Raw genomic sequence first — 57671 nt, 5'->3', positions numbered from 1 at the left:
CTCGGCAAGAATTGAAGCAGCTTTCTGCGCGGATGGAAGGCCAAGTGCCACAAGATACTTTGGCCATTTTTGATGTTTACCAAGGCATGCTTGATGCCGCGAGCTTGGGGGATGCGGTAGAACAAACCATCCAACAAGGTTGGCGCGCGCAAACCGCCCTGCGCAAAGTTGTAGAAGAGTTTGTCGCGCAGTTCGAAAGCTTGGATGATGATTACATTCGCGAACGCGCCGCTGATGTTCGCGATTTAGGCCAGCGAGTGCTGTTCCATTTGCAACAGCGGCAGCGCAAACGCCAGCCATTCCCCGAGCGCGGCATATTGGTCGCGAAGGAAGTGACGGCTTCAATGTTGGCGGAGCTGCCGCAAACCCGTATTGATGGGATAATCTCTTTAACCGGTTCGAGTAACTCGCACGCTGCGATCATGGCGCGTAGCATGGGAATACCCGCAGTACTCGGCGTTGACGACATTCAGTTGCACTACTTTGAAGAGCAGCAATTGGTGGTCGATGGTTACACTGGAGAAATCTACCTTAATCCGCCGCAACAAGTGCTCGAGCAATATCGGCAATTGGCGCAAGAAGAAGACGAATTGCGTGAAATCGTCAGTGAGCACAGCGATTTACCGGCAGAAACGCAAGACGGCGAGCGGGTGAGCCTGCAACTCAATTTGGGGGTAAGCACCGAAAACCAATACCTACAGCAGTTGAATGTTGACGGTGTTGGGTTATACCGCTCCGAAATTCCCTTTATGATGCGCGAACGCTTGCCTACCGAGGATGAGCAAGTAGAAATGTATCGCCAAGTGTTAGACCAGTTTCCTGACCAACCAGTGGTGATGCGCACCTTGGATGTGGGCGGTGATAAGCCATTACCCTATCTGCCGCTACAAGAAGATAACCCGTTTCTTGGCTGGCGCGGTATTCGGCTTACTTTGGACCACCCAGAAATTTTTCTAATGCAGATACGGGCGATGTTGCGAGCCAGTATTGGCCGCAATAATTTGCGTATTTTGTTGCCCATGGTGACCAGTACCAGTGAGGTCGATGAAGCCTCGCGGATGATTCATCAAGCGTACTTTGAGGTTGCTGAAGAACAAGGCTGCGAAGTGGGAGAAAACTTGTTCCAGCCGCAACTGGGGGTCATGATTGAAGTGCCGGCAGCGATTTACCAGTTGGAAGCGATTGCCGCAAAAGTGGATTTCTTCTCAGTGGGAAGCAATGACCTCACCCAGTATCTACTGGCGGTCGACCGCAATAACCGCCGTGTTGCGAGCCTATACGATGCTTACCACCCTGCGGTACTGGCGAGCTTAGATGAAATTGCTAAGCGCTGCCGTGATCTGAATAAACCAGTCAGTGTTTGTGGTGAATTAGCCGGTGATCCCGGGGGCGCGTTATTACTGGTTGCCATGGGCTATCGTACCTTGAGTATGAACTCTTTTAATATCGATAGAGTGCGCTGGATACTGCGCAATGTGCGTTCCAGTACGTTGCAGGTGATGTTAGCGAAAGCGCTGCAAGCACGTTATCCAGAGCAAATCCGCAAAATGATCACCGCCAAGATGGAAAGTCTTGGCTTGGGTGGCTTTGTTCGAGCAGGGAAGTAGTAACAATGGATATGTTGTCGATTATCGAATGTCTCATTGCCGGCAGTTTTGCTGGATTGTTAGCGGGATTGCTGGGCATCGGCGGCGGTCTTATTGTTGTACCGTTGCTCATGTATTTATTGCCTAATGCTGGGGTGGCGCCGGAATTGGTGATGCCAAGTGCCATTGCAACCAGTTTGGCGACCGTGTGTATGACCACGTTAAGTTCCTCCAGAACCCATGCCAAGCAAGGCCTCGTGACGCCGCAGCTCGCCTTATCGGTGTTGCCAGGACTATCGCTGGGGGCGCTGTTAGGCGCGCTACTGGTTACCGTTGTTGACCCATTTTGGCTGCAACGCATTTTCGCCACCATGTTGGTGTTGCTGGCGTTGCGTATGCTGCTACGTAAGGCAAAGCCGCTAGAACCTGCGGAGCATGCTGGCGGCTGGATCATTCGTTTGGGAACCTTCGTTATCGGCACAATGTCTGCTTTGGTAGGTATTGGCGGTGGTGCGCTGACGGTGCCTTTTTTACAACGTCAGAAGATTCCCGTTCGCACAGCCATTGCCGTATCATCTATGGGCAGTTTTACCATTGGCGTGAGTTCGGTCGCCATGTTCATCATCTTAGGCTGGGTGCATGAGGATAAATCCACCAGCGAGTTAGGATTGATTTTTTGGCCTGCATGGTTAGCGATTTCTTGTGCCTCGGTGATTGCCGCACAACAAGGCGCCAAATTGGTTCAGCGGTTGCCAGTGAAACGTTTGCAACAAGTTTTCGCACTGTTTTTGTTAGTCGTTGGTGGCAAATTACTGCTGTTATAACGACCTATCGATGTTTAACAAGGAGTAGACATGCCCCAAGGTTATTGGGTTTTCCCACATATTGACCCGGTCATTTTTAGCATTGGTATCTTCGATGTCCGTTGGTACGGGTTAATGTATTTACTGGGCTTGGCCTTTGCCTACTGGTGGGGAGGAAAGCAGGCTGAGCGTTTGCCAAATTGGAACAAGGACCAATTCGGTGACCTGCTGTTCTGGTGCTTCGTTGGCGTTATTTTGGGTGGTCGAATCGGTTATGTGCTGTTCTACCACTTGGACTATTTCCTCGCCGACCCACTGTACATTTTTGATATTCAACACGGTGGTATGTCTTTCCACGGAGGCTTATTGGGTGTCATCACGGCAATGTTTTTGTATGCCTGGCGCCACAACCGGAAGTTTTTGGCGGTCGGTGACTTTATCGCACCACTGGTTCCGGTTGGCTTAATGTTTGGTCGTTTTGGTAACTTTATTAACGGTGAGTTGTGGGGGCGTCCTACCGACGTACCTTGGGCTGTCATCTTTCCTTCAGGCGGTCCTATTCCGCGCCACCCATCACAATTATACGAGGCAGGTTTAGAAGGAATCGCACTGTTCTTCCTACTCTATTGGTTTACGCGCAAGCCGCGTCCAACTGGGGCCGTAGGGGGACTATTTCTGATCGGTTATGGTGTCGCGCGCTTTACCGTGGAGTTTTTCCGCGAGCCTGATGCGCACTTGGGACTGCTGTCGTTGGGGATGTCGATGGGGCAATGGTTAACGCTGCCTATGATCATCCTCGGGGTCGCATTAATTGGCTGGGCGTATTATCGTCAGCCTAACCAGCAAAGCAAAGAGATGTCATGAAAGAATATTTGCAACTGATGCGCCACGTGCTTGAGAACGGCGTAGAAAAAACCGACCGCACCGGGACGGGGACAAAAAGTGTGTTTGGCTACCAGATGCGCTTTGATTTGCAACAAGGCTTTCCGTTGGTCACCACTAAAAAATGCCATCTGCGTTCGATTATCCATGAATTATTGTGGTTCTTAAAAGGCGACACCAATATTGCCTATTTGAATGAAAATGGCGTAAGCATTTGGGATGAGTGGGCGACCGCTGAAGGCGATCTGGGTCCCGTTTATGGTGCACAATGGCGCAGTTGGGCAGCGCCTAACGGTGAAACCATCGACCAAATCGCGGATGTGATCGAAGCCATTAAAACCCAACCTGACTCCAGACGATTGATTGTCAGCGGCTGGAACCCAGCGGTGTTGCCTGAAGCGGGGAAAAGCCCTAAAGAAAATGCGGCGGCGGGTCGTCAGGCATTGCCTCCGTGCCACACATTATTCCAGTTTAACGTTGCTAACGGTAAGCTCTCGTGCCAATTGTACCAGCGTAGCGCTGACGTATTCTTAGGTGTACCTTTTAACATTGCCAGCTATGCATTACTTACCATGATGGTGGCGCAAGTGTGTGACTTAGCCGTGGGTGAATTCATTCATACCTTTGGCGACGCGCACCTTTATTTGAACCACTTAGAACAAGCGCAAACGCAACTGCAGCGTGAACCGTATCCGCGGCCGACAATGAAAATAAATCCGCAGGTGAAAGACATTTTTGCGTTCAGCTTTGATGACTTTAGCCTCGAGAATTATCAATCGCACCCGCATATTAAAGCGCCTATCGCGATTTAAGCTGAGTAAACCATGACTTTACGCGTAACCCTTTGTGATGATTCCGGTATGGCTCGTAAGCAACTGCTACGAGCCTTGCCGCAAGATTGGGATGCGCAGATGCATATGGCCGAGCACGGTGAGCAAGCATTAGAACGTGTGCGCGCTGGCCAGGCAGAAGTGCTCTTTCTTGACCTCAACATGCCGGTAAAAGATGGCTACCAAACCCTAGAAGCGATTCAGGCGGAGCAGTTGGAGTGTCTGGTCATTGTGGTTTCCGGAGATATTCAACCGCAAGCACGCCAGCGCGTGCTGGCGCTAGGCGCTATGGCGTTTGTGAAAAAGCCTATGGCCGCGGGCGAAGTGCGAGAGTTATTGCAGGCATTTGGCTTGTACCAAGTTGCCAGTGGCAAACTGCAACTGGTTGAGCAAAACAAGCCTGCACTATCGGCAGCAGATAAACGGTTAGATGTTTACCGCGAAGTGGCCAACGTCGCAATGGGTCAAGCGGGTGAAAAGCTGGCGCGGATGCTCGATACCTTTATCGATTTACCCGTACCCAATGTGAACTTCATTGCGCCTAGTGAATTGCACATGGCCATTCAGGCAATCGATACCGAGCAAGCTATTTCGGCTGTAAGCCAGGGGTTTTACGGTGCGGGTATTACCGGCGAAGCGATGGTGTTTTTCACCGACACCTCGGTTGCTGGGCTCTGTGATTTGCTGGGCCAGGAGCTGAGTGGTTCGCCGCGGCAGCAAGAAATAGAGGCACTGATGGATGTCGCCAGTTTGCTAACCTCTAGCTGTATGCAGGGTTTAGCTCAACAAGTGCACATTGATTTTGCCCAAGTGCAACCAATCTTGGTGGGGCAAGATCAGTCAATCAATGACATTGTCCAAGCCAACCAGCAGCGTTGGCAGAATGTATTAGCCATTGAAATTGGTTACCGCTTGCAGCAGCCGGCCATCACTTTTGAGTTGCTGATTTTGTTCCCTGAACATGCGCTACCCATTCTTGATCGCCATCTGGCGCATTGGCTAGAAGAACGGGCGGAGGACTCGCATGATTGACCATGAATTAGAAGAAATGCATTGGCGCATGAGTATCCTCGGCGCCATTGACGTTGGGATTGTGGTGCTCGATAACGCTGACCGGATCGTGATTTGGAATGAGTTTATGGAGAATCACAGCGGTATTCGCCCTAGCCAAGTGCGCGATAGAAACCTGTTCCAATGCTTCCAAGAAATCGATAGTGACTGGCTAAGCCGCAAATTACAGCGCGTAAGAGAGCTAGGAAGTCGGGTATTTATTACCTGGGAGCAACGAGCCTATGTGTTTCGCTTTCATCATCATCGGCCCGTCACAGGGCGTTCTGAATGGATGTATCAGAACCTGACCTTATTGCCTCTGAAGAATCCGCGCGGAGAAATTTCTCACGTTTGTTTAATTGTGTATGACGTAAGTGAGCAAGCCACGTTACAATTAGCACTGGAGCAAATTGAGGATTAGTAGTTGTGACCAGTGTTGATCCCCGTTTTGGGGGCATTGCCCGAGTATACGGTGAAGCCGTCTTATCCACCTTTAACAATGCCCATGTAGCCGTTGCTGGCCTTGGTGGGGTGGGTTCTTGGGCGGTTGAAGCGCTCGCCCGATCGGGCGTGGGCAGCTTAACCTTGATCGATCTCGACGATATCTGTACGACCAATATTAACCGCCAATTGCCGGCACTTGATAGCACTATAGGTCAGTTGAAAACCGAGGTGCTTGCAGCGCGGGTGCAAGACATCAATCCTCACTGTCAGGTGCATGTGGTTGATGATTTTCTGTTGCCAGAAAATTTTACTGAATATCTCACTGGCGTTGATATTGTGCTCGACGCCATCGACAGCGTGAAAACCAAAGCGGCGTTGGTGGCGTGGTGTAAACGGCAAAAACTTTCCCTTGTGACCTGCGGTGGAGCCGGCGGACAAATTGATCCGCAAGCCATTCGCTGTGCCGATTTAGCCAAGGCCAAACAGGACCCACTATTGGCCAAAGTGCGCTCAATGTTACGTCGCGATTATGGCTTCTCCCGCAATCCGAAGCGCAAATGGGGAGTAGACGCCGTCTATTCTGAGGAGCAACTGCGCTATCCCTTGGCCAGTGGCGAGCAGCAAGGCAAGGTGACTTATGCCAAGCCAGGCTCTGGATCTATGCGCATGGACTGTAGTAGCGGTTTTGGTGCGTCGATGGTGGTAACGTGCAGCTTTGCCATGATGGCAACTAGCCTTGTGCTCAAGCGTCTGCAAGCAACTGGGCCTGACGCGTTAATTCCTTAGCAACTGCGCTAAAGCCTTGAATTCTTGCCGGGCTGAGTTGTTTATCCAACTGTTGTTGTGCCAATAGGTCGTCCACTGCTAAAGCGGCAACATCGTGGACGGGCTGTTGATCGCAGGCTTGCCATAATTGATAGAGTAAGCCTTTAACGACCCGTGAGTCACTGTCTAGAAATACCCGTAGCTGACGCTCTGGAGTGGTCTCTAGAGCCAACCAAACCTTCGCTTCGCAGCCACTCACTTGGTGTGCTTGGTCTCGATATTGAGGCGGATATTCGGGAAGCATTCGGGCGTGTTTTACCAACTCACGAAATAAATATTCCCAACCTGTCATCGAAAAACTCCAATCATCAGTAATGAAATAATTCTCCCATAACTTGTGACTTGGACGCCAGTTTTGGATAATAGGGGGCTAAATACAGTAAAAGTCTCGGAACATTCCAGAAGAGGAAGGACGCATGAAAGTATTAGTCGCGGTCAAACGCGTGATTGACTACAACGTCAAAGTTCGCGTGAAGCCAGATCAGTCCGATGTCGACCTTGCCAATGTAAAAATGGCATTGAACCCATTCTGCGAAATTGCAGTGGAAGAAGCGGTTCGTTTAAAAGAGTCAGGCGTTGCTGACGAAGTCGTAGTGGTATCCATTGGCCCTAAAGCGGTACAAGAGCAGTTGCGTACAGCCTTGGCGCTGGGTGGTGACCGCGCAATCCACGTAGAGACTGAGAGCATGCCAGACTCATTGGTTGCGGCGAAAATTCTTAAGGGTGTGGTAGAAAAAGAGCAGCCTGACCTCGTCATTTTAGGTAAACAGTCGATCGACTCAGATAATAACCAAACGGGGCAAATGCTCGGAGCGCTAACCGATATGCCGCAAGGCACATTCGCTTCTAAAGTATCTGTGGAGGATGGCAGCGTAGAAGTGACCCGTGAAATTGATGGCGGTCTACAAACGGTTAAGTTGCAATTGCCAGCCATCGTTACCACCGATTTGCGCTTGAATGAGCCACGCTATGCATCGTTGCCGAACATCATGAAAGCGAAGCGTAAGCCGTTAGACACCTTGAGTACGGACGAACTGGGTGTAGAAGTGAAAAGCACGGTGAAATTGCTAAAAGTCGAGCCCCCTGCGGAACGCTCTGCGGGCGTAAAAGTGGCAGATGTAGATGAGTTGGTAGACAAATTGAAGAACGAGGCCAAAGTACTATGAGCATTTTATTAATCGCCGAACACGATCATCAAGCGCTCAACCCGGCCACGGCTAAAACCCTAACAGCTGCCGCTAAAATGGGTGACAATATTGATGTGCTGGTGGCTGGTGAAAATTGCCAGGCAGTAGCAGACGAAGCCGCTAAGCTAAGCGGTGTGAGCAAAGTTTTGGTCGCCGATAACGCGGCTTACGGCCATCAGTTAGCAGAAAACGTGGCAGCGTTAGTGGCTGAACTGGGCAAAGATTATGGCCACATTGTTGCGCCTGCAACGACAACCGGTAAAAACTTTATGCCGCGTGTTGCTGCCTTATTAGACGTTGCGCAAATCTCTGACATTATTGCGGTGGAGAGCGCGGACACCTTTAAACGTCCGATCTACGCCGGTAACGCTATCGCAACCGTACAATCGGAAGACGCCATTAAGGTTGTTACCGTACGTGCTACGGCGTTTGATGCCGCAGAACAAGGTGGTAACGCTGAAATCAGCGCGGTTGATACGGTGATCGAAAACACCAAATCACGTTTCGTGGGTGAACAGCTTGCGGAATCTGAGCGTCCCGAATTGACCAGTGCAGAAATTGTGATTTCTGGCGGTCGCGGTATGCAAAACGGTGAAAACTTCAAATTACTCGAAGACGTCGCTGATAAACTCGGCGCTGCGGTCGGTGCCTCGCGCGCCGCTGTCGACGCAGGTTTTGTTCCGAACGATATGCAAGTTGGGCAAACCGGTAAAATTGTCGCGCCGCAATTATATATTGCCGTGGGGATTAGCGGTGCCATACAACACTTGGCGGGTATGAAAGATTCGAAAGTGATTGTCGCCATTAACAAAGACGAAGAAGCGCCTATTTTCCAAGTCGCAGATTATGGCTTAGTCGCTGATTTGTTTGATGTATTGCCGAAACTTAACGAAAAACTGTAAACCGCAGTAGTGACGTTAGGTGTATCAACGGGGAGCCATTTGGTCTCCCCGTTTTTTCTTTGATTCTCCCGCCAAAATGGCTATCTTTTCTCCATCAAGCACTTGCATAATTGCAACTCATCGGACATGATTCAGGAATTACCGCCGAAAAAAGCTTGAAGGGATCAGGTGGCTCACAATGAAAAGAAGAACAACTATGCTAAAAAAACTACCATTGGCTGCAGCAATCGGACTGACATTGGCTGCATCGTCTCAAGCTGCAGAGTTTGAGGCTGGCGACTTTATGATTAAATTCGACTCTATTTTATCGTATGGTGCTGCTTGGCGCATGGAAGATCCGAATGCGCGGCTCTACGCACCTGGAAACCGTGCGGGTGGTCTTGCCCAGTCGAGCGTGGGAGATGACGGTAACTTAAACTTCGACAAGGGCGACTTGGTTGCGTCCGTGTTCAAAGGTGTACACGACTTAAGCATCGATGGTGACGATTTCGGCGCGTTCCTACGCTTCAAATATTGGTACGACTATGTGATCTCTGAACAAGAGATGGCTCATGGCCACCCTGCCAACAATTATTACCCAGACGTGACGCTAAACGACGATGGTTTTGATGATTATTCGGCGGGCTCAGGCTTTGAATTATTAGATGCATTTGTTTATGCCAACTTCGAAGCAGGTGACACACCGGTAAGCTTACGCGTGGGTCGTCAAGTATTGAGTTGGGGCGAAAGTACGTTCATTTTTAACGGCATTAATGATGTCAACCCCATCGACGTCAACGCTGTGCGCCGTCCGGGCGCAGAAATCAAAGAAGCATTACTGCCCGTAGGTATGGTCACTGCTAACATCGGTTTAACCGCTAATCTCAGTATGGAAGCCTTCTACCAGTACGAGTGGGATAACACTAAGCTTGATGGCTGCGGTACCTTCTTCTCAACTGTCGATATCGTCGGCGGTCCTGGCTGCAACAAAGTCACCCTGAACCCAACTCTTATTCCTGGTGATAGTAGCAGTCAATTGAGCGACCGCGAGTCGGTACTCGCTGGTGCTTATATTGGCAGTAGCCCTGCGATTGAAGCGGACGATAATGGCCAGTACGGTGTGAGTTTCCGCTATTATTCATTGGATTTAGATGCAGAGTTCGGCGCTTACTACATGAACTTGCACAACAATACTCCAGTGATTTCTGCCTATAACTGGAAGTATGATTGGCAGAACGATCCACAAGGGTATTTGCCGGAAGGTTATGAGACCAATCCAAATTATACCTACTCGACTCCAGCGGGTTACCCAGTGGACGGTCCGCGTTTGGTTATCGAATATCCAGAAGACACAGAAGTTTTTGGTTTGAGCTTCAGTACTAACTTAGGTTTGTGGTCTGTTGCTGGTGAATACAGCTACCGTAATGATATGCCGGTGCAGATTAATACCACGGAAATCTTGACTGCTGGCTTGCGACCGAATGTTCCAAGTACCTTCTCTGATCGCGTGACGGCAACAGAGCCAGGTGGCTTAGCCCACGGTTATGACCGGTTGGACGTTAGCCAAGCGCAAATGAGCTTTATCCGCTTTGTTGACCGTCTTTGGGGTTCCGACCGGATGACCTTTATCGGTGAAATTGGTACCAACCAAGTGCACGACCTGCCGTCGTTGCAAGAGCAACGTTATGGCCGCTTACCACTTTATGGTAAATGTTTAACCGCAGGCGATACCGGCGCATCGGCCGATGTAAACTGCGACGGTTTCGTTACCGAGAACTCTTGGGGCTATCGGACACGGTTTGTGTTTGAATACTCAAACGTATGGGGCGGCTGGGGCTTGAACCCAACTATTGCCTTCGGACATGACGTTAGCGGTTATTCTCCAAACAGCAACTTTATTGAAGGGCGCAAGAGCCTTGGCATCAACTTGGTTGCTGATTACTTAGCCAAGTATCGTGTGAGTGTGGGTTATACACAATATTCCGGTGGCGACTATGATGCCAGCACCGACCGTGACTTTGCATCTGTGAGTTTCTCTTACGCGTTCTAAGTCGTGTGTGTGAGACGTACAAGCAAAAGCCGCCCTCTGAGGCGGCTTTTTTCGCCTTAGTGGTGGGGTAAACCAGTGTAGAGGGGTAAACCAGTTTTTTATGACAGCTAGCATTCGCAATATCAGTAAACCCGGCACGTTAATGGCGTTCGTAGACGCTGCGATTAATTCGCAACAGGCCAATGGCGCACTCTGTTTGCCTGCGGCTTGGTCGGCGGCAACCGATTTAGAACCGTTACAACCCGCGGTGTGGTTAGGGCTTGAACAAACGGAACGCCACTACGCGGTGCTTGCGCAACTGTTAGGTGATGAATTAGCAGAGCTGCCGCTAGGGCAGTTGCTGGCGGCGTTGGAATTACCCAACGAAACTGTGACGTTGAGCCATGACCGCTTTGTCGCTGAGCTATTCCATGGGCCAAGTTTCGCTTGGGCAGATTATGGTGCACGTTTGCTTTCAGCATTACTGTTCGTGGCGAAACAAAAAGGTACCCTGGTGGTTGCGGGTGATAACGATTTAGCCGCTGCCACTGCAGCGGCTTGCTATCAACAGCCTGAGATTGGAGCGCTATTGTTATACGCCAAGCAGTCGGTCACACCGATGCAAGAGCGGCAACTGCAGTGTTTAGGCGAAAACATTCTGGCGTTAGCGGTTGCTGCGTCAACGCAACAAGTCAGCGGGCTCGGTGCCGCGTTAGCCACCAATGCCGATAGATTAAACCTGACCAGTAATAATATTGCCCATATTTATGCGCAAGTATTGAGCTATTTTGATGCCTTTGCGCAGTTACCCGAGCATGCGCTGAATGAGGTGACGCTGGCGCTACCAGAGGGTGAACCAGGAACGCTAGTAGCGGGCTTGATAGCACAAGCATTAGGCCTACCGATAAAGCGTTTGCTCTATCCCGAGAGCATGCAACAGTGTGCCGCTTGGCGGCTGCTAGAGGAACTGTTAGCAAATGGCTTAGTTAGCGCTGAAACGATCCAAGCTTACCAGACAGACGACGAGGAACGCCTGTTAGGTATTACCCGCTGTTACCAAAAGTACGGCTATTTGGCAGCGCCCAATACTGCGGCAGCGTACCAAGCCATCAGCCATTGGTGTGAGGAGGGTGACATAGGTCTGATTATCGCTGCCACTCACCCGGGCAAATACCGAGCGGCGATTGAGAATAGCTTAGGCACGCCGATTAAATTGCCCCCAGAGTTGCAACAAATCAGCGATTTACCGATGCAGGTAAAACACGTTTCGGCCAGCCAAGAAGCACTGGAACAACAACTTAGCGAGTGGCAAAAAGAGGCATAACATGGACTGGCGGCAACTCATTGGTGCGGAGAAGCAACAGCCTTACTTCATTGAACTTTTACAAAAAGTACAACAGCAAAGAGATAATGGCGTTGCCATCTATCCGCCCAAAGAACAAGTGTTTAACGCGTTCAGGCTGACTCCCGCGGAGCAGGTGAAAGTAGTGATCTTGGGTCAAGACCCTTATCACGGGCCGGGGCAGGCACATGGCTTAAGCTTTTCCGTTCCTGAAGGGGTGAAATTCCCGCCAAGCTTGCGCAACATCTATAAGGCTATTGCGCAAGACTACCCCCAGGCACAGTTACCACGCCACGGCGACTTGAGCCATTGGGCAGAGCAGGGAGTGTTACTATTAAACACGGTGTTAACCGTTGAACAGGGTAAAGCCCACTCACATGCCAGTTGGGGCTGGGAAAGATTTACCGATAAGGTGGTAGAAGCCATTAATGAACATTTGAGCGGTGTTGTGTTTCTGCTGTGGGGAAGTCATGCACAGCGTAAGGCTGCGATGGTGGACTCAACCAAGCATTGTGTTTTGCATGCACCGCATCCTTCACCGTTATCAGCACACCGCGGATTTTTTGAAGCACAGCATTTTATCAAGGCTAACGAATACTTAACATCACAGGGTAAAGCGGCGATAGTTTGGGCAGAAAACGCGCCTTAGTTGATGCTTTCATGGGTAGTTAGTCAATTGATAACAAAAACGTAACAAAAACCTTTTATTCTCCTTAGCGCTATGGTATTTAATAGTGGTGCTGGAAATTTCAGCATGTGCGCTAATAAAAGACATAATAACGTCGTAAAGGGGAATACCCATGGATCATTCAGAAGAACTGAAATCAGTGAACGAGAAATCCACTAAAGGGCGCGCCAGTAAGCGAAAGTGGCGTGAAATTGAAACCATCAAAGAAAAGTATCGCCTTCGGCAGGAACTCGCCGAAATGGATATGGCCTTCGAAGATGACCTAGACGACTTCGACTTCTAAATAAAAAAGCCCGCAGCAGCGGGCTTTTTTGTATCCGTCGTTTTATAAGCGCAGGCTTTAGCTCATATTCTTCGGTAAGTGAGGACGGATAGTGCTGAGCATTTGCTTCATCACTTTCGGTGCGCCAGCGACGATGTGACCGCTGTCCATATAGCCGTGGCCGCCGCTGAAATCGGTAACAATGCCGCCGGCTTCACGGACAATCAGTTCGCCTGCCGCTAAATCCCATGGCTTTAAGCCCATTTCCCAGTAACCGTCGTAACGGCCCGCAGCCACGTAGGCGAGATCCAAAGCTGCCGCTCCGGCACGGCGCATATCGGCGCAGTGCTCAAACAGGCCATTGAACATGGCTTGGTATTCTTCTAAGCGATGTTTCATTCGGAATGGGAAGCCCGTTGCTAGAATGCTACCTTTCAATTCTGTTTTAGCAGAAAGGCGTAAACGACGGCCATTGAGTTGAGCGCCAGCACCACGGCTAGCGGTGAATAGCTCTTCGCGAATGGGATCGTAAACCACGGCTTGTTGCACCGAACCTTTGTGCAGAAGCGCAATGGAAATACAGAAGTGGGGAATACCGCGCAGGAAATTGGTGGTGCCGTCTAATGGATCAATAACCCACTGATACTCTTTTTCAGAGCCTTCTTGAACACCGCTTTCTTCCGCCACGATGCTGTGGTTCGGAAAAGATTTTTTGATGGTGTCGACAATCGCCTTTTCTGCTGCGCGATCGGCTTCTGAGACCCAGTCGTTAGGTCCTTTTGCTTGTATTTCAAGCGGTTGTGCTTGATCGAACTGCTTCATCAAAATTTTACCGGCCGCACGCGAAGCGCGCACCGCGATGTTTAACATGGGATGCATACCAATTACCTGTGCTGTGAAAGAACAATTTCAGGTCGCGGATAATAGCAGTATTGCGGTATCATGCCAATCGTTTTGCCAAAGTCGTTGATGATTTTTTACACAAGGTGCCGCATGCTAGAAAACATACGTATCGTCTTAGTGAACACTTCCCACACCGGGAATATTGGTTCCGTAGCCAGAGCGATGAAGACCATGGGCTTGTCACAGCTCACCTTGGTCGACCCGGTACAACAACCTGACTCTCATGCGTCTGCGCTGGCGGCCGGTGCGACCGACGTACTGCATCACGCAAAAATTGTCCCGACCTTAGCGGAGGCCGTCGCCGATTGTGGTTTAGTGGTCGGCACCAGCGCACGCAACCGGACGTTAGACTGGCCGTTACTGAACCCCCGTGAGTGTGGCGCTAAGGTCTTGGACGAATCACCAAAGTATCCTGTGGCGATGGTATTCGGTCGTGAGGCGAGCGGCTTAACCAATGAAGAACTGCAGCAGTGTCACTTTCATGTACACATTCCCGCCAACCCCGATTACAGTTCATTGAACTTGGCGATGGCGGTGCAGACCTTGTGCTATGAAGTCAGAATGCAGTTTCTTGAACAGAATCAACACTCCGATGATGTTCCTGAGTACCCACGCTCCGAGGATCTTGAGCGTTTTTACCAGCATTTAGAGCAAACCTTAAAAGACACTGGCTTTATTATTCGCCAGCATCCTGGACAGGTGATGAACAAGCTACGACGGCTATTTACACGGGCTCGCCCAGAGGAAAATGAGCTCAATATTTTGCGCGGCATTCTGGCCTCCGTCGACAAGTCTATCGAGCGCTCATAATACTTGACTAAAACAGTCAAGAATGCGATCATTTCTCTCAGTAACGAGAGGAATATGCTATGCGCCTAACATCAAAAGGCCGCTATGCGGTGACAGCAATGCTCGACGTAGCTTTGAATACAGCCAAAGGCCCCGTGCCGCTGGCAGACATTTCCGAGCGTCAGGGCATTTCCTTGTCATATCTTGAACAATTATTTGCGCGCTTGCGTAAAAAAGGTCTGGTGCTCAGCGTTCGCGGCCCAGGCGGTGGTTATCGATTAGGCTCTGAAGCCAGCACAATTTCGGTAGGCGCAGTTATTAGCGCTGTCGATGAATCCATTGATGCCACCAAATGCCAAGGTAAAGCAGATTGCCAAGGCGGTAGCCGTTGCTTAACCCACTCTTTATGGGAAGGCTTAAGCGACAGAATTGCCGACTTTCTGGCCAATATCACCTTGGGTGAATTGATGCAGAATCACGAAGTTCATGCGATTGCAGAACGCCAACAGCAGGCGAAGCAGCAGCGTGACCAACAAATCGCGTTAAATTGCCAGTTATAGTGCTGGTGAGGAGTGGAGTAGAATGAAGTTACCCATTTATCTTGACTATGCAGCCACAACACCAGTAGACCCTCGTGTTGCGGAAAAAATGATGCAGTTTTTGACCCCAGATGGTGTGTTTGGGAACCCTGCGTCGCGTTCGCACCGCTTTGGCTGGCAAGCCGAAGAAGCGGTTGATGTTGCGCGCAACCAAATTGCTGAGCTATTGAACGCCGACCCACGTGAAATTGTTTTCACCTCGGGTGCGACAGAGTCAGATAACCTTGCCATTAAAGGCGCGGCACAGTTTTATCAGAAAAAAGGTAAGCACGTTATCACGGTCAAAACCGAGCACAAAGCGGTGCTCGATACCTGCCGCCAGCTAGAGCGTGAAGGCTTCGAGGTGACCTACCTAGACGTGCAAGAAGACGGTCTTATCGATTTAGACGCATTTAAAGCGGCATTGCGCGATGACACAGTGTTGGTGAGCGTAATGCACGTGAATAACGAAATCGGTGTGATTCAAGATATCGAAGCAATCGGTAATATCTGCCGCGAAAATAAAGTGGTGTTTCATGTTGATGCAGCGCAAAGCGCGGGTAAATTGCCGATTGATGTGCAGGCGCTGCCAGTTGACCTAATGTCGATTTCAGGTCACAAAATGTACGGTCCGAAAGGTATTGGCGCGCTTTATGTACGCCGTAAGCCGCGAGTTCGTTTGAACGCGCAAATGCACGGTGGCGGCCATGAGCGTGGTATGCGTTCAGGCACACTTGCGACGCACCAAATTGTCGGCATGGGTGAAGCCGCACGCATCGCTAAAGAAGATATGGCCAAAGATGCTGAGAAAGCACGCGCCTTGCGTGACCGTTTATGGAACGGTGTAGCAGATATCGAAGAAGTGTATGTGAACGGTAACGATGAACACCGGGTGCCACACATCTTCAACATCAGCTTCAACTTTGTGGAAGGTGAGTCGCTAATTATGGCGTTGAAAGACTTGGCGATTTCATCAGGTTCTGCCTGTACATCGGCCAGCCTCGAACCGTCTTATGTATTGCGAGCATTAGGCCGCAACGACGAATTGGCGCACAGTTCGTTACGTTTCAGCTTTGGCCGCTTTACTCAGCCAGAAGAAATTGATTACGCGGTAGACCTTATTCAGAAGTCTATCGGCCGCTTGCGCGACATGTCACCACTTTGGGAAATGTACAAAGATGGTGTCGATTTAGAAAGCGTTGAATGGGTCGCGCACTAGCGCAAAACAGCATAGAGAAGAGAGGTGAGTTCTCATGGCATACAGTGAAAAAGTAATTGACCATTACGAAAACCCACGCAACGTTGGTGGTTTCGACAAAGACGAACACGGCATTGCTACGGGTATGGTCGGCGCACCAGCTTGTGGTGACGTAATGAAGCTACAGTTGAAAATTAACGATGATGGTGTGATTGAAGACGCACGCTTTAAAACCTATGGCTGCGGTTCTGCCATCGCTTCAAGCTCACTGATTACCGAGTGGGTTAAAGGTAAAACCTTAGAGCAAGCGGCTGAAATCAAAAACACCAAGATTGCCGAAGAATTGGCATTACCGCCAGTGAAAATCCACTGTTCAATCTTGGCAGAAGACGCTATCAAAGCGGCTATTGCGGACTACAAAAAGAAGCAAGCGGCTAGTTAATCCATCGCACAGACACGAAGTAGGAGCCTGTGAATGGCAATTACCATGACAGAGGCTGCGGCACAGCGCGCCAAAAGCTTTCTTCAACAGCGCGGTAAAGGCGTTGGCATTCGGTTAGGTGTGCGCACCACCGGCTGCTCTGGCTTGGCTTATGTGCTGGAGTTTGTGGACGACGTGGAAGACACTGATACCGTGTTTGAAGACAAAGGTATCAAGGTGGTCATCGACGGTAAGAGTTTAGTGTACCTCGATGGTACAGAGCTCGACTTTGTTAAAGAAGGCCTTAACGAAGGATTCGAATTCCGTAACCCTAACGCGACAGGCGAATGTGGTTGCGGCGAGAGCTTTAACGTTTAACAACGGGGCTTAATGATGAATCATTTTGCGTTGTTTGATTTGCCGGTAAGCCCAAATCTCGACCTTGACGAGTTGCAGTCGCGCTATCGTCGGCTGCAACAGGCCTTGCATCCCGACCGTTTCGCCAACGCCGGCGAGCGTGACAAGCTGTTAGCGATGCAAAAGACCTCGCAACTCAACGATGCTTACCAAACCCTAAAACAGCCACTTTCGCGTGCCGAATACTTGCTACAGCTGCAAGGCGTAGACCTGCAACATGAGCAACAAACCATTAAAGACACAGAGTTTTTAATGGCCCAAATGGAATGGCGCGAGCGCTTAGAAACACTGTCATCGGCGGACGATCCGTGGCAAGCGATCAGTGCCGCGCACAACGACCTCAAGCAAGAAACTCAGGCGTTGCAGCAGGCTGTCGACAGTGCATTAGAAGACACTAGCCAAGCTGACCTTGAAGCGGTGGCTGAAGACATCCGTAAACTCAAATTTCTCCACAAGCTGGCGCGCGAAATTGATGCGATCGAAGAACAGCTTCTGGATGACGTATAACCAAGAGACACACTGAAACTATGGCGTTATTGCAAATTGCAGAACCCGGTCAAAGTACCAATCCACACGAACACCGCTTAGCCGCTGGTATTGACTTAGGCACCACTAACTCGTTGGTTGCCTCAGTGCGCAGCGGAGAGGCTAGCGTATTGGTTGACGAACAACAGCGAGGCATTTTGCCGTCGGTGGTGCACTACGGTAAAGCGCAGGTGTCAGTAGGGCACGATGCGTTAACTCAGCAAGACGACACCGCAGAAAATACCATTGTTTCAGTGAAGCGTTTTATCGGCCGTACCGTGGCAGATGTAAAACGCTCAATCAAAAATCTCCCGTATAAACTCAGCGAAACCGATAACGGTGTGCCAGTTTTCCACACCTCTGCCGGCGAAAAAAATGCGGTCGAAGTGTCAGCCGACATTTTACGGGTGCTGGCGACTCGTGCAGAAGCAACGCTCGGTGGTGAGTTAAGCGGCGTAGTGATTACGGTGCCGGCCTATTTTGATGATGCACAACGGCAAAGCACCAAAGATGCCGGCGAAGCGGCGGGGCTGAAGGTATTGCGGTTGCTCAACGAACCAACCGCTGCCGCCATCGCTTATGGCTTAGACAGTGGCAAAGAAGGTACCATCGCGGTGTATGATTTGGGCGGTGGAACCTTTGACGTGAGTATTTTACGACTCGATAAAGGTGTATTCGAAGTACTCGCGACCGGCGGCGACAGTGCGCTAGGTGGCGATGACTTTGACCAACTGCTCGTGAACGAATTAAAACAGCGCTGGGAAATGCCCGATGACGTGCCAGCGAAGCTAGAACGCGCACTCATTAATGCGGCAAAACAGGCAAAAGAACAGCTCACCGACACCGATGTTGCTAACATCAGTGTAAAAGCCAACGGTAAGCAATATGAAACAGCACTGAGCCGCGAGCAGTTCGACCAACTGATTGAGCCGTTGGTGAAAAAGACCTTGGCGCATTGCCGTCGGGCGTTAAAAGACGCTGGTGTGAGCGCAGACCAATGTCACGATGTCGTGATGGTTGGTGGTTCAACCCGCGTGCCGCGTATTCGCGAAGCGGTTGGTGAGTACTTTGGCAAGCCCCCGTTGACCCACATCAACCCGGACGAAGTGGTGGCGATTGGCGCGGCTATCCAAGCTGACATCTTGGCCGGAAATAAACCCGACAGCGACATGTTGTTGCTCGATGTTATTCCATTGTCTTTAGGTTTAGAAACCATGGGTGGCTTGGTGGAGAAGGTGGTGCCAAGAAATACCACCATCCCGGTAGCAAAAGCGCAGGAATTCACCACCTTTAAAGATGGCCAATCAGCAATGATGATCCACGTGGTACAAGGCGAGCGTGAACTGGTCGATGACTGCCGTTCCCTCGCGCGTTTTGTGTTAACGGATATTCCGCCGATGGCTGCGGGCGCTGCGCACATACGCGTAACGTTCCAAGTCGATGCCGATGGTTTGTTAAGTGTGAGTGCGATGGAAAAATCTTCCGGAGTATCCGCGTCGATTGAAGTGAAGCCGTCTTATGGTTTGGAAGAAAGCGATATCAGTAAAATGATCGAGTCTTCTATGACTAACGCCAAAGAAGATATGGCTGCGCGCATGTTGCGGGAACAACAGGTAGAAGCCGACCGTGTGATCGAGGCGCTAAGCCAAGCACTTGCGGCTGATGGCGAATTGCTTAACGACGCTGAACGCGCGCAACTCGATAACGCAATGGATGCCCTGCGCGAAGCGCGCATGGGTACTGACAAAGAAGCCATTGAACAAGCGATTGAAACCGTTGACCAGGCAAGCCAAGCGTTTGCCGCACGGCGGATGGACCAATCGATTCGCAAGGCCCTTACCGGCCAATCTATTGATAAGGTGTAAAAGGAAACGACAATGCCAAAAATCATTTTTTTACCGCATGACGAACTTTGTCCAGAAGGTGCGGCAATTGAAGCTGACTCTGGCGTGTCTGTACTCGACGTTGCCTTGCAAAACGGTATCGGCATTGAACACGCCTGCGAAAAGTCCTGCGCTTGTACTACTTGCCATGTGGTGGTTCGGGAAGGCTTCGACTCGCTTGCAGAGAGCGACGAACTCGAAGACGACATGCTCGACAAAGCCTGGGGTCTCGAGCCCGAATCACGACTCAGTTGCCAAGCCATCATCGCCGATGAAGACCTAGTGGTAGAAATACCCAAATACACCGTCAACATGGTGAAAGAAAACCACTAACAAAATCACCACAGAGGGGTTTACCACAGAGGACACAGAGGACACAGAGAAAACCGTATTGTTGTTGGAGCCTTTTTGTGTTGAGGTTTTGAATTCGGATGCTGTTCATCTTTCCGATTCATCTCCATTCAGTTCGTCTGATGTCAATTGAACCGGAAAAAGCCGCTAAGCTCTCAGACAACGATTCAATAAAAAAAGGCTGCAACAATCATTCCCTCTGTGCTCTCTGTGTCCTCTGTGGTAGGTCCCTCTGTGCTAAACCCCTCTGTGGTAGCTCAATCACTTGAGCTTGGCGGCGAAGGTTTTGCGGAACTTCGCGAGCTTGGGTGAGATGACTGCTTGGCAGTAGGCATTTTCTGGATTTCTGCGGTAGTAGTCTTTGTGATACTGCTCCGCTGGGTAGAATACTTCTAGTGGTTCTACTTGGGTAACGATTGGCTCTGCAAACACCTCGTCCTCGGTGAGTTCGGCGATCATCTGTTCGGCCTGCTGGCGTTGCTCGTTGTCGTGATAAAAAATCACTCCGCGGTACTGCTCGCCGATATCGTTACCTTGACGGTTCAATTGGGTTGGATCGTGCAAGGTATAAAAGATTTCTAGAATTTCGCGATAGCTTATTTGCTTGGGATCGTAACTAATTTGCGCCACTTCAGCATGGCCGGTGTTGCCTTCGCAGACCTGTTTATACGTCGGAAATTTTACCGTTCCGCCGCTATAGCCCGATTCCACATCTAAGATGCCGCGTACTTGGATAAAAGCTGATTCGATGCACCAGAAACACCCGCCGCCGAGTGTTGCTTGTTGCACATCTGATGAATGTTGTGTCATGGATACCTCTAAATAGCCATCTAAACGTCTATAGTCTTTTGCATGCTAGCAGAACTAGTACGCAGCAAGCAATTAACTTCGATTAGTTTTTTTTCTTGATTTCGCGTATAATTCGCGCGGAAATTTTCCCCTTATTTAACGTTAACTAAGCAAATCCCTGAAGGGATGGAGTAATAACATGGCATTGGAACGTACACTGTCTATTATCAAGCCAGACGCGGTTGCGAAAAACTTGGTAGGTGCTATCTACAACCGTTTTGAAAGTGCAGGCTTGCGCATTGTTGCAGCAAAAATGATGCACTTAAGCAAAGAGCAAGCAGAAGGCTTCTACGCAGAACACAAAGAACGCCCTTTCTTTGGCGCATTGGTTGAGTTCATGACCTCTGGCCCAATCGTTGTGCAAGTATTGGAAGGTGAAGAAGCGGTACGTAAAAACCGTGACATCATGGGTGCAACAAACCCAGCCGAAGCACTGGCGGGAACGCTGCGCGCTGACTATGCTGAAACTATCGACGAGAACGCGGTACATGGTTCTGACGCAGTAGAATCAGCAGCACGCGAAATCGCTTACTTCTTCAGCGACGAAGAAATCTGCCCACGCACTCGCTAAGCGATTGCACGGATAACGCGCGCCTTGCGGTAAGCTCGGTAACACCAGCTTCTGTAACACCAGCTAAAGGAGTCTCATGACCAACGCTATCGACAAAAAAGTGAACCTACTCGACCTGAACCAAGAAGGGCTGAAAAGCTTCTTTGAGGAGATTGGCGAGAAGCCGTTTCGTGCCCAACAGGTCATGAAATGGCTTTACCACTATTGCGTGGATAGCTTTGATGAGATGACTAACCTTAACAAGGCGCTGCGTGAAAAACTCAAAGCGGTTGCTGAGATTCGTGCGCCAGAAGTACGGATGCAACAGCAATCAAGCGATGGCACTATCAAGTTCGCGATGACATTGTTCGACGGCCAAGACGTCGAAACGGTATGGATTCCGGAAAAAGATCGCGCCACCCTCTGTGTGTCATCGCAAGTCGGCTGTGCATTAGAGTGTACTTTCTGCTCTACCGCACAGCAGGGCTTTAATCGTAACTTGCGCGTGGCTGAGATCATCGGTCAGGTATGGCGAGTGAATCAGTTGCTGGGTCCCGTCGGCAAAACGGGCATGAAGCCAGTGACTAACGTGGTAATGATGGGTATGGGCGAACCCTTGTTAAACTTAAATAACGTTGTGCCAGCAATGGAATTGATGCTCGACGATTTGGGTTTTGGTTTGTCAAAGCGGCGTGTCACTCTCAGTACCTCTGGGGTGGTGCCTGCACTAGATTTATTGCGTGAACGCATTGATGTAATGTTAGCCATTTCGTTGCACGCGCCAAACGATAAGTTGCGTGACGAAATTGTGCCAATCAACAAGAAATACCCCATTGAAGAGTTTCTCGCTGCCAGTCGCCGCTATGTCGAAGTGTCTAAAGCACAACACAAGGTGACGGTGGAGTATGTGATGCTAGACCATGTGAATGACTCGATGGAACAAGCACATGAGTTAGCTCGTACCCTAAAAGATACACCGAGCAAAATTAACCTAATCCCTTTCAATCCATTCCCGGGTTCGGATTACGGTCGCTCTAGTAATTCGCGTATCGACCGCTTTGCGAAAGTGTTAATGAGCTATGGTTTAACGGTGATGGTACGTAAGACCCGTGGCGACGACATTGATGCAGCCTGTGGCCAATTGGTCGGCGATGTGGTCGACAGAACTAAACGAATTTTGAAGAAGCAACAGCAACAGCGTGGTGGCGAAGCTATCGCAGTAAAAACCGTGTAAACCGGTTACAGCTCCGCTTTACGCATCACACAAGGAACGTGTATGCGCTTGGTTGTTACATGTCTTTGCCTGCTAGCGTTGCAGGCTTGCCAAACATTTCCTGCACCAATGACGGCTGCTGCCCGTGCTCGTTTGGCACTAGGAATGGCTTACCTACAGCGGCGTCAGCTCGATTTAGCTTATCCGCAATTACAAAGAGCGTGGGAATATGCGCCGGGCCATGTTGATAATGTGCTAGCGCTGGCGCATTATTATCAGTTAGCGGGACAGCCGTATGCCGCGCTGGCGCTTTACCAGCAAGGAATATCATGGCATCCTGAGGCTGGCGATTTATACAATAATTATGCAGTCCTGCTGTGTCAGACAACGGGATACGCGGAAGCTCAAGCAGTGTTTTTACAAGCGCTGGCGTTACCACGCTATGCAGCCCGACAACGTACTTACAGGAACTTGGTGCGTTGTGCACAGTCACACGGAGAGCGCCGGCAAGCCGAGAAGTTTAGCGCGTATCTAGCGCCTAAGCAGATTGATGAAGTAATTAGCGGTGTGAAATAGAGGACGCTTGGCGCGCTTTATGGCACACTAAAGAAAACCTTTGGAACGACGTGAACAACATGACATCGGAACACAACGAGCGCGATCAAGAATCAGAACAACAAGCGCCAGAGCAAGTCGAGGCAGCGCCTGCACCGTCTAAGCCAAAAGGCCCGACGCCAGGAGAACTGCTAACGAAAGCCAGAGAAGCAAAAAAACTGAGCCAGCAAGATGTTGCTGACCGTTTGCGACTGCGGCGTAAGCTCGTTGAGTTAATAGAAGATGACGACTATCGCGATTTTGCCTCGGCGACTTTTGTTAAAGGTTATCTGCGAGCTTATGCCAAGCTGCTAGAAATCGACGACCGCGAGGTATTCGAGGCTTATGGCAACCTAGGCTATGAAGAGCCGCAAACCATTAATATGCAAAGTTTTTCGCGGCGTAAAAATCGCGAGCGCAGCGAAAGTCGGTTAATGATGATTACCTACGCAATCTTAGTGGTGGTGATTGGCGCGGCGATCACCTGGTGGTGGCAAGAGCCAGACCTAAGTTTGCAGCAACTGTCCGATAGAATGGAACAAAGCTTATCGCCAGAGCAAGATAGCGAAACGGCAGCGCAGGACGAGGGGATACCGCTCACTGAACGGGTCGATACGCCATCTGATTCGGCAACAGCGCAGCAAGCTCAGCCGTTATTAGAGAGCGAGGTATCAGCGGATGATGCCAGCACGGCTTTAACCCGCAATGATCCAGCACAGCCAGAAGATACTGGCGCGCAACAGCAGGGCGCAGAACAACCACCGGCGGACGTCACAAACGACAACGTTGAGCAGACCACAGACACCAATAACTCAACAGCTGCAGAGCAGAATAACGAGGCAGTAAAGCAAGAAGATTCTGATTCCGCGCCTGTGACCACTGAGCCAACAGCGTCTGATGCAACCGCAGAGCAAACGGCAAGTCAGCAGCAGAGCCCTGCAGCACCGTTGGTGCTCACTTTCAAGGGTGATTGCTGGGTCAAAATTGAGGACGCCACAGGCGAAGTGGTAGCGGTTGGTGTTAAGCCCATGGGATATGAGATGCCGGTACAAGGCAAGGCACCATTCACGCTAACCTTAGGGGCGCCAGAAGTGGTAGATATTACGTTTAATGAGCAGAGCGTGGATATGTCACAGTTCCGGGTTGGCCGCGTAGCGCGCTTTACCTTGCCATTAAACGCCAACGAGTAATTGTAGAGGCAGTTAGTTAATCATGATGGAAAACCCGATCAAACGTCGTCCTTCCCGTCGCATCTATGTGGGGAATGTTCCGATTGGGGATGGTGCACCGATTGCGGTGCAGTCAATGACCAATACCGAAACCACCGATGTCGCCGCAACAGTTGCACAAATTAAAGCGCTGGAAAAAGTTGGCGCTGACATTGTGCGGGTGTCGGTACCCACCATGGAAGCCGCCGAAGCCTTTAAGGCCATTAAACAACAAGTGGATGTCCCGCTAGTCACCGATATTCACTTTGACTACCGTATTGCCCTGAAAGTGGCTGAATATGGCGCCGACTGTTTGCGGATTAATCCCGGTAATATCGGTCGTGAAGACCGCGTGAAAGCCGTGGTGGATGCCGCTCGTGACCGCAATATTCCCATCCGTATCGGTGTTAACGGTGGCTCGCTAGAACGCGACTTGCAAGAAAAATATGGCGAACCAACGCCGCAAGCACTGGTAGAGTCTGCGATGCGTCATGTCGAAATCCTTGACCGCTTAAACTTTGCCGACTTTAAAGTGAGTGTGAAAGCGTCAGACGTGTTTCTTGCGGTGGAATCTTACCGATTACTCGCCAAACAAATTGAACAACCGCTGCATTTGGGCATTACCGAAGCAGGTGGCTTGCGCAGTGGCTCAGTGAAGTCATCCATCGGTTTAGGCATGCTTTTAGCGGAGGGGATTGGTGATACCCTGCGGGTTTCTCTAGCCGCTGATCCTGTGGAAGAAATCAAAGTCGGTTTTGATATTTTGAAGTCGCTACGTATTCGTAGTCGCGGCATTAACTTTATTGCGTGCCCAAGCTGCTCACGTCAAGAGTTCGATGTTATCAATACGGTAAACCAGTTAGAGCAACGCCTAGAAGACATTACCACGCCGATGGATGTTTCCATTATCGGCTGCGTAGTGAACGGTCCAGGGGAAGCCTTGGTGTCGCAAATTGGTTTGGCTGGTGCGAAAAATAAGAGTGGCTTATACGTGGATGGTGAGCGCCAACGTGAACGGTTAGACAACCAAAACCTGGTAGATGAGCTGGAAGCGCGGATCCGTGCCAAGGTAAAAAAAGCCGAAGCTGAGCGCATTGAAATTAAACAGCGGGATGCCTAACTCCGGCATCTCGCGATCCGATTTTACCCCTCGCCCGAAAGTACATATAATACGCGCTCATTACAGAATCCTGTCTTATTAACACAAACGAGTAAGTGGAAATCCCGTGGCAACGACCATTCAGGCAATTAGAGGTATGAACGACCTGCTTCCAGACCAAAGTCCGGCGTGGCAGCAGGTAGAGCAGGTATTACGCCAAGTGGCAGCCGGTTATGGCTACCGTGAAGTGCGCACGCCTGTGCTAGAGAGCACGCAGTTGTTCAAGCGTTCTATCGGTGAGGTCACCGATATTGTCGAAAAGGAAATGTACACCTTCGATGATCGTAATGGTGAGAGTGTGACCTTGCGCCCAGAAGGCACAGCGAGCTGCGTCCGTGCGGGCAATCAGCATGGCTTGTTGTACAACCAAATTCAGCGTTTGTGGTATATGGGACCAATGTTCCGATATGAGCGTCCGCAGAAAGGTCGTTACCGCCAGTTCCATCAGTTCGGTATCGAAGCCTTTGGTATGGACAGTGCAGATGCGGACGCCGAGGTTATTCTGCTTTCGGCGCGCTTGTGGAAGCTGCTCGGTATTGCCGATGACGTAGAATTACAACTCAATTCATTAGGCTCGAACGAGGCGCGTCAGCGTTATAAAGCCGCGTTAACCGAGTACTTGTTGGACTATAAAGCGCAGCTCGACGAGGACAGCCAGCGGCGTTTAGGTAGCAACCCGTTGCGCATTCTCGATAGCAAAAATGAACAAACACAAAAGATTTTGGAAAACGCCCCAAGTTTGTCTGACTATTGGGACGATGAGTCCAGTGCGCACTTTAACCAATTATGCCAGCGCTTAGATGCTGCTGGTATCCGTTATACCGTAAATCAACGTCTAGTGCGTGGTCTGGATTATTACAACCGCACTGTGTTTGAATGGGTAACCACGGCGCTTGGGGCACAGGGTACTGTCTGTGCCGGTGGTCGCTATGACGGCTTAGTGGAGCAGCTTGGTGGTAAAGCGACGCCAGCGGTAGGCTTTGCGATGGGCTTAGAGCGCCTAGTGCTGTTGTTGCAAGAGCGAGAAAAGCTCGCGCCGCGGCGCGATGTTGATCTCTATTTAATGCCTATGGGTGAAGCCGCGGAACTTCGCGCGGTCACGGTTGCCGAAGAGCTGAGAGATAATTTGCCGGAACTGCGTTTGGTCGTACATTGCGGCGGCGGTTCAATGAAAAAACAAATGAAAAAGGCCGATAAATCGGGTGCCGAAATGGCGCTGATTATTGGTGAGGAAGAGTTGGCTGAACAGCGTTACACGGTAAAACCGTTACGCAATCAAGACCCCCAACAACGTTTAGATTGGCAAGCGCTGCTAGAGCGTTTGCAGCCGTTAACGAGAGGATAGTGCGGTGGATAATACAGAAGAACAACAGGTAGAGCGCCTCAAAGAGTTTTGGCAAGAGCACGGCAAAGGCATTATTGCTGGCGCAGTTATTGGGTTTGGTATTTTTTACGGTTGGCGTTATTACGACCATTACCAAACCGCGCAAAAAGAGCAGGCCTCAGCCGCTTATCAAACGTTGTTAGATAGTGTCGCCGAAGCGGAAAAAGACAGTGATGCCTTGGCATCGATTGAAGCTTTTGTGAAATCAACACCCAGTGATGCCTACCGGTCTTTGGCTCAATTGAACTTAGCCAAAGCGGCAGTCGAAGCGGGCGACTTGGATAAAGCCAAGGAGGCGTTGCAAGACGTAGCAACAAACAGTAGCCACTCAGCGTTAGTGGCGATTGCACAGTTACGTCTAGCGCGGATTCAGGTCGCTGAAAAGCAATATGACCAAGCGTTAGCGACCTTATCGAAGTCTTACCCAGAGTCATACAACGGCTTCGTTGCTGAACTGCAAGGCGATGTTTATGCGGCTCAGGGGAATATTGAAAAAGCGCGTGAGGCCTATACCAAGGCAGCCGCGTCGGGTGAACAACTAACCCCGGTACTAGAAATGAAAATTAACCAATTGGCGATGTTGTAATGGCTTTATTTAAACGGCAACAATGGTGGTTAGCAGCCTTGATGGGCTTGACCCTCAGTGGTTGTTCAATTTTTGGCGATGATGAAGAACCAAAATTTGCAGAGTTGCAACCGATTCAACAGCAAGTTCATCCTAGAGTATTGTGGGATGGCGATGCTGGTGATGGTATTGGCGATTATTATTCAAAGCTAAGCCTAGCGATAGACTATGGCAAGGTGTTCGCGGCCGATCGTGAAGGCATTGTCAAAGCCATGGATAAAAAGACGGGTGAGCAAATCTGGCAAGTGGATTTGCACGACTTATATAAAATTGGCGTGGAGTATGACCGCGGTTTTTTCGGTAACCTGTTTGCGCCAACCGAACCCGCACGTATTTCTGGCGGTCTGACAGTTAGCTACGAAACACTATTCTTAGGAACTGAAAATGGTGAAGTTGTAGCACTCAATACCAATGACGGTAGCTTAAAGTGGCATACCGAAGTAGGCAACGAGGTCACCGCAAAGCCCGCAGTAGGAGAGGGCAAAGTGGTTGTTCATACGTCTGCGGGACGAGTATTTGCGCTCAATGCAGAAACCGGTGAAGAACTTTGGCGCTATGATGGTTCATTACCGCCACTAACGTTACGCGGTGTTTCTGCACCAGCGGTTGAAGCTGGTGGAGCAATAATCGGTGATAGCAGCGGTCGAGCCATGGTGTTGATCATGGAAAATGGTCAGCAAGCCTGGTCAGCACGTGTCGGCATGCCCAGTGGAGCCTCGGAATTAGAGCGCTTATCGGATATCGACGCGACCCCAGTGATACGTGGCTCAATCGTATACATGGTGGCGTACAATGGCGACTTAGTTGCGCTAGATTTGCGTTCTGGTCAAGTGCGCTGGCGCCGCGAGTACTCCTCATTTGAAGACCTCACAGTAACGGAAAATGCCATTTACCTTACCAACGATCAAAGTCACGTATTTAAAGTGACAAGAGAGGGTGGTAATGAATTATGGAGTTCGGCAGAGCTATTCGGCCGAGAATTAACCGCGCCAGTGGAATTCGGCAACTATGTGGTCGTTGGCGACTTTGAAGGCTACCTGCATTGGTTTGACCAAGACTCGGGTAAGCTCGTTGGACGTATGGATATCGGTGGTGATGGCATTTATGCGCATCCGGTGGTCGATGACAACGTGTTGTATGTACAAACACGAGATGGTGACGTGGTTGCCATTACTCAGGATTAAGCGATAAATGTTACCGGTTGTTGCGCTAGTCGGGCGCCCAAATGTTGGAAAATCGACCCTTTTTAACAGACTCACACGAACGCGGGACGCGCTGGTTGCCGATTTTCCGGGGCTCACCCGTGACCGTAAGTATGGCCAAGCCAATTATGATGGCTACCACTTTATTGTGATTGATACCGGCGGTATTCATGGCGATGAAGAGGGTGTCGATGAAGTGATGGCGCGGCAGTCGTTGCAGGCCATCAACGAGGCTGATTTGGTGCTGTTTCTGGTTGATGCGCGCGACGGTGTAACGGTTGGTGACCAAGCGATTGCCGACCATTTACGCAAGCAAGAAAAGCGCGTTTATCTGGTCTGTAACAAGATCGATGGCATCGATGCCGAAGTGGCAATGGCGGATTTCCATTCGTTGGCTCTCGGTCAGCTCCACGGTATTGCCGCCGCCCACGGGCGTGGCGTGGAGCAGCTACTGAACGATAGCTTAAAACCGCTGGCTGACGACTATCCGGAGTTATTGCCGGGCAAAGCAGAAGACAGCGAAACGCTTGAACACGACGAGATCGATTACGACGCACTGCCGCTAAAACTGGCGATTGTCGGTCGTCCTAACGTCGGTAAGTCAACACTCACTAACCGTATCCTCGGTGAAGAAAGGGTTGTAGTTTATGATATGCCGGGTACCACGCGCGATTCGGTTTTTATTCCGATGCAACGCGATGGTCGTGAGTATATTCTGATCGATACCGCAGGTGTGCGTCGCCGGGGACGTATCGGCGAAGCCATCGAAAAATACTCGGTAGTGAAAACCCTGCAAGCCATTGAAGAAGCCAACGTGGTGTTGGTGGTGATAGATGCGCGGGAAACGGTTAGTGACCAAGACCTGAACTTGATTGGCTTTGCCCTAAATGCTGGGCGTTCTATCGTGATCGCGGTGAACAAATGGGATGGCTTGAAACAAGACCATAAAGAAGAGATTAAGCGCGAATTAGATCGGCGCTTAGGTTTCGTCGATTTTGCCCGCGTGCATTTCATTTCGGCATTGCATGGTACCGGAGTCGGTCATTTATTTGAGTCGGTCGAAGAAGCCTATGCCAGCGCCACGCGCCGTGTTGGCACCTCAAAACTCACGCGAATTATGGAGATGGCGCAAGACGAACACCAGCCGCCATTAGTCAGTGGTCGTCGGGTGAAACTGAAATACGCGCACGCCGGTGGTTATAATCCACCGCGGGTGATTATTCACGGTAATCAGGTGAATCAGTTACCAGGGTCTTATCAGCGGTATTTAGTTAACTATTTCCGCAAAGCATTAGGCGTAATGGGAACCCCGATTAAAGTAGAATTTAAAGAGTCGGAAAACCCCTACGCAGGGAAAAAGAATCAGCTAACGTTATCGCAACAACGCAAACGCAAGCGATTAATGAAATTCCTGAAAAAAGGAAAGAAATAAAAAAAGCGCCGTTAGGGCGCTTTTTTATTGGTAGTGTTTACGCTTGACCGAAATCTTCCGCGCTATAGCGGTATTCTGTTAGGCAGTAGTCACAGGTCATTACTACTTCGCCGTGCTCCTGCAGAATCGATTGGATCTCTGCGGGTTCTAGTGAGGCCAATGCTTCTAGCGTTTTTTCTCGTGAACAACCACAAACAAAGCTTACCGGTTGAGGCGGATATAAATGGACTTGCTCTTCATGGTAAAGACGGTGCAATACTTGTTCGCCAGGCAGAGCGTAAACTTCTGCGGCAGTCAGGGTATCGCTGAGCACGGTTAAGTGTTCAAACCCTTCCTCTGTTGTCTCTCCCGATGGCAATTTTTGTAGCAGCATTCCCGCAGCGTGTTCACCGTCGGCAAAAAGCCACAATTTGGTGGCTAACTGCTCCGATTGCGCAAAATAATTTTCGATTAACTGCGCCACGCTGTCGGCATTGATATCCACCACACCTTGATAGCGTTCGCCATTATCAGGCGTCAGGGTAATAATTAGCGCACCTTTACCGATCATTGCTGGCAACGATTCGTCGATAATTTCACTGCGGACGCGCGCAATACCACGAAACTCTTGGCGATGGTTGCCGTTCACTGCGACAAAGTTCAGTGGCCCGTCGCCCTGAATCTGCACCGCAATATGGCCCTCAAATTTTAGCGTGGCCGTTAGCAATGACACTGCCGCAGTTAATTCACCGAGCACGCGTTGTACTGCCGCAGGATAACTATGCCCTTGCAGTAGCCGTTGGTAGCTGGTGGTCAGTTGCACCAGCTCGCCTCGAACATCATGTTCAGCAAAGGTGTAGCGAAGTAGTTGGTCATTTACGGGCTGCGTCATGGGGTCTCCCTAATCATTGCCGGAGCTGTCGGGCTTGGCTCGTTCACTTTTCATGCGTATCAGTTGGCGCCGTTGCTTTTTATCGGGGCGGCCGTCGGGGTGCGGATTATACAGCGCATTGAGTTTTCGTGCTTGCGCATTTTGTTCGCGCTTTTCAAGGCTCTGCTCTGTTTCACGATAAAGTGTTTGGGCAATATCGGCACCACGGCGCTCGTCACTGAGTTGAACCACCTCGACTTCGCGGCTGTCATAGCCTTGGCGAAGGGTGATGATGGCGCCGACTTGCACAGTCTTAGACGGTTTACTGCGCTGGCCGTCGTAATGCACTTTGCCCGCTTGCACCATTTGCCGAGCCAGCGCGCGAGTTTTGTAGAAGCGCGCAGCCCATAACCATTTGTCGAGGCGGATTGCAGCGCTATCAGAAGAAGCTTGCTTTGTCATAGTCTCGCAATTTTATGCCATTAAACTGTCGTAAATGTGAAAAGAATTGTGTTAACTGATTGTTGACTTTGGTTGCTCGCGTTAGAATGCCTTGAAGCCAACGTCTAACAGTCTAACAAGAATTAAAGAAACGTGGTCGCCCAAATTAGGTCTTTTACTACAGCAATTAGCCCGCAATGGCTCACTCGTGCGATGTATACCCTAACCATTATTTGTTGGGTCATCGCGCTGGTTCTGCTTGCGCGCATTACCTGGTGGTTAGTCGCCCCCGCACCGGTTGCAAACAGCGTTAGCGTTTCGGCTCAGCCAACCAGCGCTGCTAGTAACAGCGAAGTGAACCTTAACAAACTGTTGGCACTTAACTTATTTGGTGCTGAACAATCACGCCAACAACAACTCAGTAGCGCGCCAAAAACCACGCTGAATGTACGTTTAGTCGGGGTGGCTGCGAGTAACGTACCAGAACGTTCGGCCGCCATTATCCAGCAGGGTGCGGCACAAGAAACCTATATTGTTGGCGATCGGCTTTCCAATTCCTCGGTAAAAATCGCTGAAATTTATGCCGACCGAGTGATTCTGGATAACGGCGGACGTCTAGAAACCTTGCAATTAGAGGATGTTGGTGAAGACCGCCCGGCTTTAGCGTTAACGGTTGACGAGCAAACAGATTCGACCACGGCTCAGCAAGGTAGCGTTGAAGGTGCTGTGCAGGCAACTAGGATTGAAGCGGTCGATGACCAAGCAACGCAACAACAATTACGCGAAATTCAACAAAACCCAGCAAACCTTTTTAATTATTTGTCGATCTCGCCGGTGCGCGAGAACGGCAATTTAATCGGTTATCGGCTATCACCGGGTAGCGACCCAAGCCTATTTAAGCAAGTGGGTCTTGAATCGGGCGATTTAGCGGTCGCCATTAACGGATACGATTTAACCGATATGAGCCAAGCGATGTTGGCAACCGAAGAATTACAGAACAGCGAACATGCGCTGATAGAAATTGAACGTAACGGGGAACGGCTGGAAATCGATTTCAGCCTGTCGCAGAAACGGGAACGATAAAATGATACGAGTAGTAAGACAGTGGCTGATACTCGGGTGGTTAACCGCGAGCATGACGCTGCCAGTGGCACCCGCCCACGCAGCAGACTATGCGGCCAGCTTTAAAAATACCGACATCACTGAGTTTATTCAGGTGGTAGGCCGCAACCTAGGTAAAACCATCATTATCGACCCTGATGTACGCGGCAAAATTGATGTGCGCAGTTACGACGTAATGAATGAACAGCAATATTGGCAATTCTTCTTAAACGTCTTGGAAGTCTACGGCTATGCAGCCGTTACTATGGATTCGGGGGTTATTAAAGTCATTCGCGATAAAGATGCGAGTAAGGGGCCGATTCCAGTTGTGGATGGTGATGGTGCAGTGGGAGACACTATGGTCACGCGCGTGGTACCCGTGAAAAATGTCTCAGTGCGCGAGTTGGCGCCATTACTGCGGCAGTTAAATGACCAAACCGGCGGCGGGATGGTCACCTCTTATGATCCGTCGAATGTGATCATGATGACTGGACGTGCTGAAACCGTGCAACGGTTAGTCGAAATCATTGAACGTGTAGACCGCGCTGGCGACCAAAGCGTCGAGGTGATCAAGCTAGATTACGCATCGGCATCAGAGGTTGTGAATATCGCTAAAAGCCTTTATGAACGTGGTCAGGACAACAGTACACCAGAACTGCTGATGCCAAAAGTGGTCGCAGATGAACGCACCAATAGCGTGATTGTAAGTGGCGAGCCGAAAGCACGCACTCGTGTGGTCAATCTGATTAAAAAGCTTGATCAAGATCTTAAAACCCGAGGCAACACTCGTGTGTTTTATTTAAAGTACGCCAAAGCCGCCGATATGGTGGAGGTGTTGCAAGGCGTTAGCCAATCCATTCAAGCGGAAGATGAACAAGGCCAAGCCAATACTAACATGCGCCGCACGCGCAGTGGTGGCCAACAGCCAGTATCTATCAATGCTCATGAAGATACTAACGCCATCGTTATTACGGCTCAGCCCGATATACTAGCGTCGCTGGAGGGCGTTATTCGTCGTTTAGATATTCGCCGTGCGCAGGTTCTAGTGGAAGCCATTATTGTCGAAATTCTCGAGGGCGACGGGATTAATTTTGGCGTGCAATGGATCAGCAAAGACGGTGGTCTGGTTCAATATAACGATGGTAGCCAAGTGCCCATTGGCAGTTTAGCGGCGGCGGCTTACCAAGCGCGTCCTAAGGAAGGCTCGAGTATTACTCGAGTCGATAATGCGGGTAATCAATATACCGAAACAGAACCAGACGAACCGGGTGATGTTACGTTGCTGGCACAATTGCTTGGCAGCGTGAATGGCATGATGTTCGGCACCATCAACGACGATTGGGCGGCGGTCGTTCAAGCGGTGAAAAACAACACCAACTCGAATATTCTAGCCACGCCAAGCATTGTTACCGTGGATAACGAAACCGCAAGTTTCTTGGTGGGTCAGGAAGTTCCGGTAATCACTGGTTCAACCGCGGGTGCGAATAATGAAAACCCATTCCAAACGGTTGAACGGAAGGAAATCGGTATTAAGCTAGAGGTAACACCGCAAATTAACGAAGGTGATGCCGTGCAATTATTGATCAATCAAGAAGTATCAAGCTTGAGCGGCGCGACAGCGGTCGATATCACCACCAATAAACGCGAATTAAAAACGACGGTAATGGCGCAAGACGGGCAGACGATTGTGCTGGGTGGATTGATTGACGACAACGTGCAAGAGTCGGTATCAAAAATCCCGTTATTGGGTGATATTCCAATTATTGGCAATTTGTTTAAGTCAACCAGCACCACTACCCAAAAGCGCAACTTAATGATCTTTATTCGCCCAACCATCATTCGCGACGGTGACCGACTGGGTGAAATCAGTAACGATAAATACAATTATATGCGAGCCCTCCAACTCGATCGAAGAGCGCGTGGGGTTAGCCTAATGCCAAATACCGACACGCCGGTCATGCCGGAGTGGAACGAGAAATTGGCGTTGCCGCCAAGCTTTCGCGAATACATGGATAAGCAGCAAGAGAAGCAGCAACCAAAAGCCGAGGCTGAGGGAGGCTCGCAGTGAGTGAAGTCGCGGAAACTATCACGCGTTTGCCGTTTGCTTTTGCAAAACGTCATGGGGTAGTTTTACAGACCTCGGAGCAAGGTGAGCCAATATTGCATTGTCGCGAGAATGTGGCAATGGATGCACTGTTAGAGGTGCGGCGCATTCTGCGGCGACCGTTCAGTTTGCATAAACATTCAGCAAGCGAGTTCGAAAGTTTGCTTACCAAGGCTTACCAGCGCGACTCGTCAGAAGCCAAACAGCTAATGGAAGATATCGGTAACGAGTCGGATTTATTTTCTCTAGCCGACGAATTGCCACAAACCGAAGACTTGTTAGAAAGCGAAGATGATGCGCCAATCATTAAGCTGATTAACGCGATGCTTAGTGAGGCGATTAAAGAAGGCGCTTCGGATGTGCACATCGAGACCTTCGAAAAAGACTTACTAATCCGCTTCCGTATTGATGGCGTGTTACGCGAAGTGTTACGACCGAATCGCAAGCTGTCGTCACTACTTATTTCGCGGATTAAAGTCATGGCACAGTTAGATATTGCGGAAAAGCGGGTGCCACAAGATGGCCGTATTTCGCTGCTGATTGCAGGGCGCGCGGTAGATGTGCGGGTTTCGACCATGCCTGCCAGCCATGGCGAACGCGTGGTGCTGCGTCTGTTAGATAAAAACAATGCACGCTTGAGTTTAAGCCAACTGGGCATGACCGCAGAAAACCGTAAGACCTTTCAGCAGTTGGTGCACAAGCCTCACGGGATTATTTTGGTCACCGGTCCGACGGGCTCGGGTAAAAGTACCACGCTGTATGCCGGCTTGAATGAAATCAATTCCAAAGATCGTAATATTTTAACTGTCGAAGATCCTATCGAATATGCCATTGACGGCATTGGCCAAACTCAGGTGAACCCGCGGGTAGATATGACCTTTGCGCGCGGCTTACGGGCGATTTTGCGGCAAGATCCCGACGTCGTGATGGTGGGTGAGATCCGCGACGTTGAAACGGCACAAATTGCGGTGCAAGCATCCCTGACTGGTCACTTAGTGTTATCCACTTTGCACACCAATACGGCGGCTGGCGCGTTAACGCGGCTGGAAGATATGGGCGTGGAGCCGTTCTTGTTGTCTTCAAGCTTATTAGCCGTGCTGTCGCAACGCTTGGTCAGAACCTTGTGTTCCGACTGCCGTGAAGGCCATGCGCCGGATGCCGAAGAACGGCAGTTGCTGGACTTATCGCCGCAGGACGACGTGACCATCTACCGAGCGAGCGGCTGCGAAAAATGTAATCACACCGGTTACCGCGGCCGTACCGGCATTCACGAAATGTTGATTGTTGACGACACTATTCGTGAGCTGGTGCATAACGGCCACGGTGAGCAAGCCATCGAACGCCATTTGCGCAAATCGGTTCCTAGCATTCGCGATGATGGTCTGCGTAAGGTACTCGAGGGCCAAACCACACTAGAAGAAGTGTTACGGGTTACCCGTGAGGAATAGTTGTGGCAGCATTTGAATATCAGGCGGTTGATGCCAAAGGAAAACGCAAAAAGGGCGTATTAGAGGCCGATACGGTCCGCCAAGTACGGCAGTTATTGCGAGACCAAGGGCTGATTCCGGTTAGCGTGGATGCCGCTGCTGATGAAGAGCGTGCTAATCCGAGCAAACCGGGTACACGCCGCTTTGTTCGCAAAGTAAAAGCCAGCGATTTAGCCCTGATTACGCGCCAGTTATCGACGCTAGTAAGCTCCGCTTTACCGATTGAACAGGCGTTGTTAGCGGTCGCTGACCAAACCGATAAACCGCGGTTGAAAAAATTACTGATGGCGGTGCGCTCAAAAGTGGTCGAAGGTTATTCTTTGGCGGAAGCTATGCGCGACTATCCGCGAGTGTTTGATGATCTCTATACCGCGATGGTGGGGGCAGGCGAAAAATCCGGCCATCTGGATCAAGTGTTAGACAAGCTCGCAGACTACACCGAACAACGCCAGCACATGAAAAGTCAACTGACGCAGGCAATGGTGTACCCGATTATGCTGACCTTGGTGGCGTTATCGATCATCATCTTTTTGATGGTCTCGATTGTGCCACAAATTGTAGAAAACTTTGCCACCATGGGGCAAACCTTGCCACCCACAACCACGGCAATGATCGCCATCAGTGAGTTTTTGCAGGATTATGGTGTGCTCATGCTACTGCTGATTATTGCGGCGATTGCGGGGTTTCGGTTTTGGTTGCGAAAACCCGAGAACCTCGAACGTTATCACCGTAAATTGCTGCAACTCCCGCTGCTTGGTAATGTCATACGTGGCGTCAGTACCGCACGTTTTGCTCGGACGCTGAGCATTCTCAGTTCCTCGGCGGTTCCGCTGCTAGACGGCCTGCGAATAACCGCATCGGTGATCGGTAACTTGGCGATTCGCCGTGCGGTTAACGAAGCTGCCGATAGGGTTCGCGAGGGCAGCTCGCTACGGGCTGCACTGCAGCAAACCAAACTGTTTCCGCCAATGATGCTGCACATGATTGCCGCGGGTGAACGCAGTGGCGAGCTGGAGCAAATGCTAAAACGTTCCGCCGACAACCAAGACCGAGAATTCGAAAACTTGGTGAACGTGTCACTGAAAGTCTTCGAACCGGTGCTGATAGTGACCATGGCGGGTATTGTATTTTTTATCGTACTGTCGATTATTCAACCGATTTTACAATTGAACAACAGCGTAGGACTTTAACCATGAAACGCACACAACAAGGCTTCTCACTGGTAGAAGTAATGGTCGTTATCGCCATTATCGGCATTCTGGCAACCATGGTGTTGCCCAATGTTTTGGGTAACCAAAAGAAGGCTAACCAACAAAAAGTCATTGCCGATCTGGTCGCATTGGAAAATGCTTTGGCCCAGTATCATTTAGACAACGGCATGTTCCCGACCACCGAGCAAGGCTTGGAAGCGCTGGTACGCGAGCCGACGGTTGATCCGATGCCACGCTCGTATCGTGAAGGCGGCTATATCAAGCGTTTGCCGCAAGACCCGTATGGCACTGACTACTTGATGCTAAACCCTGGCGAATATTCTGATGTTGACATCTTTTCCGCCGGGCCAGATGGCCAACCGGGTACTGAAGACGACTATGGCAACTGGATGATTGGTCAAAAAGACCAACAGAATTAATGCGTGAAACGGTGCGGCAACGCGGGTTTACCCTATTAGAGATCATGTTAGTGATGGCCATCATTGCTTTGATGGCCAGTGCCGTGATGTTCACCCTGCCGCGCCAAACCGATGATGACGAAGCTGCCCAAAATTGGGCGGTGACACTCCAACAACAACTGCGCTATGCGCGTGAGTTCGCGATGGTTCGGCAACAGTTGGTTGGCCTGCGCATTAATAGCGGTGAATACCAGTTTATGCAGTGGCAACAGGCGCCAACCGAACAACAGCAACAGCAGAGCCGCGGGCGCCAACAGCAAAATCCACAAAGCCAGCAACAGCAGGGTGGCAGTTGGCAAGCGTTAAGCCAAAAAGGGCTAGCCAAACAACAATGGCAATTACCGTTAGCGGTAACCCTAGAACGCAGCGAACTGCAGCTACTAGAACAAGACGAAGCGCTCAATGCGTCGCTGTTCGATAGCGATCAAGACCAGCAAGAGCAGTTACAAACCCCACAGATTTTTATCTTGCCAGACGGCGATATGAGCGTATTTCAACTGCGCGTTGCCAACACCGATAGCCCTGATGACGGGGTTTGGGTGAGTAGCGGCGATGGCTGGAACGTGGACATCAGCCAACAGGCGCCGGAGTTGAACCCATGATGCGCCGTAACGGTTTTACCCTGATTGAAGTGATGGTGGCGCTGGCAGTGTTTGGCGTGGCAGCTTTGGCCGCATTGCAAGCCGCCAGTAGCCATTTGAGTAACCAAGGTTACCTGCAACAAAAAGTGTTTGCGCGCTGGGTGGCAGCGAACCAACTCGCCGAATTATCGCTGGGGGCGGAGTGGCCGCTGAAGGATAATAAGCAGGGTAAAGTCGAACAGGCGGGGACCGAATGGTATTGGCGGCAGAAGGTGGTGGGAACCGCAACCCCTAATGTGGTCGCCGTAACCGTTAGTGTGGCAACCAAAGCCGATGGCAACCCGGTGTACCAGCTCACCCGTTATTTAGGTAAACCGCAATGAAAGCGCGCGGATTCACCCTTGTAGAAGTGCTAGTCACCATGGTGATTTTTGCCATTATTGGTATTGCCAGTTTTCAGGTGCTGGACCAAATGGTCAGCACCAAAGAGCAATCAGAGAAAGGGACAGCACAACTAGAAAGGTTGCAGTACTTAATGCTAGTGCTGGACCGGGATTTTCAGCAAATGGTTGCCAAGCCGGTAAGGCTGAGCAGTGGCGAACTGGCACAAAATTATGTCAGTAACGACAGTGCGATGGTGGAAAGCGATTCTGGGGGGGTGGCGTTTGTGCGTTCCGGTTACCAAAACCCCGGAGCAATTTTACCGCGTGGCGAACTGCAGCCTGTGATTTACCGTGTGCGTGACAAGGTGTTGCAACGGGTCAGCTTTCCCTATGTGAACGACCGTTCACGCGAGCCGAATGTGCGGCAATTGATCGACGGCGTAAAAAGCCTGCGGTTTCGGTTTTATGTGCGTGCGGGGGATAGCAACGAAAACCTTGGCGTTAGCAGCGGTTGGCGTAACGATTGGAACTTACCAGAAAAGCTTCCGGCCGCGGTGGAAATGGTATTAGAGCTAGAGGACTATGGCGAAATACGGCGAGTGTGGTTAGTCGCGGGGGGCGTTGCCAATGCAACCGAGCAAAGCGAATAAGCAACGCGGTGTCGCACTAATTATGGTGTTGCTAGTGGTGGCGCTGATCGCGGTAATTGCCGTAAACCTCGGTAGCCGCCTGCAAATGCAGGTGTTACAAACCGCCAACTTGCAACAAGCTGAACAGAGCTACTGGATGTGGCTAAGTGCCGAAGAGGTTGTCGGTGAGGTTATTAAGGCAGAATTGCAAGACAGTGATGGGGTAGTAAACCTGCAACAAAACTGGGCCCAACAAACCGGTCCGTTTCCGGTAGAGGGGGGAACCATTGCCGGGCAGATCAGCGACCTACACGCGTGTTTTAATTTGAACGCGTTGGCCGCTCGCAATGAACAAGGAACAAACAGTAATAACCGCTCACCCGCGCGCTATCGGCCAGAGTATATGGCGTTGCTGAAAAGTTTGAGTATTGATGATTATACCGCACAAACCCTAGCCGATACCTTGATTGATTGGCTGGATGCCGATACCGTACTGACAGGAACCTATGGTGCTGAAGATCCCGACTATTTAGGGCTACCACACCCCTATTTAGCCGCTAACAGCCTGTTGTTAGAAAAATCAGAGCTGCGGCAAATACGGGGCTACAGCCAAGAGGTTTATCAAAAGTTGGCACCCTATGTGTGTGTCATACCGGGCAGTACCGAGTTAGTGATTAATGTGAATACCGTGGACCAGTCGCAACCACAGCTATTAGTGGCTGCTGCCAGTGGTGAATTAGATTTGGGGCAGGCCACAAAATTTCTGCAAAATCGCCGTGCAGACGGTTATAAAGATAAAGAAGCAGCGTTAGCCTCGCCTATATTGTCGGGGCTAGAAGGAAAGAACAACGTGAATTTAGACAATTTCGGTGTGAAAAGTAACGACTTCTCACTGTTAGCGACCATTCAATGGGGCGACCTAACACTCAAAGCGACATCAGTGATGCAGGTCACCGATAAGCGCGCGCGAGTGACGTTTAGGTCGTTCGGAGAGTAACCCATGCAAGAACGGCTGATTATTCGGTTACCCGCCACAACCACAGAACAAGCGCCGATCCATTGGCTGGTATGGGATAGCCGCGAACAACACTTAACCGCTAGTGGCGTACTTGCAGGGCCAGCAGAGCTGGCGCAACTCAGTAATCGTGCGGCACGCTGCGAAGTGAGTATTTACTTGGCAGGACAAGCAATACGCTTAATCCAGCTCACGTTACCCGCTGGCGCGCGCAAACACCTTGAGCGGGTAGTGCCATTCGCGTTGGAAGAAGACGTTTCGTCAGATATCGAGCAATTACACTTTGCGTGGCCACCAAGCAGCAAAGACGAAGCGCTACCAGTTGCTATTGTCGACCGCGACTGTTTGCAGTTTTGGCGCCAAGCGCTGCGCGATGCCGACATCGATAGCGATGCGATATATCCCGACATTTTTATGTTGCCCTGGCAGCCTGGGCAATGGCAGTTGGCAACATTTGGCGATGATATTGTTGTTAGAACCGGGCAGTGGCAAGGCTTCAGTGTCGAACGAGAACTGTTTAGTGTGCTCCAAGATAGCTTAACCAGCGAATATGAGATGCCGCAAGCTATCGTGGTTCACGGCGATATCGATTGGCCCCAGCCGCCGGCACCCATTGAACACAGCGAGCAAGAAATCCCGTTGGCCGCCGCTGCTGGCGCAAGTGGAGGGATTAACTTATTGCAAGGGCAATTCCGTGGCCGTCGCAAGCGCCAAAGCAAGCAGCTTCCTTGGCGCCCGCTCGCGGTTGCAGCGGCTGTGCTGGTCGCTGTAGTGTTCGGCGGAGAAATTATTCGCTATGCCCAATTAAGCAGACAAGTGTCGGCGTTGCGTGAACAGACCGAGCAAGCCTATCGTCAGGCATTTCCTAATGACACGCGCATCGTTAATTTGCGCACCCAATTGCAGCGCCACTTAGATGAAGTAGCTCCGGGTGCTGAACGCGATTCGATCATTCGCTTACTCGCTCAGCTCGAGCCGGTTTTTAGTGCCTTGCCGGAGCTAAAAGTGAGCCTTATGCGCTATCAAGATAAGCAGTTGCGGATGCAAATATTAGCCGATAACTTCCAGCAGTTTGAACAGTTTCAGCAGCAAGCCGAAGCACTACAGTTGAGCGTGCAACAAGGACAGTTGACCAACCAAGGTGAGAAAGTGTCAGGAACGCTGACCGTGAGTTCAGGAGGTCGTTCATGAGCCGCGTGCAAGAACTGCGACAAAAGCTGCGCCAACATCCCTTAGCGCAGCGTGCGGAAAGTTACTGGAACAGCCTGCAGTTGCGTGAACAACGTCTGATTGCGGTGCTTGGCGCTGTTGTGGTGGTCGCGATTATCTATTTTGCTATGTGGCAGCCCATACACAACGCGGTACAGCGGTTAGAAACCCAAAAGGGCGCGGCGCAGCAACAGTTGTTATGGACGCAACAGAAAATCGCGCAATATCAACAGTGGCAAAGTCGCAATCAGAACAAATCAAGCCCTAGTGGTTCTCCGTCGCAGCGGATCAGCACTGCCGCCAATAGCTTCGATATTGAACTCAGTAGAATTCAGCCGCAAGGCGATGCTTATTTAGTGGCGATTGATCAGGTAAGTTTTAATGCGTTGTTGCAGTTTATCCAAGCCTTACAGAGCCGAGAACAACTGCTGGTAAGTGCATTGGATATCGCCGAGTTATCGACCCCAGGAGCCGTGCGAGTGCGTAAGCTGCTGGTTGAGGAGGCGCGATGAAGCGCTGGCAATGGATAACCTCAGCCATTTTGGTGTATTTGCTTGCCTTGCTGGTGTTTATCCCGGCACAGTTAATTTATTGGCTGCCACTGCCAAAGTCGATTTCGGTCACCGGCGTATCAGGCACCTTATGGAACGGCGAAGCAACGCAAGTCGTGGTCGCCGGGCGCGAGTTCCGGCAATTGCAGTGGCAATTAAATCCGGCATATCTGGTTACCGGCGAGCTGGGCCTTGAGCTGCGCTTACCCGCGTTTAGCAATCCACGGATTTCGGGCAACCTCTCGGCAACATTGGGGATGTCTGAATTATCCGTATCTGAACTGAACGCCCGTGGCGAATTAGCGGAGCTGTTAGCCCTAGGACAGGTGCACTTACCGTTAGCGAGCCAAGGACAGTGGCGATTGTCGATCAGCAATTACCAAGTTTCCGCACCTTCACTACAGCACTGGTGTGACACGCTGCGCGGCACGGGGGAAGGGCGCAGCATACAAACCCAAGTGAATGGCCGTTGGTTACAGTTGGGCACTTATCCGGTGAGTTTAAGCTGCAAACAGGGCAGTGTGCAGCTAGCAATGAACGGCGATAATGTACTAGGGTTACAACTAGATGCCGATCTAAATGCCCAACGCGTGCGTTTACAAGGAAGCTTAAAGCCAAAAGCGGCAGCGCCAATAGAAGTCAGAGAATTATTGAAGTCAATGGGTAATCCCGACCGCGAGGGCCGTTACCCGTTTAACTTCTCGTTGTAATGAATTAATCACTAACAGGAAGCCATCATGGAAAACATCACTCAGTGGATCACTAACAACCAAGACCTCATTATTGAATATGCGATTAAAGGCGTGGTTGCTATTATCATCTTGCTTGCTGGGTTATTTGTTGCCCGTTTAGCCACGGGAATGCTCGGCAAAGCAATGCGCAAGCGCGACACCGACAATGCAGTTATCAGCTTTTTAAGCGCTATTCTTAAAACGGTGATTGTTATTGCTGCGTTGCTAATGGCGTTGTCGCATGTGGGAGTGCAAACCACGTCGTTCATTGCCATTTTAGGTGCTGCTGGCTTGGCCATCGGTTTAGCGTTGCAGGGGTCGTTGTCTAATATTGCATCGGGTGTACTCATTATCTTGTTTCGTCCGTTTCGTGCTGGCGAGTATGTTGATGCGGGTGGGGTATCAGGCTCCATTGAAGAAATTAATATTTTCCAGACCATTATGAAAACACCCGATAACAAAGTGGTGTTTGTGCCCAATGCGCAAATCACCGGTTCGCCCATTACCAATTATAACCGCGAAGAGTTGCGTCGGATTGATATGGTAATTGGCGTGAGTTATAGCGCTAACTTACAAAAAACCAAGCAGGTACTCATGGACGTTATCACCGCTGATGAGCGTGTGCTGAAAGATCCGGCACCGGTGGTTACCGTGACTAACCTAAACAGTTCGTCAGTAGATTTTAATGTTCGTCCGTGGGTAAAAGGCCCCGATTACTGGCCTTGCCGTTGGGACTTGTTAGAGAAAATTAAAGACCGTTTGGATCAAGAAGGTATTGGCATTCCATTCCCGCAAATGGATGTGCATGTGAAAAAGGACACCTAAGTGCAAGACGTACTGACCGTCTCGCGGCTTAATGCCGAAGTCCGGCAGTTATTAGAAAAGGGCTTCGGCTCGGTGATGCTGGTTGGCGAGGTGTCGAACTTCGCCGCGCCCAGTTCCGGCCATTGGTACTTTACCCTTAAAGACGAACGGGCACAGGTGCGTTGCGCAATGTTCCGTAATGCTAACCAACGTGCGCGAGTACGCCCCGCCAATGGTGTGCAAGTAATGGTGCGCGCCAAGCTAACCTTGTATGAGCCACGCGGTGACTACCAGTTAATTGCCGAGCACATAGAAGAAGCCGGTGCTGGATTACTGCAACAGCGTTACGAGCAACTAAAAATGCAGCTTGCTGCAGCCGGGTTATTTGCGCAAGAACATAAACAACCGTTACCTGAAAATGTTCGTACTCTAGGGGTGATTACGTCGCCCTCGGGTGCAGCAATCCGCGATGTATTGGCGGTATTGCGCCGCCGCGACCCTGCTATGCGGGTAATCATATACCCCACAGCGGTACAAGGCGAGCGGGCGGCGACGGAAATTCGTCAAGCCTTAGCGACCGCGGTACGGCGCAATGAAGTCGATGCGTTGTTGTTAACACGCGGTGGCGGTTCGCTAGAAGATCTCTGGTGCTTTAACGATGAAGCCCTTGCGCACGACATTTATCAGTGCCCGATTCCAATAATCAGTGCGGTGGGTCACGAAATCGACTTCACCATCAGCGACTTTGTAGCAGACGTGCGTGCGCCAACGCCATCGGCTGCGGCTGAACAAATCAGCCAAGACCAACAACAGTGGTTAGAACGCATTCAATACCTGAACCAACGCAGCCAAAGAGCGCTTGAGCGTTATCTTGTGCAGATTCGGCAACGCCAACAAACCCTGCAAGCGCGGTTGCAACAGCAGCACCCACAACGGCAATTACTACAACAATCGCAGCGTGCTGACGACGCACTGCGGCGTGCGCAACAAGCGCTGAGTTATCGCTTACAGCACCATAAAGCCCAACTGAATGGGCTGCTACAGCGATTGCCCGCGGTTCACCCACAGCGAGAACTGCTGCGCCAACAGCAAAACCTCAAGCAACAGCAACAACGCTTGCAACAAGCCATGCAGCGGCTACTGAAACAACAACGCCAGCGCCTCGCCGATGCCTCCCGTGCCGCCCAGCTAGTGAGCCCGCTTAATACTCTCGACCGCGGCTATGCCATCGCCCGCAAAGACGACGGCAGTGTGGTGCGCAGCGCCGAACAAATAGCCAGCGGCGAAGAACTCGAGCTCCACTTAGCCAACGGCAAGCGCCGCATCCGCGGAGTTTAAGCGCCAATGTTTACCACAGAGGGCACAGAGGACCACAGAGAAAACATTATTATTGTTGTAGCCTCTTTCTGTTTCGGTGTTGTCTGAGGACTTACCAGGTTTTATCTGGCTCACTTGCAATCAGACGAACGGAACGGAGATGAATTGGGAAAATGAGTTGCGTCCGAATTCAAAACCACACTCAAAAAAGCCTGCAACAATCACTCCCTCTGTGGTCCTCTGTGCCCTCTGTGGTAAACCAGTTTTAAGGGTTGCTTTTAACGGGCTAAACGAGTAAAATCTCGGCGCAACATGAATCTAGCGAGAGATTGTTGCCATGCTACGAATTGCCCAAGAAGCCTTAACCTTCGACGACGTTTTACTTGTTCCCGGTCACTCGACCGTTTTGCCTCACCAAGCCGATTTACGTACCCAGCTTACCCGTGGAATTTCGTTAAATATTCCAATGGTTTCTGCGGCTATGGATACCGTCACCGAGTCTGCTCTAGCGATTGCGCTGGCGCAAGAAGGTGGCCTTGGCTTTATCCACAAGAACATGACTGCGGCTGAACAAGCGGCGCATGTGCGCAAGGTTAAAAAATACGAAACGGGGATTGTATCTGACCCAGTAACCGTCACTCCGAATACAACCATCGGCGAAATCAACGCACTGACGGCAGAGCATGGTTTCCAAGGCTTCCCTGTAGTGCAAGACAATGGTGAGTTGGTAGGCATTGTCACCGGCCGTGATACGCGTTTTGAAGACGATGCAAGCAAACAAATCTCCAACGTAATGACCGGTAAAGACCGCTTAATTACCGTAAAAGAGAATGCCAAGAGCGAAGAAATCTTGGGCTTGATGCACAAGCACCGCATCGAAAAAATCCTCGTGGTCGATGATGCTTTCAAACTGAAAGGCATGATCACCTTAAAAGACTTCGAAAAAGCCGAAAACAAGCCAAACGCCTGTAAAGACGAACGTGGCAGCCTCCGTGTAGGCGCTGCTGTCGGTGTTGGCGAAGGCACGGAAGAGCGCATTCAATTATTGGTTGAAGCAGGTGTGGACGTATTGCTTATCGACACCTCTCACGGCCATTCACAAGGCGTTATCGACCGCGTGACGAAAACCCGTAAAGCCTATCCAGATTTACAAATTATTGCCGGTAACGTGGCAACCGCTGGGGGCGCCAAAGCGCTGGCAGATGCCGGTGTTGATGCGGTTAAAGTGGGTATTGGCCCGGGCTCTATTTGCACCACTCGTATCGTTACGGGTTGTGGGGTACCACAAATTACCGCGATCGCGGATGCGGTAGACGCCTTGAAAGGCACCGGTATACCGATCATTGCCGACGGTGGCATTCGTTTTTCTGGCGATATCGCCAAAGCATTGGCTGCTGGCGCAAGCTGTGTGATGGTCGGCAGCATGTTAGCCGGTACTGAAGAATCGCCAGGCGAAGTGGAATTATACCAAGGCCGTTACTACAAATCGTATCGTGGTATGGGCAGCTTAGGAGCGATGAATCAACGCCATGGTTCTTCAGATCGTTATTTCCAAGCCAGCAATGAAGCGGAAAAACTCGTGCCTGAAGGGATTGAAGGTCGCATCGCTTATAAAGGTCCTATTTCTGCCATCATCCACCAACAAATGGGTGGCTTGCGTTCAGCAATGGGGCTAACAGGCTGTGCCACAATCCATGACTTAAATACCAAACCACAATTTGTAAAAGTGACCGCCGCAGGTATGGGTGAGTCGCATGTTCACGACGTGCAGATTACAAAAGAAGCACCTAACTACCGCAGCGCATAGGGCAGTATTGGAATGACACAAGATATTCACCAGCACAAAATCCTGATCTTAGACTTTGGCTCGCAGTACACCCAGCTAATTGCTCGCCGTATTCGTGAAATCGGCGTTTACTGTGAGTTGTGGGCTTGGGACGTTGATGAAGCGGATATCCGTGAGTTTAACCCGAACGGTATTATTCTTTCTGGTGGCCCAGAGAGTGTGACCGAAGCGAACTCGCCGCGCGCACCAGAGTACGTATTCCAAGCGGGCGTGCCAGTGCTGGGCGTATGCTACGGTATGCAGACCATGGCGCAACAACTCGGCGGTTCGGTGCAAGGTTCGCTGGAACGTGAATTTGGTTATGCGCAGGTTGAACTGGTAGAAAAGTCGCCATTGTTTGCAGCAATTGAAGACGCGGTAAGCGACAGCGGTAACCCGTTGCTAGATGTGTGGATGAGCCACGGCGATAAAGTTGAAGCCATTCCTGAAGGCTTCCATACCGTTGCGAAAACCTCTTACTGTCCGTTCGCCGCTATGGCAGACGAACAGCGCCACTTTTATGGTGTACAGTTCCACCCAGAAGTGACCCACACGCGTCAGGGTAAACGCATGCTGGAACACTTTGTGGTAGATATTTGCCAATGCGAAACCAACTGGACCGCGGCAAAAATTATCGAAGACGCAGTAGAACGCATTCGCGAGCAGGTCGGCAGCGATAAAGTGATTTTAGGTTTGTCCGGTGGCGTAGATTCATCGGTCACTGCAATGCTGCTGCACCGCGCCATTGGCGACCAACTAACCTGTGTTTTTGTGGATAACGGCTTGCTGCGCTTAAACGAAGCCGAGCAAGTGATGGAAATGTTTGGTGACCATTACGGCTTAAACATTATTCCAGTGGACGCCGAAGATCGCTTCTTAAACCGCTTGGCAGGGGTGGACGACCCAGAGGCAAAACGTAAGGTTATTGGTAACACCTTTATTGATATCTTTGATGAGCAAGCGGCAAAAATCACCGATGCAGAATGGTTAGCTCAGGGTACCATTTACCCCGACGTGATCGAGTCAGCCGGTTCTAAAACCGGCAAAGCGCATGTGATCAAATCGCACCACAACGTTGGCGGCTTGCCAGAAGACATGAAGTTGGGTCTGGTAGAGCCATTGCGCGAATTGTTCAAAGACGAAGTTCGCGAAATTGGCTTAGAACTGGGGCTACCTTATAACATGTTGTATCGCCACCCATTCCCAGGTCCAGGACTTGGCGTACGAGTGCTTGGCGAAGTGAAAAAGGAATACTGTGACTTGTTACGCCGCGCCGATGCAATCTTTATTGAAGAACTGCATAAAGCCGAGTTGTACCACAAAGTTAGCCAAGCCTTCGCAGTATTCTTACCGGTGCGCTCTGTCGGTGTAATGGGTGACGCCCGTAAATATGACTGGGTGATCGCCTTACGCGCGGTAGAAACCATCGATTTCATGACCGCCCGTTGGGCGCACCTGCCGTACGAGCTACTCGAAACCTGCTCTAACCGCATCATTAATGAAATCGACGGGATTTCCCGCGTAGTTTACGACATCAGTGGCAAACCCCCAGCCACCATCGAGTGGGAATAACCCAATCGCCGCAGCCTGCCGCGATCTAACCGTAGCCTGCCGCGATCTAACCGTAGCCTGTCGCTATTGCGGCAGGGATTCCCCGAAACCTGCCAATGCCTCTCCGAACCTGTTGCAATAGCAACAGGCTACAGCGCAGGGATTCCCCGAAACCTGCCAATGCCTCTCCGAACCTGTTGCAATAGCAACAGGCTACAGCGCGGGGGTTGACCTATACCCTGTTGCAATAGCAACAGGCTACAGCGCAGGGATTCCCCGAAATCTGCCAATGCCTCTCCGAACCTGTTGCACAGCAACAGGCTACAGTGACGTCTCCCCTTAAAAACGAAGGTTCTATTCGACAAATTGTCCTATCGGTACCACAAACGCTCCTAGCAAACCAAAGCCATATAAGATTTAGGGCTTAATCAGCTAAATAATGATGCTAGGACGCGCTATGGACTATCAAGAATTAGATGATTTATTTAACGAGTTATGGCCCATTCCTCGCTCGATTACAGGCCCCGGGATTACTCAATCACTAAAGATCTTGCAACGTCACATTCCTTTTGAAATAAAAGCGGTGGCTTCCGGCACCAAGGTTTTCGATTGGGTTGTTCCGCCAGAGTGGCAACTCAATTCAGCAACACTGTACACAGCAGACGGCGAGAAAATATTAAGCACTGAAGATAGCAATATTCATATCCTCAATTTCTCTGAACCTTATTCAGCAACTATTAGCTATGAGGAACTTGAACCACACCTTTATACCAACAAGACGTTTCCTGAAACGGTCCCCTATGTAACAAGCTACTACCAGCGGCGTTGGGGTTTTTGTCTTTCTGAAGCACAAAAGGCAAGGCTAGATAAAACCAAAAAATATCGAGTCGAAATCGATACGAAAATTTACCCGGGTAACTTGCGTTACGGCGATTTAACGTTGAAAGGTAAAAGTGAAAAAACCGTGCTGCTTACGAGCTATCTGTGCCATCCCAGTTTAGCAAATAATGAATTATCGGGGCCGTTAGCCCTTGTTGCGCTATACAAAGAGCTTAGTAAACAGAAAAATCGTTATTATACCTATCGCTTTCTTGTGGTCCCGGAAACCATTGGTTCCATAACTTTTTTGGCAAATACAGAAAAATCTGAGTTAGACAAAATTTGTGCCGGTATAGTACTGACTTGTTTAGGAGGGCCAGCAAAGAAGGTGACTTTTAAACATAGTCGTCGGCACTGGGTGGGGGAGCCATCGGAAATTGATGAGTTGGTAGAATCGTTGTGTATGCACGATAGTGAATGCTTCGAACAGCGGCCATTTGAACCTACCAGTGGTAGCGATGAGCGTCAGTTTTGTTCGCCAACTATTAATTTGCCCGTCATCCAAGCTGCTCGTACACCGTATGGTCAGTACGATGAGTACCACAGTAGTTTAGATAATAAGTCGTTCATGCGAATTAGCGCTGTATTAGACTCTATTAGCAAGCTGTGCATGTTTATAAGAGTTTTTGAATTAAACCGTGCAAATTTGCTTCCAATGCTTGCGGGTGGTGAGCCGATGTTAGGCAAACGCGGTCTATACCCAACCATAAACAGCGCACAAACCAAACGAATGTCATCCGACAAAATTGTCGATGGGCGTGAACAGCTTAATATATTATTAAACGTAATATCTCTTATCGATGGTAAACGCACTGTTAAAGAAATCGTCGAGTTCTTAGAGATCTCTTACGATGATATCTTGTCTACCCTCGAACCTCTGCTCGAGCAAAATTTGGTGCGCGTGTAATGAATGACATTTGTTTGATCACCGGTGACCATCCTCGTCATCTATATTTTGCGAAAAGCTTGGCGGAATCGGGACGCATAGCGTGCTGGGTAATAGAAACAAGAGAACATTTCGTGCCAGCACCGCCAGCCAATATCGACCCGCATCTCCGTGACTTATTTGATGAACATTTTGCCAAGCGCGAAAACACGGAAATGAAATTTTTTGGGAATACAAGAATCAGTGACGTAGGTATTCCTTATATGCAAGTGACTAAGGAATCACTTAACGCTCGCCAAACTGCAGAGTTCATTGCTAAGCACCAGTCAAAGTTAGTGATTAGTTATGGTTGCCATAAATTGCAACCTAACTTTATGGCGGCGGTGTCCGCTACTTTTTGGAATACCCACGGGGGGCTATCGCCGCAATATCGAGGAGTCGCTACGCATTTTTGGCCCAGTTATTTTTTGGAGCCGCAAATGACTGGAATGACGCTTCATGAAACGACTTCGCAGTTGGATGGAGGAGGGATTCTCTTTCAAACTGCTGCGCCGCTGGTGCGAGGTGACACTCTACACGCATTAGCAGCGCGAAACGTTGAGTACTATGCAATGCAATTAAGCGAAAAGCTTAACGCATTAGACGTGTGTAATTTACCATCACCTATCAAGCAAAAGACGTATGGTAAGGTCTTTATGGCGAAGGATTGGCGTCCTGAACATCTGCGACTGATTTACGACGTATACGGCGATAGCATCGTAGACCTCGTTTTAGATAGCGAACTACGCGGACGTGAACCGGAACTCTTATCAGCATTTGATGAATAGCCCGCCCCATACCGTAGCCTGCCGCTATCGCGGCAGGGATTCCCCGAAACCTGCCAACGCCTCTCCTGACCTGTTGCAATAGCAACAGGCTACCGCGCGGGGGTTGACCTATACCCTGTTGCAATAGCAACAGGCTACAGCGCAGGGATTCCCCGAAACCTGCCAATACCTCTCCGAACCTGTTGCAATAGCAACAGGCTACCGCGCGGGGGTTGACCTATACCCTGTTGCAATAGCAACAGGCTACAGCGCAGGGATTCCCCGAAATCTGCCAACGCCTCTCCGAACCTGTTGCAATAGCAACAGGCTACGGCGCGGGGGTTGACCTATACCCTGTTGCAATAGCAACAGGCTACAGCGCAGGGATTCCCCGAAATCTGCCAATACCTCTCCGAACCTGTTGCAATAGCAACAGGCTACCGCGATCTAATCGTAGCCTGCCGCTATTGCGGCAGGGATTCGATCGAGCCCGACCCATGTCGTAGCCTGCCGCTATTGCGGCAGGAATTCGATCGAGCCCGACCCATGTCGTAGCCTGCCGCTATTGCGGCAGGAATTCCCCGAAATCTGCCAACGCCTCTCCGAACCTGTTGCAATAGCAACAGGCTACCGCGATCTAATCGTAGCCTGTTGCTATTGCGGCAGGGATTAGCCTATACCCTGTTGCAATAGCAACAGGCTACGGCATAGCAACAGGCTGCGGCATAGCAATCGGTTATAGCTGGATGTCGAGCCAGACTAAGCGGTGGTCGGAAGAGGCATCACGGGTTTTCATGAGGTTGTAGCCCGGTTCGCCTTGTGCTGGCCAGAAAATGCCAGTGTCTTTGACCTTTAGGTCTTTTGACGGCAATACGTAGTCGGCGCGTTTGCGCCACGCGGCGGTATGGAATTTGGCATCTGGATTGTTTGGCGTGTGCGCCGCGGCAGCAGCACTTTGCGGTTGCGGGTCTTGCACCCGCGGATGCTCTAATAGCTGTTCTATTGCGCCGGGTAAGTTCGCGCCTTCGCCAGGTCCGGCGTTCATATCACCCACCAACACAAATGATGCACTAGCAGCAAGGCCACCTTTATTACCGGCATCGTCGTAAATGTAGTCGGCTTTATTTGGCGACAAATAGTCTGCCCAAAGGCGGATTTCATCAAAGTTGCGAATACCGTTGCGATTTTCTTTGCCATCGAAAACAGGCGGCGTTGGGTGCGCGGCTAATAGGTGAATGACCTTGTTACCCACCTTAACCGGCACGTCCCAATGCGACTTAGAACTTAATGGAAATTGCGCCATGATCTCGTCGCTATACCACGGCTGATCAGTGACCGGATCGATAACACGATGGTGATTAGGCATGTCTTGCCACAAAAAGTTTTGGAACGTTCGCACCTGTTCCGTGAGGATAGGGTAGCGCGACAAAATCACCATGCCGTATTGGCCTGGATACCAACCAAAACCCCAAGCGTCGTCACCTTTGCCCGCGGCTTTACCGTCATGGTTTAAATCAAATGGTGAAGGCTTACCAGTATTCACCGTAGCGGTATAAGCATAGGGGTAGTCAATTGCTGGCTCACCGTTTTGCGGTGTTTGCAAAAACTGTTCACGAAAAATATCGACTGCCTTATGGTCGGGGTAATAATCGAATTCATTCAGCAGTACGATATCTGGCCGCACGCGCTGCAGAATTTCGGCGATGCCTTTAATTTGTGGGTGATGGGCATTTAATGCGTCCAGTAATGCGTGGTCGCCATTGCTTGCCCACTGATCTTCCGGCAAATAGTTGCTGGCATCCATACTAACGTTGAAGGTAGCTATTCTGAGCGTCTGTTGATCAGCCGCGGTACTGGTTGTCGTCATAATCAAGGCCCCGATAAGGCAGCTAAAAGCGAACAATTTGCAGATTGGGTTAGGGAACATCGCGGAGAGCCTTTTAAATGGGTAGCTGGGACAGTATTTAAGAATAAAGGTTCAACTTCGACTAGGCAAATCTATTCAAAATGATTAAAATGCGCGCACAAAAAATGACAAAAAAATGTCAAAAGACACACAAATGCAACTATTTGATGTTCTAGCGCAGTACAAGTTAGTCAATCGTCGCTTATACAGAGGTCAGGAAAGTCGTGCTGAGCGAACGTGGCGCAAGCCCGTTAGCGTTCTGTCTATCCCGTTGTTTTTCATAAAAAACTTACTTTCCCCTCTTCGTGTCATTGTTTCGTCACATGTTCGCGTTTTAATAGCGCAAATCAGCATAAGCTCGAGCAGTATTGAGCAATTCAAAGCAGTTTTTTTTCGTCCGTTAAACTCAACATCAGGGAAAACTCAATGAAATTCAACGGCAAAGTGAGCCGCGTTTCGGCTGCCATTGCGTTAGCAATTGGTATGTCTACCAGCGTAATGGCTCAAGAAACTTCATCAGCCATGCGCGGTGTGATCACCGGACCTCAGGGCAACCCTGCGGCCAACACCAAGATCACTATCATCCATGAGCCTACTGGTACAGTTAGCGAATTCGTTACTCGTGCCGATGGTAGCTTTACTGCCAAGGGTTTGCGTGTCGGTGGTCCTTACAAAGTCGTTATCGATTCTGATAAGTTCCAAGACGCAGAACTAGAAAACCTTTACTTGGCGTTGGGTGAAACCTTGCGCGTTAACAACCAATTGAAAGCTTCTCAAGATGTTGAGCGTATTGTTGTTAAAGGTACTGCTTTAGTACTTGAAAGTGGCGGTGCTAACAGCAACTTCGGTGAAGAAACCATCGATAACATGCCAAGCATCAACCGCGACTTGAAAGACATCGCGCGTATCAACCCGTTAGTCACTATTCGTGGTAACGGCGAAATGAGCATTGCCGGCGGCAACCCGCGTTCAAACAGCATCACTGTAGACGGCATTGGCCAGAACGATGACTTCGGTTTGAACTACGGCGGTTACCCGACGCAGCAACCACCTATCTCATTGAGTGCCATCGAGCAAATCTCTGTCGACGTAGCACCTTTCTCTAGCAAAAAAGGTGACTTCTCTGGCGGTACTATTAATGCGGTAACCAAAACGGGTACTAACGAATTCGAAGGCGAAGTGTTCTACGAATTCTCTAACCCAAGCATGAAAGGCGAGTCTAAGCGCCTTAACCGTACTACGGGTTCATCAGGTAACGACCAAGGTTTCGCTGAGTACGAAACGGCTGATGTCGAGCCGATCTTGAAAACCTCAACCTTCGGTTTATCGCTAAGCGGACCTATCATCGAAGACACGCTGTTCTTCTTTACTAACTACGAAGAATGGAACAGTACGCTTGATTACAACTACGGTTTCAGCGGTAGTGGTGCGAGTAACGAATTCTACACCACGCGCGAGAACTTCGATGAATTCTTACGCATTTTGAACGACACTTATGGTATTCAAGATTCGTTGCCTGGCGCGCCAGAAGATAAAGACCGTAAGTGGTTGACTAAACTAAGCTGGAACATCAACGATGACCACCGTTTAGACTTCACTTACCAGTGGCAAGATAACTCTGACATGCGTGGCCATTCGAGTGGCGGTAACACTGTAGTACTGAACTCTGCAATCTACGACTACCACACGCGCATGAGCAACTTGAGTGCACGTTTGTACAGTGACTGGTCTTCTAACTTCATCACTGAAATGGGCATTACCTTCAAAGACGTAGTGAGTGATTCAATCACTAACTCTGACTTTGGTTCAGTAACTGTTGAAGAATTCTACCGTGGTCCTTCTTACCAGTTCGGTACAGACCAATATCGCCACGCCAACAAAGTGAAAAACCAAAACTTAACCTTTAACTTCGATGCGACCTACTTGCTGGGTGAGCATGAAATCGGTTTTGGTGCGGAGTATGAGCGTCTGCGTTTATACAACAAGTTCGTTCCAGATAGCTTAGGCCGTTGGGAATTCGATAGCTTCGAGGGCTTTGAGAACCGTGAAGTGGGTAACTACAACGGTACCTATGACTTCTGGTATCAGAATGCTTACACCAACAACCCTGAAGATGCTGCCTATGATGCAGTACGCAACACGTTGGCGTTGTACGCAGAAGACACCTTCTTCCCAACCATGGATTTGGAAATCACTGCCGGTTTACGCTATGAGCGTTTGAGTTCAGACGACAAGCCTGCACTGAATCAAAACTTTGTGGATACTTATGGTTTCAGCAACCAAGAAAACTTGGATGGTTTAGACATCATCATGCCGCGCGTTAGCTTCAAGTACTACTTGAACGAAGACATAACCTTACGTGGTGGTGTTGGCCGTTTTTACGGTGGCGTGCCTAACGTATGGTACAGCAACCCGTTCACCAAAGACGGTTTGACGCTAGTAGCTGCGACACCAGACGACATCAATGATTACTTTGCGAATACCAGTGAACCAGCGGATTTCACTCGTGTACCACAAGCAATCAAGGATTCGTTAGTACAGGGTAACGGTAGCACTAACTACACCGATCCAAACTTCGAATTGCCGAGCGACTGGCGCGCTCAGGTAGCGGCGGATTACAGCTTCGACATTCCTATGTTGGGTGACGACTTCCGCGCGACAACGTCATTGCTTTATATTAAAGAGCAAGACGAGCCGGTATGGTTAAACACCGCAATCGAGCCAGTGGGTACTGCTGCTGACGGCGAGCGTGTTATCTACGAGTCTATCTATAATGGTGAACTTGAAGGTAACTTTGACATCATGATGAGCAACGCAGAAGACAGTGGTCGCAGCTTTATCTTTACGCAGTCTTTGGCGAAAAAGTGGGATAACGGCTTCAGCATGACTGCTAGCTACACTCACCAAGATGTTGAAAAAGCCACCTCGGGTTCTTCTTCTCAGGCGGAAAGTAACTACAAGCACTACGTAATCAAAAGCCGTAACATGCCTTTCGCGGCACGAAGCGACTACGAAATTGAGCACAGCTTCAAGTTAACCTTAGGCTACGAGCAAGAATTTATTGATGGTTACAAAACCAATATCAACTTGTTCTACTCACGTCACTCAGGTCGTCCATTTAGCTACACTATGAGCATGTATAAAGATGGTGACTTCGGTGATAGCGTGCAAGGCGGTTTCTACAGCCAGTCTGCTTACCTAGCATACATCCCATCAGGTCCTGATGACGCGAATGTAGACTGGGATAACTCAGTAAGCTGGGAAGAGCTAAGCCGTGTATTAGACAAATTTGGTATTACGCCAAGCGGTTCTATCATAGACCGCAATACCGGTACGCAACCTTGGGTAACGCGCCTTGATCTGAGCGTTCAACAAGAAATCCCAGGCTTTGCTGACGGCCAACACGGTGAGATTTATTTCACCATCAACAACTTAGCGAACCTGATCAACAGCGATTGGGGTGTTGAGAAGCGTTTGGGTTACCCGCAGTTAGACCTTTATGATTTCGGTGGTCTGTCTGCTGATGGCAAGTACCAAATCGACCGTCTATTTAACGGTTACCCACAAAACAACTGGGATGAGTACGAGATCAGTGCATCATCTTGGTCAGTTAAATTGGGTGTGCGTTACCAGTTCTAAGCAACGCAACAAACTATTCAAAAAGCTCCCAAACACTGGGAGCTTTTTTTTTGCCTAAGACAAAAAAGTGTGACTAAAATATGACCAAGCTTTAGCGAAAGTCGTACTGCGGTTGTCACAAAAAGTTCTTTTTACTGTTCACAAAATTGTCACAAGTATTCGCTAAAACAGCATCGTTCAACAAACTACAACATTCAGGAATCAAACCATGATGTTCAATTCTAAGGTCAACCGCATCGCCGCAGCAGTCGCTCTTGCTATTGGTGTGTCAACGGCCGCTTATGCTCAAGAAACGTCTTCTAGCTTGCGCGGCGTCGTTCGCGCTGAGTCTGGCGAAGTAGTTGCTAACGCGACTATTACGCTAACCGATACCCGCACGGGCTCGGTAAAAACCTTACAATCGAATGCGCAAGGCGGTTTTTCTTTGCGCGGTTTGCCAGTCGGTGGCCCTTATACTTTAAAAGTTGTAGGACCAGACGGGCGTGCGCAAACTATCAACAATGTTTTTCTTACGCTGGGTGACTCCGAGTCGGTGAACGTTAGCCTAACGCAACAAAACATGGAAACCATCGATGTAACGGGTACAGCGATGAGCAACTCGTTATATGGCAGTAAAAGTCCAGCAGCAAACTTCAACCTAGAAGATTTGCAAGATATGCCAGCCATTAACCGCGATCTCAAAGACATCGTGCGAATCGATCCGCGGGTCTACGTGGACGAAAGTTACGGGAACGGTGTGCAGTGTGTGGGCGCTAACCCTCGCTTCAATAGCTTAACGGTTGATGGTGTGCGCTTAAACGACAACTTCGGTCTGAACTCAAATGGTTATCCGACAGAGCGGATGCCGTTCTCGTTCGATGCGATTGAACAAGTATCGGTAGAATTTGCACCATTCGATGTGAAATACGGCGGTTTTACTGCATGTAACATCAACGCAGTGACCAAGTCGGGTTCGAATGAGTGGTCTGGTTCCGTATTTTACGACTTCACCAGTGATGCACTTCGTGGTGATAAAATCGAAGATACCGATATCGATAACGGTAACTACACCGAGAAGCGCTATGGTTTTACTGTCGGTGGAGCGTTGTTAGAAGACAAACTCTTCTTCTTTGGTTCTTACGAGAAATTTGAAGGCGTGAGTAACTTCACTCGTGGCCCAGCCGATGGTTCTGCGGGCACCCCAGTTGCTGGTGTTAGCCAAGCGCAGTTAGATGAAA

General features: G+C 50.1%; 56 protein-coding genes (2 of these 56 running past the window's edge). 50 read left to right on the top strand and 6 right to left on the bottom strand.

Annotated elements, in window-relative coordinates; translation table 11 throughout:
• The 7 genes in view from ptsP to tcdA are tightly spaced (at most 30 nt apart) and all read left to right on the top strand, a layout consistent with a single transcriptional unit that may run on beyond the window.
• A protein-coding gene (gene ptsP / locus CWI84_RS06810) for a phosphoenolpyruvate--protein phosphotransferase (RefSeq protein WP_126841834.1) crosses the window boundary here: on the top strand, positions 1 to 1607 show its 3' portion. The gene continues 664 nt to the left of window position 1, outside the view; 1607 of the gene's 2271 nt are visible here — the last part of the coding sequence; its start codon lies beyond the left edge, outside the window; it ends in the stop codon at positions 1605 to 1607.
• A gap of 5 nt (positions 1608 to 1612) precedes the next feature.
• Positions 1613 to 2410: a sulfite exporter TauE/SafE family protein gene (locus CWI84_RS06805; protein ID WP_126841833.1), complete on the top strand. Its 798-nt coding sequence runs from the start codon at positions 1613 to 1615 to the stop codon at positions 2408 to 2410.
• Positions 2411 to 2440: 30 nt separating this feature from the next.
• Positions 2441 to 3253 (top strand): prolipoprotein diacylglyceryl transferase, encoded by an 813-nt coding sequence (lgt, locus tag CWI84_RS06800; RefSeq protein ID WP_126841832.1) that lies wholly within the window; start codon positions 2441 to 2443, stop codon positions 3251 to 3253.
• Complete coding sequence (locus tag CWI84_RS06795) at positions 3250 to 4083, top strand: thymidylate synthase (RefSeq protein WP_126841831.1); 834 nt, start codon at positions 3250 to 3252, stop codon at positions 4081 to 4083. The genes lgt and CWI84_RS06795 overlap by 4 nt, the downstream gene beginning before the upstream one ends.
• 12 nt (positions 4084 to 4095) lie before the next feature.
• Entirely contained in the window at positions 4096 to 5133 is a 1038-nt protein-coding gene (locus CWI84_RS06790; RefSeq protein ID WP_126841830.1) for a response regulator, read from the top strand.
• Entirely contained in the window at positions 5126 to 5572 is a 447-nt protein-coding gene (locus CWI84_RS06785; protein WP_126841829.1) for a PAS domain-containing protein, read from the top strand. The genes CWI84_RS06790 and CWI84_RS06785 overlap by 8 nt, the downstream gene beginning before the upstream one ends.
• A gap of 5 nt (positions 5573 to 5577) precedes the next feature.
• Positions 5578 to 6381, top strand: coding sequence for a tRNA cyclic N6-threonylcarbamoyladenosine(37) synthase TcdA (gene tcdA / locus CWI84_RS06780; protein ID WP_126841828.1), 804 nt, complete (start codon positions 5578 to 5580; stop codon positions 6379 to 6381).
• On the opposite strand, the gene CWI84_RS06775 is transcribed toward tcdA, so the two are convergent.
• The gene (locus CWI84_RS06775; protein ID WP_126841827.1) at positions 6338 to 6712 is read right to left on the bottom strand and encodes a SufE family protein; all 375 of its coding nucleotides are present in this window, start codon (positions 6710 to 6712) and stop codon (positions 6338 to 6340) included. The two genes, tcdA and CWI84_RS06775, sit on opposite strands and share 44 nt — an antisense overlap.
• Before the next feature lie 124 nt (positions 6713 to 6836).
• On the opposite strand from CWI84_RS06775, the gene CWI84_RS06770 reads away from it, so the two are divergent.
• The 6 genes from CWI84_RS06770 to CWI84_RS06745 all read left to right on the top strand — a co-directional run bounded on the left by CWI84_RS06770 (position 6837) and on the right by CWI84_RS06745 (position 12830).
• The gene (locus CWI84_RS06770) at positions 6837 to 7586 is read left to right on the top strand and encodes an electron transfer flavoprotein subunit beta/FixA family protein (protein WP_126841826.1); all 750 of its coding nucleotides are present in this window, start codon (positions 6837 to 6839) and stop codon (positions 7584 to 7586) included.
• Positions 7583 to 8509, top strand: coding sequence for an electron transfer flavoprotein subunit alpha/FixB family protein (locus CWI84_RS06765; protein WP_126841825.1), 927 nt, complete (start codon positions 7583 to 7585; stop codon positions 8507 to 8509). Before CWI84_RS06770 ends, CWI84_RS06765 begins: the two co-directional genes overlap by 4 nt.
• A 196-nt stretch (positions 8510 to 8705) precedes the next feature.
• Complete coding sequence (locus CWI84_RS06760; protein ID WP_126841824.1) at positions 8706 to 10538, top strand: DUF1302 domain-containing protein; 1833 nt, start codon at positions 8706 to 8708, stop codon at positions 10536 to 10538.
• 100 nt (positions 10539 to 10638) lie between these two features.
• Positions 10639 to 11841, top strand: coding sequence for a PALP domain-containing protein (locus CWI84_RS06755; RefSeq protein ID WP_126841823.1), 1203 nt, complete (start codon positions 10639 to 10641; stop codon positions 11839 to 11841).
• A 1-nt stretch (position 11842) separates the two neighbouring features.
• Positions 11843 to 12508, top strand: coding sequence for a uracil-DNA glycosylase (ung, locus tag CWI84_RS06750; RefSeq protein ID WP_126841822.1), 666 nt, complete (start codon positions 11843 to 11845; stop codon positions 12506 to 12508).
• A gap of 151 nt (positions 12509 to 12659) precedes the next feature.
• Positions 12660 to 12830 carry a DUF3545 family protein gene (locus CWI84_RS06745; protein WP_126841821.1) on the top strand — a complete coding sequence of 57 codons (171 nt, stop codon included), beginning with the start codon at positions 12660 to 12662 and terminating at the stop codon, positions 12828 to 12830.
• Between the two features lie 57 nt (positions 12831 to 12887).
• Here the strand turns inward: CWI84_RS06745 and suhB are convergent, their stop codons facing one another.
• Entirely contained in the window at positions 12888 to 13688 is an 801-nt protein-coding gene (suhB, locus tag CWI84_RS06740; RefSeq protein ID WP_126841820.1) for an inositol-1-monophosphatase, read from the bottom strand.
• 114 nt (positions 13689 to 13802) lie between these two features.
• On the opposite strand from suhB, the gene trmJ reads away from it, so the two are divergent.
• The 8 genes from trmJ to fdx are packed head-to-tail and all read left to right on the top strand — an operon-like array spanning position 13803 to position 19856.
• On the top strand, positions 13803 to 14522 hold the full coding sequence (gene trmJ / locus CWI84_RS06735; protein WP_126841819.1) for a tRNA (cytosine(32)/uridine(32)-2'-O)-methyltransferase TrmJ: 720 nt from the start codon (positions 13803 to 13805) through the stop codon (positions 14520 to 14522).
• Between the two features lie 59 nt (positions 14523 to 14581).
• Complete coding sequence (gene iscR, locus CWI84_RS06730; protein WP_126841818.1) at positions 14582 to 15061, top strand: Fe-S cluster assembly transcriptional regulator IscR; 480 nt, start codon at positions 14582 to 14584, stop codon at positions 15059 to 15061.
• Positions 15062 to 15083: 22 nt separating this feature from the next.
• Positions 15084 to 16298 (top strand): IscS subfamily cysteine desulfurase, encoded by a 1215-nt coding sequence (locus CWI84_RS06725; RefSeq protein WP_126841817.1) that lies wholly within the window; start codon positions 15084 to 15086, stop codon positions 16296 to 16298.
• Positions 16299 to 16332: 34 nt separating this feature from the next.
• Complete coding sequence (iscU, locus tag CWI84_RS06720) at positions 16333 to 16719, top strand: Fe-S cluster assembly scaffold IscU (RefSeq protein ID WP_126841816.1); 387 nt, start codon at positions 16333 to 16335, stop codon at positions 16717 to 16719.
• 33 nt (positions 16720 to 16752) lie between these two features.
• Positions 16753 to 17076 (top strand): iron-sulfur cluster assembly protein IscA, encoded by a 324-nt coding sequence (gene iscA / locus CWI84_RS06715; protein WP_126841815.1) that lies wholly within the window; start codon positions 16753 to 16755, stop codon positions 17074 to 17076.
• Between the two features lie 12 nt (positions 17077 to 17088).
• A complete protein-coding gene (gene hscB, locus CWI84_RS06710) occupies positions 17089 to 17622 on the top strand; it encodes a co-chaperone HscB (RefSeq protein ID WP_241968751.1) in 534 nt (177 codons plus the stop codon).
• Between the two features lie 20 nt (positions 17623 to 17642).
• On the top strand, positions 17643 to 19505 hold the full coding sequence (hscA, locus tag CWI84_RS06705) for a Fe-S protein assembly chaperone HscA (RefSeq protein ID WP_126841814.1): 1863 nt from the start codon (positions 17643 to 17645) through the stop codon (positions 19503 to 19505).
• A 12-nt stretch (positions 19506 to 19517) separates the two neighbouring features.
• A complete protein-coding gene (fdx, locus tag CWI84_RS06700; RefSeq protein ID WP_126841813.1) occupies positions 19518 to 19856 on the top strand; it encodes an ISC system 2Fe-2S type ferredoxin in 339 nt (112 codons plus the stop codon).
• Positions 19857 to 20135: 279 nt separating this feature from the next.
• Here the strand turns inward: fdx and msrA are convergent, their stop codons facing one another.
• Complete coding sequence (gene msrA, locus CWI84_RS06695) at positions 20136 to 20684, bottom strand: peptide-methionine (S)-S-oxide reductase MsrA (protein WP_126841812.1); 549 nt, start codon at positions 20682 to 20684, stop codon at positions 20136 to 20138.
• Positions 20685 to 20862: 178 nt separating this feature from the next.
• On the opposite strand from msrA, the gene ndk reads away from it, so the two are divergent.
• The 9 genes from ndk (at position 20863) to der (ending at position 30090) form a co-directional block, all read left to right on the top strand.
• Positions 20863 to 21294 carry a nucleoside-diphosphate kinase gene (gene ndk / locus CWI84_RS06690; RefSeq protein WP_126841811.1) on the top strand — a complete coding sequence of 144 codons (432 nt, stop codon included), beginning with the start codon at positions 20863 to 20865 and terminating at the stop codon, positions 21292 to 21294.
• 76 nt (positions 21295 to 21370) lie between these two features.
• Complete coding sequence (rlmN, locus tag CWI84_RS06685) at positions 21371 to 22507, top strand: dual-specificity RNA methyltransferase RlmN (protein ID WP_126841810.1); 1137 nt, start codon at positions 21371 to 21373, stop codon at positions 22505 to 22507.
• A gap of 42 nt (positions 22508 to 22549) precedes the next feature.
• On the top strand, positions 22550 to 23062 hold the full coding sequence (locus tag CWI84_RS06680; protein ID WP_126841809.1) for a hypothetical protein: 513 nt from the start codon (positions 22550 to 22552) through the stop codon (positions 23060 to 23062).
• Positions 23063 to 23121: 59 nt separating this feature from the next.
• Complete coding sequence (locus CWI84_RS06675) at positions 23122 to 24270, top strand: RodZ domain-containing protein (RefSeq protein ID WP_126841808.1); 1149 nt, start codon at positions 23122 to 23124, stop codon at positions 24268 to 24270.
• 22 nt (positions 24271 to 24292) lie between these two features.
• A complete protein-coding gene (gene ispG, locus CWI84_RS06670) occupies positions 24293 to 25408 on the top strand; it encodes a flavodoxin-dependent (E)-4-hydroxy-3-methylbut-2-enyl-diphosphate synthase (RefSeq protein ID WP_420843710.1) in 1116 nt (371 codons plus the stop codon).
• Positions 25409 to 25514: 106 nt separating this feature from the next.
• Positions 25515 to 26792, top strand: coding sequence for a histidine--tRNA ligase (hisS, locus tag CWI84_RS06665; protein ID WP_126841806.1), 1278 nt, complete (start codon positions 25515 to 25517; stop codon positions 26790 to 26792).
• Between the two features lie 4 nt (positions 26793 to 26796).
• Positions 26797 to 27417 (top strand): YfgM family protein, encoded by a 621-nt coding sequence (locus CWI84_RS06660; RefSeq protein WP_126841805.1) that lies wholly within the window; start codon positions 26797 to 26799, stop codon positions 27415 to 27417.
• Positions 27417 to 28640, top strand: coding sequence for an outer membrane protein assembly factor BamB (gene bamB / locus CWI84_RS06655; RefSeq protein WP_126841804.1), 1224 nt, complete (start codon positions 27417 to 27419; stop codon positions 28638 to 28640). Before CWI84_RS06660 ends, bamB begins: the two co-directional genes overlap by 1 nt.
• 7 nt (positions 28641 to 28647) lie before the next feature.
• Positions 28648 to 30090: a ribosome biogenesis GTPase Der gene (der, locus tag CWI84_RS06650; protein ID WP_126841803.1), complete on the top strand. Its 1443-nt coding sequence runs from the start codon at positions 28648 to 28650 to the stop codon at positions 30088 to 30090.
• Positions 30091 to 30127: 37 nt separating this feature from the next.
• Here the strand turns inward: der and hslO are convergent, their stop codons facing one another.
• Both hslO and hslR read right to left on the bottom strand, forming a co-directional pair.
• Positions 30128 to 30961: an Hsp33 family molecular chaperone HslO gene (gene hslO, locus CWI84_RS06645; protein ID WP_126841802.1), complete on the bottom strand. Its 834-nt coding sequence runs from the start codon at positions 30959 to 30961 to the stop codon at positions 30128 to 30130.
• Positions 30962 to 30970: 9 nt separating this feature from the next.
• Positions 30971 to 31402 (bottom strand): ribosome-associated heat shock protein Hsp15, encoded by a 432-nt coding sequence (gene hslR, locus CWI84_RS06640; protein WP_126841801.1) that lies wholly within the window; start codon positions 31400 to 31402, stop codon positions 30971 to 30973.
• Between the two features lie 132 nt (positions 31403 to 31534).
• Between hslR and gspC the strand changes: the two genes are divergently transcribed.
• The 18 genes from gspC to CWI84_RS06550 all read left to right on the top strand — a co-directional run bounded on the left by gspC (position 31535) and on the right by CWI84_RS06550 (position 50930).
• The gene (gene gspC, locus CWI84_RS06635; RefSeq protein WP_241968750.1) at positions 31535 to 32464 is read left to right on the top strand and encodes a type II secretion system protein GspC; all 930 of its coding nucleotides are present in this window, start codon (positions 31535 to 31537) and stop codon (positions 32462 to 32464) included.
• Between the two features lies 1 nt (position 32465).
• The gene (gspD, locus tag CWI84_RS06630; protein WP_126841800.1) at positions 32466 to 34550 is read left to right on the top strand and encodes a type II secretion system secretin GspD; all 2085 of its coding nucleotides are present in this window, start codon (positions 32466 to 32468) and stop codon (positions 34548 to 34550) included.
• Positions 34547 to 36034 carry a type II secretion system ATPase GspE gene (gspE, locus tag CWI84_RS06625; protein WP_126841799.1) on the top strand — a complete coding sequence of 496 codons (1488 nt, stop codon included), beginning with the start codon at positions 34547 to 34549 and terminating at the stop codon, positions 36032 to 36034. Before gspD ends, gspE begins: the two co-directional genes overlap by 4 nt.
• A gap of 2 nt (positions 36035 to 36036) precedes the next feature.
• Entirely contained in the window at positions 36037 to 37263 is a 1227-nt protein-coding gene (gspF, locus tag CWI84_RS06620; RefSeq protein WP_126841798.1) for a type II secretion system inner membrane protein GspF, read from the top strand.
• Positions 37264 to 37265: 2 nt separating this feature from the next.
• Positions 37266 to 37703, top strand: coding sequence for a type II secretion system major pseudopilin GspG (gene gspG / locus CWI84_RS06615; protein WP_126841797.1), 438 nt, complete (start codon positions 37266 to 37268; stop codon positions 37701 to 37703).
• Positions 37703 to 38344: a type II secretion system minor pseudopilin GspH gene (gspH, locus tag CWI84_RS06610; RefSeq protein ID WP_126841796.1), complete on the top strand. Its 642-nt coding sequence runs from the start codon at positions 37703 to 37705 to the stop codon at positions 38342 to 38344. Before gspG ends, gspH begins: the two co-directional genes overlap by 1 nt.
• The gene (gene gspI / locus CWI84_RS06605; RefSeq protein ID WP_241968749.1) at positions 38341 to 38706 is read left to right on the top strand and encodes a type II secretion system minor pseudopilin GspI; all 366 of its coding nucleotides are present in this window, start codon (positions 38341 to 38343) and stop codon (positions 38704 to 38706) included. The genes gspH and gspI overlap by 4 nt, the downstream gene beginning before the upstream one ends.
• Complete coding sequence (gene gspJ, locus CWI84_RS06600) at positions 38703 to 39356, top strand: type II secretion system minor pseudopilin GspJ (protein WP_126841795.1); 654 nt, start codon at positions 38703 to 38705, stop codon at positions 39354 to 39356. The genes gspI and gspJ overlap by 4 nt, the downstream gene beginning before the upstream one ends.
• The gene (gene gspK, locus CWI84_RS06595) at positions 39334 to 40332 is read left to right on the top strand and encodes a type II secretion system minor pseudopilin GspK (protein WP_126841794.1); all 999 of its coding nucleotides are present in this window, start codon (positions 39334 to 39336) and stop codon (positions 40330 to 40332) included. The genes gspJ and gspK overlap by 23 nt, the downstream gene beginning before the upstream one ends.
• 3 nt (positions 40333 to 40335) lie before the next feature.
• Complete coding sequence (gspL, locus tag CWI84_RS06590; protein ID WP_126841793.1) at positions 40336 to 41541, top strand: type II secretion system protein GspL; 1206 nt, start codon at positions 40336 to 40338, stop codon at positions 41539 to 41541.
• On the top strand, positions 41538 to 42071 hold the full coding sequence (gene gspM / locus CWI84_RS06585) for a type II secretion system protein GspM (RefSeq protein ID WP_126841792.1): 534 nt from the start codon (positions 41538 to 41540) through the stop codon (positions 42069 to 42071). The genes gspL and gspM overlap by 4 nt, the downstream gene beginning before the upstream one ends.
• A complete protein-coding gene (locus CWI84_RS06580; RefSeq protein WP_126841791.1) occupies positions 42068 to 42820 on the top strand; it encodes a type II secretion system protein N in 753 nt (250 codons plus the stop codon). Before gspM ends, CWI84_RS06580 begins: the two co-directional genes overlap by 4 nt.
• A 27-nt stretch (positions 42821 to 42847) precedes the next feature.
• Complete coding sequence (locus CWI84_RS06575; protein ID WP_126841790.1) at positions 42848 to 43666, top strand: mechanosensitive ion channel domain-containing protein; 819 nt, start codon at positions 42848 to 42850, stop codon at positions 43664 to 43666.
• Entirely contained in the window at positions 43667 to 44983 is a 1317-nt protein-coding gene (gene xseA, locus CWI84_RS06570; RefSeq protein WP_126841789.1) for an exodeoxyribonuclease VII large subunit, read from the top strand.
• Positions 44984 to 45299: 316 nt separating this feature from the next.
• Entirely contained in the window at positions 45300 to 46769 is a 1470-nt protein-coding gene (gene guaB, locus CWI84_RS06565) for an IMP dehydrogenase (protein WP_126841788.1), read from the top strand.
• Positions 46770 to 46781: 12 nt separating this feature from the next.
• The gene (gene guaA, locus CWI84_RS06560) at positions 46782 to 48359 is read left to right on the top strand and encodes a glutamine-hydrolyzing GMP synthase (protein WP_126841787.1); all 1578 of its coding nucleotides are present in this window, start codon (positions 46782 to 46784) and stop codon (positions 48357 to 48359) included.
• Between the two features lie 436 nt (positions 48360 to 48795).
• The gene (locus tag CWI84_RS06555; protein WP_198674489.1) at positions 48796 to 50124 is read left to right on the top strand and encodes a DUF4910 domain-containing protein; all 1329 of its coding nucleotides are present in this window, start codon (positions 48796 to 48798) and stop codon (positions 50122 to 50124) included.
• Complete coding sequence (locus CWI84_RS06550) at positions 50124 to 50930, top strand: formyl transferase (RefSeq protein WP_126841785.1); 807 nt, start codon at positions 50124 to 50126, stop codon at positions 50928 to 50930. The genes CWI84_RS06555 and CWI84_RS06550 overlap by 1 nt, the downstream gene beginning before the upstream one ends.
• Before the next feature lie 715 nt (positions 50931 to 51645).
• Here CWI84_RS06550 and CWI84_RS06545 read toward each other — a convergent pair.
• Complete coding sequence (locus CWI84_RS06545) at positions 51646 to 52776, bottom strand: endonuclease/exonuclease/phosphatase family protein (protein ID WP_241968748.1); 1131 nt, start codon at positions 52774 to 52776, stop codon at positions 51646 to 51648.
• Between the two features lie 465 nt (positions 52777 to 53241).
• On the opposite strand from CWI84_RS06545, the gene CWI84_RS06540 reads away from it, so the two are divergent.
• Positions 53242 to 56454 (top strand): TonB-dependent receptor, encoded by a 3213-nt coding sequence (locus CWI84_RS06540; protein WP_126841783.1) that lies wholly within the window; start codon positions 53242 to 53244, stop codon positions 56452 to 56454.
• A 208-nt stretch (positions 56455 to 56662) separates the two neighbouring features.
• A protein-coding gene (locus CWI84_RS06535) for a TonB-dependent receptor (protein WP_198674488.1) crosses the window boundary here: on the top strand, positions 56663 to 57671 show its beginning. 2150 nt of this gene lie beyond the right edge of the window; only the first 1009 of its 3159 coding nucleotides appear in the window; its start codon is at positions 56663 to 56665; its stop codon lies off the right edge, out of view.

The sequence above is a fragment of the Idiomarina tyrosinivorans genome, assembly GCF_003987475.1.
Classification (GTDB): domain Bacteria; phylum Pseudomonadota; class Gammaproteobacteria; order Enterobacterales; family Alteromonadaceae; genus Idiomarina; species Idiomarina tyrosinivorans.
The sequence above is the reverse complement of the archived record's forward strand: the minus strand, read 5'-3'. Positions and strand labels throughout refer to the sequence as shown.

Bases quoted from the DNA above. Each gene is read 5' to 3' on its own strand.
- CWI84_RS06775 (WP_126841827.1), bottom strand. From the start codon at position 6,712: ATGACAGGTTGGGAATATTTATTTCGTGAGTTGGTAAAACACGCCCGA.
- gspD (WP_126841800.1), top strand. From the start codon at position 32,466: ATGATACGAGTAGTAAGACAGTGGCTGATACTCGGGTGGTTAACCGCG.
- suhB (WP_126841820.1), bottom strand. From the start codon at position 13,688: ATGCATCCCATGTTAAACATCGCGGTGCGCGCTTCGCGTGCGGCCGGT.
- trmJ (WP_126841819.1), top strand. From the start codon at position 13,803: ATGCTAGAAAACATACGTATCGTCTTAGTGAACACTTCCCACACCGGG.
- msrA (WP_126841812.1), bottom strand. From the start codon at position 20,684: ATGACACAACATTCATCAGATGTGCAACAAGCAACACTCGGCGGCGGG.
- bamB (WP_126841804.1), top strand. From the start codon at position 27,417: ATGGCTTTATTTAAACGGCAACAATGGTGGTTAGCAGCCTTGATGGGC.
- CWI84_RS06725 (WP_126841817.1), top strand. From the start codon at position 15,084: ATGAAGTTACCCATTTATCTTGACTATGCAGCCACAACACCAGTAGAC.
- lgt (WP_126841832.1), top strand. From the start codon at position 2,441: ATGCCCCAAGGTTATTGGGTTTTCCCACATATTGACCCGGTCATTTTT.
- CWI84_RS06765 (WP_126841825.1), top strand. From the start codon at position 7,583: ATGAGCATTTTATTAATCGCCGAACACGATCATCAAGCGCTCAACCCG.
- ndk (WP_126841811.1), top strand. From the start codon at position 20,863: ATGGCATTGGAACGTACACTGTCTATTATCAAGCCAGACGCGGTTGCG.
- hslO (WP_126841802.1), bottom strand. From the start codon at position 30,961: ATGACGCAGCCCGTAAATGACCAACTACTTCGCTACACCTTTGCTGAA.
- fdx (WP_126841813.1), top strand. From the start codon at position 19,518: ATGCCAAAAATCATTTTTTTACCGCATGACGAACTTTGTCCAGAAGGT.
- CWI84_RS06805 (WP_126841833.1), top strand. From the start codon at position 1,613: ATGGATATGTTGTCGATTATCGAATGTCTCATTGCCGGCAGTTTTGCT.
- iscU (WP_126841816.1), top strand. From the start codon at position 16,333: ATGGCATACAGTGAAAAAGTAATTGACCATTACGAAAACCCACGCAAC.
- CWI84_RS06755 (WP_126841823.1), top strand. From the start codon at position 10,639: ATGACAGCTAGCATTCGCAATATCAGTAAACCCGGCACGTTAATGGCG.
- gspH (WP_126841796.1), top strand. From the start codon at position 37,703: ATGCGTGAAACGGTGCGGCAACGCGGGTTTACCCTATTAGAGATCATG.
- rlmN (WP_126841810.1), top strand. From the start codon at position 21,371: ATGACCAACGCTATCGACAAAAAAGTGAACCTACTCGACCTGAACCAA.
- gspL (WP_126841793.1), top strand. From the start codon at position 40,336: ATGCAAGAACGGCTGATTATTCGGTTACCCGCCACAACCACAGAACAA.
- hslR (WP_126841801.1), bottom strand. From the start codon at position 31,402: ATGACAAAGCAAGCTTCTTCTGATAGCGCTGCAATCCGCCTCGACAAA.
- guaB (WP_126841788.1), top strand. From the start codon at position 45,300: ATGCTACGAATTGCCCAAGAAGCCTTAACCTTCGACGACGTTTTACTT.
- gspG (WP_126841797.1), top strand. From the start codon at position 37,266: ATGAAACGCACACAACAAGGCTTCTCACTGGTAGAAGTAATGGTCGTT.
- ung (WP_126841822.1), top strand. From the start codon at position 11,843: ATGGACTGGCGGCAACTCATTGGTGCGGAGAAGCAACAGCCTTACTTC.
- CWI84_RS06770 (WP_126841826.1), top strand. From the start codon at position 6,837: ATGAAAGTATTAGTCGCGGTCAAACGCGTGATTGACTACAACGTCAAA.
- ispG (WP_420843710.1), top strand. From the start codon at position 24,293: ATGATGGAAAACCCGATCAAACGTCGTCCTTCCCGTCGCATCTATGTG.
- gspJ (WP_126841795.1), top strand. From the start codon at position 38,703: ATGAAAGCGCGCGGATTCACCCTTGTAGAAGTGCTAGTCACCATGGTG.
- hscB (WP_241968751.1), top strand. From the start codon at position 17,089: ATGATGAATCATTTTGCGTTGTTTGATTTGCCGGTAAGCCCAAATCTC.
- CWI84_RS06785 (WP_126841829.1), top strand. From the start codon at position 5,126: ATGATTGACCATGAATTAGAAGAAATGCATTGGCGCATGAGTATCCTC.
- gspK (WP_126841794.1), top strand. From the start codon at position 39,334: ATGCAACCGAGCAAAGCGAATAAGCAACGCGGTGTCGCACTAATTATG.
- iscA (WP_126841815.1), top strand. From the start codon at position 16,753: ATGGCAATTACCATGACAGAGGCTGCGGCACAGCGCGCCAAAAGCTTT.
- CWI84_RS06580 (WP_126841791.1), top strand. From the start codon at position 42,068: ATGAAGCGCTGGCAATGGATAACCTCAGCCATTTTGGTGTATTTGCTT.
- der (WP_126841803.1), top strand. From the start codon at position 28,648: ATGTTACCGGTTGTTGCGCTAGTCGGGCGCCCAAATGTTGGAAAATCG.
- CWI84_RS06745 (WP_126841821.1), top strand. From the start codon at position 12,660: ATGGATCATTCAGAAGAACTGAAATCAGTGAACGAGAAATCCACTAAA.
- CWI84_RS06555 (WP_198674489.1), top strand. From the start codon at position 48,796: ATGGACTATCAAGAATTAGATGATTTATTTAACGAGTTATGGCCCATT.
- CWI84_RS06550 (WP_126841785.1), top strand. From the start codon at position 50,124: ATGAATGACATTTGTTTGATCACCGGTGACCATCCTCGTCATCTATAT.
- CWI84_RS06795 (WP_126841831.1), top strand. From the start codon at position 3,250: ATGAAAGAATATTTGCAACTGATGCGCCACGTGCTTGAGAACGGCGTA.
- CWI84_RS06575 (WP_126841790.1), top strand. From the start codon at position 42,848: ATGGAAAACATCACTCAGTGGATCACTAACAACCAAGACCTCATTATT.
- CWI84_RS06675 (WP_126841808.1), top strand. From the start codon at position 23,122: ATGACATCGGAACACAACGAGCGCGATCAAGAATCAGAACAACAAGCG.
- CWI84_RS06790 (WP_126841830.1), top strand. From the start codon at position 4,096: ATGACTTTACGCGTAACCCTTTGTGATGATTCCGGTATGGCTCGTAAG.
- gspM (WP_126841792.1), top strand. From the start codon at position 41,538: ATGAGCCGCGTGCAAGAACTGCGACAAAAGCTGCGCCAACATCCCTTA.
- CWI84_RS06540 (WP_126841783.1), top strand. From the start codon at position 53,242: ATGAAATTCAACGGCAAAGTGAGCCGCGTTTCGGCTGCCATTGCGTTA.
- iscR (WP_126841818.1), top strand. From the start codon at position 14,582: ATGCGCCTAACATCAAAAGGCCGCTATGCGGTGACAGCAATGCTCGAC.
- CWI84_RS06545 (WP_241968748.1), bottom strand. From the start codon at position 52,776: ATGACGACAACCAGTACCGCGGCTGATCAACAGACGCTCAGAATAGCT.
- CWI84_RS06760 (WP_126841824.1), top strand. From the start codon at position 8,706: ATGCTAAAAAAACTACCATTGGCTGCAGCAATCGGACTGACATTGGCT.
- guaA (WP_126841787.1), top strand. From the start codon at position 46,782: ATGACACAAGATATTCACCAGCACAAAATCCTGATCTTAGACTTTGGC.
- gspI (WP_241968749.1), top strand. From the start codon at position 38,341: ATGATGCGCCGTAACGGTTTTACCCTGATTGAAGTGATGGTGGCGCTG.
- hscA (WP_126841814.1), top strand. From the start codon at position 17,643: ATGGCGTTATTGCAAATTGCAGAACCCGGTCAAAGTACCAATCCACAC.
- CWI84_RS06680 (WP_126841809.1), top strand. From the start codon at position 22,550: ATGCGCTTGGTTGTTACATGTCTTTGCCTGCTAGCGTTGCAGGCTTGC.